The organism is Niveispirillum fermenti (assembly GCF_052474395.1).
Genome location: NZ_CP156679.1, coordinates 114,618 through 172,154 on the forward strand (window position 1 = coordinate 114,618; position 57,537 = coordinate 172,154).

Annotated in this window: 49 protein-coding genes (2 of these 49 running past the window's edge); 25 read left to right on the top strand and 24 right to left on the bottom strand. The window is 65.9% G+C overall.

Going from position 1 to position 57,537, the window contains the following annotated elements; translation table 11 throughout:
- On the bottom strand, window positions 1–1,067 hold the 5' portion of the coding sequence (locus ABC728_RS04975; RefSeq protein WP_416620669.1) for a UxaA family hydrolase. 466 nt of this gene lie to the left of the window's left edge; the window shows 1,067 of its 1,533 coding nt (coding positions 1–1,067); the start codon lies at window positions 1,065–1,067; its stop codon lies off the left edge, out of view.
- A gap of 195 nt (window positions 1,068–1,262) precedes the next feature.
- On the opposite strand from ABC728_RS04975, the gene ABC728_RS04980 reads away from it, so the two are divergent.
- From ABC728_RS04980 to ABC728_RS05005, 6 genes are all read left to right on the top strand, one after another.
- Window positions 1,263–2,408 carry an ABC transporter ATP-binding protein gene (locus ABC728_RS04980; RefSeq protein WP_416620668.1) on the top strand — a complete coding sequence of 382 codons (1,146 nt, stop codon included), beginning with the start codon at window positions 1,263–1,265 and terminating at the stop codon, window positions 2,406–2,408.
- Window positions 2,409–2,486: 78 nt separating this feature from the next.
- Window positions 2,487–3,380: a carbohydrate ABC transporter permease gene (locus ABC728_RS04985; RefSeq protein WP_416620667.1), complete on the top strand. Its 894-nt coding sequence runs from the start codon at window positions 2,487–2,489 to the stop codon at window positions 3,378–3,380.
- Between the two features lie 2 nt (window positions 3,381–3,382).
- Window positions 3,383–4,261, top strand: coding sequence for a carbohydrate ABC transporter permease (locus ABC728_RS04990; RefSeq protein ID WP_445376411.1), 879 nt, complete (start codon window positions 3,383–3,385; stop codon window positions 4,259–4,261).
- On the top strand, window positions 4,258–5,550 hold the full coding sequence (locus tag ABC728_RS04995) for an ABC transporter substrate-binding protein (RefSeq protein ID WP_416620665.1): 1,293 nt from the start codon (window positions 4,258–4,260) through the stop codon (window positions 5,548–5,550). Before ABC728_RS04990 ends, ABC728_RS04995 begins: the two co-directional genes overlap by 4 nt.
- A gap of 87 nt (window positions 5,551–5,637) precedes the next feature.
- On the top strand, window positions 5,638–6,729 hold the full coding sequence (locus tag ABC728_RS05000; protein ID WP_416620664.1) for a glycoside hydrolase family 88/105 protein: 1,092 nt from the start codon (window positions 5,638–5,640) through the stop codon (window positions 6,727–6,729).
- Window positions 6,726–7,361, top strand: a complete 636-nt coding sequence (locus ABC728_RS05005; RefSeq protein WP_416620663.1) for a TetR/AcrR family transcriptional regulator — start codon at window positions 6,726–6,728, stop codon at window positions 7,359–7,361. Before ABC728_RS05000 ends, ABC728_RS05005 begins: the two co-directional genes overlap by 4 nt.
- A 205-nt stretch (window positions 7,362–7,566) precedes the next feature.
- Here ABC728_RS05005 and ABC728_RS05010 read toward each other — a convergent pair whose 3' ends face one another.
- The 8 genes from ABC728_RS05010 to ABC728_RS05045 all read right to left on the bottom strand — a co-directional run bounded on the left by ABC728_RS05010 (window position 7,567) and on the right by ABC728_RS05045 (window position 15,867).
- Entirely contained in the window at window positions 7,567–8,349 is a 783-nt protein-coding gene (locus ABC728_RS05010) for an enoyl-CoA hydratase-related protein (protein WP_416620662.1), read from the bottom strand.
- Window positions 8,350–8,385: 36 nt separating this feature from the next.
- The gene (locus ABC728_RS05015) at window positions 8,386–9,180 is read right to left on the bottom strand and encodes a GntR family transcriptional regulator (RefSeq protein ID WP_416620661.1); all 795 of its coding nucleotides are present in this window, start codon (window positions 9,178–9,180) and stop codon (window positions 8,386–8,388) included.
- 88 nt (window positions 9,181–9,268) lie between these two features.
- Window positions 9,269–10,192 carry a polysaccharide deacetylase family protein gene (locus ABC728_RS05020; protein ID WP_416620660.1) on the bottom strand — a complete coding sequence of 308 codons (924 nt, stop codon included), beginning with the start codon at window positions 10,190–10,192 and terminating at the stop codon, window positions 9,269–9,271.
- Window positions 10,189–11,151, bottom strand: coding sequence for a polysaccharide deacetylase family protein (locus ABC728_RS05025; RefSeq protein ID WP_416620659.1), 963 nt, complete (start codon window positions 11,149–11,151; stop codon window positions 10,189–10,191). The genes ABC728_RS05020 and ABC728_RS05025 overlap by 4 nt, the downstream gene beginning before the upstream one ends.
- Window positions 11,152–11,203: 52 nt before the next feature.
- On the bottom strand, window positions 11,204–11,893 hold the full coding sequence (locus ABC728_RS05030) for an isochorismatase family protein (RefSeq protein ID WP_416620658.1): 690 nt from the start codon (window positions 11,891–11,893) through the stop codon (window positions 11,204–11,206).
- A 100-nt stretch (window positions 11,894–11,993) separates the two neighbouring features.
- Window positions 11,994–13,265, bottom strand: a complete 1,272-nt coding sequence (locus ABC728_RS05035) for an MFS transporter (protein WP_416620657.1) — start codon at window positions 13,263–13,265, stop codon at window positions 11,994–11,996.
- Window positions 13,265–14,182, bottom strand: a complete 918-nt coding sequence (locus ABC728_RS05040; protein ID WP_416620656.1) for a VOC family protein — start codon at window positions 14,180–14,182, stop codon at window positions 13,265–13,267. Before ABC728_RS05040 ends, ABC728_RS05035 begins: the two co-directional genes overlap by 1 nt.
- Before the next feature lie 5 nt (window positions 14,183–14,187).
- Window positions 14,188–15,867: an alpha/beta fold hydrolase gene (locus ABC728_RS05045; RefSeq protein ID WP_416620655.1), complete on the bottom strand. Its 1,680-nt coding sequence runs from the start codon at window positions 15,865–15,867 to the stop codon at window positions 14,188–14,190.
- 148 nt (window positions 15,868–16,015) lie between these two features.
- Between ABC728_RS05045 and ABC728_RS05050 the strand changes: the two genes are divergently transcribed.
- Window positions 16,016–17,647 (top strand): FAD-binding oxidoreductase, encoded by a 1,632-nt coding sequence (locus ABC728_RS05050; protein WP_416620654.1) that lies wholly within the window; start codon window positions 16,016–16,018, stop codon window positions 17,645–17,647.
- Window positions 17,648–17,732: 85 nt separating this feature from the next.
- On the opposite strand, the gene ABC728_RS05055 is transcribed toward ABC728_RS05050, so the two are convergent.
- From ABC728_RS05055 to ABC728_RS05070, 4 genes are all read right to left on the bottom strand, one after another.
- Window positions 17,733–18,392, bottom strand: a complete 660-nt coding sequence (locus ABC728_RS05055; RefSeq protein ID WP_416620653.1) for a hypothetical protein — start codon at window positions 18,390–18,392, stop codon at window positions 17,733–17,735.
- Window positions 18,393–18,481: 89 nt separating this feature from the next.
- Window positions 18,482–19,204 carry a hypothetical protein gene (locus ABC728_RS05060; RefSeq protein WP_416620652.1) on the bottom strand — a complete coding sequence of 241 codons (723 nt, stop codon included), beginning with the start codon at window positions 19,202–19,204 and terminating at the stop codon, window positions 18,482–18,484.
- 29 nt (window positions 19,205–19,233) lie between these two features.
- A complete protein-coding gene (locus tag ABC728_RS05065; protein WP_416620651.1) occupies window positions 19,234–19,890 on the bottom strand; it encodes a hypothetical protein in 657 nt (218 codons plus the stop codon).
- A gap of 76 nt (window positions 19,891–19,966) precedes the next feature.
- A complete protein-coding gene (locus tag ABC728_RS05070; protein ID WP_416620650.1) occupies window positions 19,967–21,532 on the bottom strand; it encodes an alpha/beta hydrolase in 1,566 nt (521 codons plus the stop codon).
- A 249-nt stretch (window positions 21,533–21,781) separates the two neighbouring features.
- Here ABC728_RS05070 and ABC728_RS05075 point away from each other — a divergent pair, with 249 nt between their 5' ends.
- The 3 genes from ABC728_RS05075 to ABC728_RS05085 all read left to right on the top strand — a co-directional run bounded on the left by ABC728_RS05075 (window position 21,782) and on the right by ABC728_RS05085 (window position 25,526).
- On the top strand, window positions 21,782–22,267 hold the full coding sequence (locus tag ABC728_RS05075; RefSeq protein ID WP_416620649.1) for a VOC family protein: 486 nt from the start codon (window positions 21,782–21,784) through the stop codon (window positions 22,265–22,267).
- Window positions 22,267–23,082, top strand: coding sequence for a cupin domain-containing protein (locus ABC728_RS05080; protein WP_416620648.1), 816 nt, complete (start codon window positions 22,267–22,269; stop codon window positions 23,080–23,082). Before ABC728_RS05075 ends, ABC728_RS05080 begins: the two co-directional genes overlap by 1 nt.
- A gap of 149 nt (window positions 23,083–23,231) precedes the next feature.
- Window positions 23,232–25,526 carry a TonB-dependent receptor gene (locus ABC728_RS05085; RefSeq protein ID WP_445376370.1) on the top strand — a complete coding sequence of 765 codons (2,295 nt, stop codon included), beginning with the start codon at window positions 23,232–23,234 and terminating at the stop codon, window positions 25,524–25,526.
- Between the two features lie 290 nt (window positions 25,527–25,816).
- Here the strand turns inward: ABC728_RS05085 and ABC728_RS05090 are convergent, their stop codons facing one another.
- Window positions 25,817–26,911, bottom strand: coding sequence for a DUF3089 domain-containing protein (locus ABC728_RS05090; RefSeq protein ID WP_416620646.1), 1,095 nt, complete (start codon window positions 26,909–26,911; stop codon window positions 25,817–25,819).
- A gap of 427 nt (window positions 26,912–27,338) precedes the next feature.
- Here ABC728_RS05090 and ABC728_RS05095 point away from each other — a divergent pair, with 427 nt between their 5' ends.
- From ABC728_RS05095 to ABC728_RS05120, 6 genes are all read left to right on the top strand, one after another.
- The gene (locus ABC728_RS05095) at window positions 27,339–29,783 is read left to right on the top strand and encodes a TonB-dependent receptor (protein ID WP_416620645.1); all 2,445 of its coding nucleotides are present in this window, start codon (window positions 27,339–27,341) and stop codon (window positions 29,781–29,783) included.
- Between the two features lie 92 nt (window positions 29,784–29,875).
- Complete coding sequence (locus ABC728_RS05100; protein ID WP_416620644.1) at window positions 29,876–31,345, top strand: flavin monoamine oxidase family protein; 1,470 nt, start codon at window positions 29,876–29,878, stop codon at window positions 31,343–31,345.
- 49 nt (window positions 31,346–31,394) lie between these two features.
- The gene (locus ABC728_RS05105) at window positions 31,395–32,693 is read left to right on the top strand and encodes a c-type cytochrome (protein WP_416620643.1); all 1,299 of its coding nucleotides are present in this window, start codon (window positions 31,395–31,397) and stop codon (window positions 32,691–32,693) included.
- 239 nt (window positions 32,694–32,932) lie between these two features.
- Window positions 32,933–34,981: a hydantoinase/oxoprolinase family protein gene (locus ABC728_RS05110; RefSeq protein ID WP_416620642.1), complete on the top strand. Its 2,049-nt coding sequence runs from the start codon at window positions 32,933–32,935 to the stop codon at window positions 34,979–34,981.
- A 15-nt stretch (window positions 34,982–34,996) separates the two neighbouring features.
- Window positions 34,997–36,868: a hydantoinase B/oxoprolinase family protein gene (locus ABC728_RS05115; RefSeq protein WP_416620641.1), complete on the top strand. Its 1,872-nt coding sequence runs from the start codon at window positions 34,997–34,999 to the stop codon at window positions 36,866–36,868.
- A gap of 168 nt (window positions 36,869–37,036) precedes the next feature.
- Complete coding sequence (locus tag ABC728_RS05120; protein ID WP_416620640.1) at window positions 37,037–37,915, top strand: alpha/beta hydrolase family protein; 879 nt, start codon at window positions 37,037–37,039, stop codon at window positions 37,913–37,915.
- On the opposite strand, the gene ABC728_RS05125 is transcribed toward ABC728_RS05120, so the two are convergent.
- From ABC728_RS05125 to ABC728_RS05135, 3 genes are all read right to left on the bottom strand, one after another.
- A complete protein-coding gene (locus tag ABC728_RS05125; RefSeq protein WP_416620639.1) occupies window positions 37,901–38,182 on the bottom strand; it encodes a hypothetical protein in 282 nt (93 codons plus the stop codon). The two genes, ABC728_RS05120 and ABC728_RS05125, sit on opposite strands and share 15 nt — an antisense overlap.
- Before the next feature lie 149 nt (window positions 38,183–38,331).
- Window positions 38,332–38,694, bottom strand: coding sequence for a hypothetical protein (locus ABC728_RS05130; RefSeq protein ID WP_416620638.1), 363 nt, complete (start codon window positions 38,692–38,694; stop codon window positions 38,332–38,334).
- A complete protein-coding gene (locus ABC728_RS05135) occupies window positions 38,694–39,932 on the bottom strand; it encodes a class I SAM-dependent methyltransferase (RefSeq protein WP_416620637.1) in 1,239 nt (412 codons plus the stop codon). Before ABC728_RS05135 ends, ABC728_RS05130 begins: the two co-directional genes overlap by 1 nt.
- Window positions 39,933–40,152: 220 nt before the next feature.
- Between ABC728_RS05135 and ABC728_RS05140 the strand changes: the two genes are divergently transcribed.
- From ABC728_RS05140 to ABC728_RS05160, 5 genes are all read left to right on the top strand, one after another.
- Window positions 40,153–41,175, top strand: a complete 1,023-nt coding sequence (locus tag ABC728_RS05140; RefSeq protein WP_416620636.1) for a DUF1838 family protein — start codon at window positions 40,153–40,155, stop codon at window positions 41,173–41,175.
- 96 nt (window positions 41,176–41,271) lie between these two features.
- The gene (locus ABC728_RS05145; protein WP_416620635.1) at window positions 41,272–42,624 is read left to right on the top strand and encodes an MFS transporter; all 1,353 of its coding nucleotides are present in this window, start codon (window positions 41,272–41,274) and stop codon (window positions 42,622–42,624) included.
- 15 nt (window positions 42,625–42,639) lie between these two features.
- Window positions 42,640–43,863 carry an MFS transporter gene (locus tag ABC728_RS05150; RefSeq protein ID WP_416620634.1) on the top strand — a complete coding sequence of 408 codons (1,224 nt, stop codon included), beginning with the start codon at window positions 42,640–42,642 and terminating at the stop codon, window positions 43,861–43,863.
- 105 nt (window positions 43,864–43,968) lie between these two features.
- Window positions 43,969–45,549: an FAD-binding oxidoreductase gene (locus ABC728_RS05155; RefSeq protein ID WP_416620633.1), complete on the top strand. Its 1,581-nt coding sequence runs from the start codon at window positions 43,969–43,971 to the stop codon at window positions 45,547–45,549.
- Between the two features lie 290 nt (window positions 45,550–45,839).
- A complete protein-coding gene (locus tag ABC728_RS05160; protein ID WP_445376371.1) occupies window positions 45,840–46,730 on the top strand; it encodes an IS110 family transposase in 891 nt (296 codons plus the stop codon).
- Here ABC728_RS05160 and ABC728_RS05165 read toward each other — a convergent pair.
- The 5 genes from ABC728_RS05165 to ABC728_RS05185 form a co-directional block, all read right to left on the bottom strand.
- On the bottom strand, window positions 46,696–47,826 hold the full coding sequence (locus tag ABC728_RS05165; RefSeq protein ID WP_416621304.1) for a zinc-binding dehydrogenase: 1,131 nt from the start codon (window positions 47,824–47,826) through the stop codon (window positions 46,696–46,698). The two genes, ABC728_RS05160 and ABC728_RS05165, sit on opposite strands and share 35 nt — an antisense overlap.
- Window positions 47,827–47,907: 81 nt before the next feature.
- A complete protein-coding gene (locus ABC728_RS05170) occupies window positions 47,908–49,296 on the bottom strand; it encodes an FAD-dependent oxidoreductase (RefSeq protein WP_416621305.1) in 1,389 nt (462 codons plus the stop codon).
- Between the two features lie 102 nt (window positions 49,297–49,398).
- A complete protein-coding gene (locus ABC728_RS05175) occupies window positions 49,399–49,914 on the bottom strand; it encodes a hypothetical protein (protein WP_416621306.1) in 516 nt (171 codons plus the stop codon).
- 27 nt (window positions 49,915–49,941) lie between these two features.
- Entirely contained in the window at window positions 49,942–50,952 is a 1,011-nt protein-coding gene (locus ABC728_RS05180; protein ID WP_416621307.1) for a zinc-binding dehydrogenase, read from the bottom strand.
- Entirely contained in the window at window positions 50,949–52,571 is a 1,623-nt protein-coding gene (locus ABC728_RS05185; protein WP_416621308.1) for an FAD-binding oxidoreductase, read from the bottom strand. The genes ABC728_RS05180 and ABC728_RS05185 overlap by 4 nt, the downstream gene beginning before the upstream one ends.
- A gap of 185 nt (window positions 52,572–52,756) precedes the next feature.
- Between ABC728_RS05185 and leuC the strand changes: the two genes are divergently transcribed.
- The 3 genes from leuC to ABC728_RS05200 are packed head-to-tail and all read left to right on the top strand — an operon-like array spanning window position 52,757 to window position 55,686.
- Complete coding sequence (gene leuC / locus ABC728_RS05190) at window positions 52,757–54,166, top strand: 3-isopropylmalate dehydratase large subunit (RefSeq protein WP_416621309.1); 1,410 nt, start codon at window positions 52,757–52,759, stop codon at window positions 54,164–54,166.
- Between the two features lie 3 nt (window positions 54,167–54,169).
- The gene (leuD, locus tag ABC728_RS05195) at window positions 54,170–54,778 is read left to right on the top strand and encodes a 3-isopropylmalate dehydratase small subunit (protein WP_416621310.1); all 609 of its coding nucleotides are present in this window, start codon (window positions 54,170–54,172) and stop codon (window positions 54,776–54,778) included.
- Window positions 54,779–54,822: 44 nt separating this feature from the next.
- A complete protein-coding gene (locus tag ABC728_RS05200; protein ID WP_416621311.1) occupies window positions 54,823–55,686 on the top strand; it encodes an isocitrate lyase/PEP mutase family protein in 864 nt (287 codons plus the stop codon).
- Window positions 55,687–55,695: 9 nt separating this feature from the next.
- Here ABC728_RS05200 and ABC728_RS05205 read toward each other — a convergent pair whose 3' ends face one another.
- Window positions 55,696–56,277, bottom strand: a complete 582-nt coding sequence (locus ABC728_RS05205) for an NADPH-dependent FMN reductase (RefSeq protein ID WP_416621312.1) — start codon at window positions 56,275–56,277, stop codon at window positions 55,696–55,698.
- Between the two features lie 65 nt (window positions 56,278–56,342).
- The gene (locus tag ABC728_RS05210; protein ID WP_416621313.1) at window positions 56,343–57,245 is read right to left on the bottom strand and encodes a LysR substrate-binding domain-containing protein; all 903 of its coding nucleotides are present in this window, start codon (window positions 57,243–57,245) and stop codon (window positions 56,343–56,345) included.
- 139 nt (window positions 57,246–57,384) lie between these two features.
- Here ABC728_RS05210 and ABC728_RS05215 point away from each other — a divergent pair, with 139 nt between their 5' ends.
- Window positions 57,385–57,537 carry the 5' portion of a phytanoyl-CoA dioxygenase family protein gene (locus ABC728_RS05215; protein WP_416621314.1) on the top strand. The gene runs 807 nt beyond the window's last position, so only the first 153 of its 960 coding nucleotides appear in the window; its start codon is at window positions 57,385–57,387; its stop codon lies off the right edge, out of view.

Consider the following 57,537-nt stretch of genomic DNA (forward strand, 5'->3'; position numbering starts at 1 on the left):
TCATAGACCGGCTGGTCATGGTCCAGGAAGTAGCGCTTGAAGCCGTTGACGACATCGACGACGCCCTCGAACACGGTTTCATCAACGGCCCGGCGCATCAGAAGTTCCTCCGCCCCGAAAATCTCCGGTATCTCGGTCAGGATGGCGCTGCCGCCGGCGGCCGTCACCCGGTCGGCCATGCGGCCCACCAGCGGGTTGGCCGTCAGGCCGCTGAACCCGTCCGATCCGCCGCATTTCAGGCCGATGGCGAGGTCCGACGCGGGGCAGGGGACACGCCGGTCCTGTGCGGCGATGGCCACCAGCTCGGCCACGGCCTGCAACCCGTCCTCCACCTCGTCGCTGCTCTGCTGCGCCGTGAAGGCGCGCAGGCGGCCGGCATCGATGCCCGGCGCATCGCGCAGCAGCCTGTCCAACTGGTTGGACTCGCAGCCCAGCCCCAGCAGCAGCACGCCACCGGCATTGGGATGCTGGGCCAGCGCGCTGATGATGGCCTTGGTATGGGCCAGGTCGTCGCCCAGCTGTGAACAGCCGAACGGATGGGGGAAGGCGACGACACCGTCCACCTGTCCCGCGAAACGGGTCGATGCCAGTGCTGCGATGCGTTCCGCGGTGCGGCCGACGCAGCCGACCGTACAAAGCACCCAGATCTCGTTGCGTGTGCCCACGCGCCCGTCGGCCCGGCGATAGCCCATGAAACTGCCGGCGTCACGCGACAGCGCCGACCAGGCGGCATCGGTGCCCGCCGGTTCGTGGCGATAGTCGAGCGTGCCCGTCAGCCCCGTCGACAGGTTGTGGCTGTGGACATGGTCGCCGGCGGCGATGCCAATGGTGGCACGGCCGATGGGCCAGCCATATTTGTGAACCGCTTGTCCGGATTGAAGCGCGCGCAGGGCGAACTTGTGCCCCCGCGGGATATCGGCGGCCAGTTCCACGACCTGTCCCCCCACCTGTACCCTTTCCCCCCTGCCCAGCGAACGGACTGCCACGGCCACGTCATCCGCCGGGTCGACCCGATGGGCCGGGGGCAGGTCATCCACCACCGGGGCGGGAGGTTGCGCGCAACTCATTTTCGCATCATCCTTCGGAAAACGGCCGGCGGGGGCTGGGTATCGGGATTTATTTGCCCGTCCGCGCGTCTCGGTCATTGCAATTGACACCGGTTACCAGATAAAATCAAGGGGTCAGGTGGCGTCCAAGACCACCATTGCCGCCCAGGTGCCGCTCCGCGCGGCCCGTAACGACTGAAAGGAAGGGGAGGGACCGTGGCCAAGGGACGGGTGCAACTTCGCGGCATCGTGAAAAGCTTCGGCGCCGTCGATGTGATCAAGGGCGTGGACCTGGATATCGCGCCCGGTGAACTCACAGTTTTCGTGGGCCCCTCGGGCTGTGGGAAATCCACCTTGCTGCGGCTGGTCTCCGGGCTGGAACTGCCGACCGGCGGCAGCATCACCATCGGCGACCGCGACGTGACGCTGGCCCATCCGGCCAAGCGCGGCATCGCCATGGTGTTCCAGTCCTACGCGCTCTACCCGCATATGAGCGTGGCGGACAATATGGGCTTCGGGCTGAAGATCGCCGGTGTGCCCAAGGCGGAGATCCGGGCCCGGGTGGCCCAGGCGGCGGATATTTTGCAGCTTTCCCACCTGCTGGACCGCAAGCCGCGGGCGCTTTCGGGCGGGCAGCGCCAGCGCGTCGCCATTGGCCGCTGCATCGTGCGGGAACCGGAAGTGTTCCTGTTCGACGAACCGCTATCCAACCTGGACGCGGCCCTGCGCGGCCAGATGCGGGTGGAGATCGCCCGCCTGCATGCCAACCTGGGCGCCACCATGATCTATGTGACGCATGATCAGGTGGAGGCGATGACGCTGGCCTCCCGGATCGTCGTGCTGAATGCCGGACGGATCGAACAGGTCGGCGCCCCGATCGAGCTTTACCGCAACCCCGCCAACCTGTTCGTGGCGGGGTTCATCGGATCGCCGCAGATGAACCTGATGCGCGGCACGGTGGAGGCGGCGGACATGGACGGGGTCACCGTGCGCCTGAATGGCGGTGCCCTGCGCATTCCCCGCCGCAATCCGGCCATCGCGCCGGGGGCAAAGGTGACGGTGGGCATCCGGCCGGAGCATTTCCGCGTGGGTGAGCCGCCAGCCGATCCCAAGCAGGAACAGGTTGCGGAATTCGATGCCGTCATCGATCTGGTGGAACGGCTGGGCAGCGAGACCCTGGCGCATTTGCGCATGCCGACCCTGTCTGAGGGGGTGCTGGTCGTGAAGCTGGGCGGTGACGTGCCGCTGCGCATCGGCGGGGCGTTGCGTGTGGGGCTGCGCCTGCCCCATTGCCACCTGTTCGATGCCGACGGCAGGGCCGTCGGGGCGCCCAGCGCCAAGATCGCGGCCGTCGCGGCGTGAAGGGGGGAGTGCGCATGACCTTGCCTGAACCCGGTCCTGAACTCGGCGTCTGGCCCGCCAGCATCCGGGGAACGTGCCATGTATGAGAACCGCGTCACGGGATATCTTTACATCGCGCCCTTCCTGCTGGGGCTTGCAACCTTCACGCTGTTCCCCTTCCTGGCATCGTTCCTGTTGTCCTTCTCGGATTATCAGCTACAGGACCCGGTTGCCCGCGCGCATTTCATCGGGATGGAGAATTACGTCCAGATGGCGGGGGATGGCACGTTCCACAATTCGCTGGGCGTGACATTCCTTTACGTTTTCGTCACGGTGCCGCTGAAGCTGGCCTTCGCGCTGTTCATCGCCTTCGTGCTGAATTTCAAGCTGCGCGGCATCTCCTTCTTCCGCACGGCCTATTACGTGCCGTCCATCCTGGGCGGGTCGGTGGCCATCGCGGTGCTGTGGCGCTACGTCTTCGCCGGCGACGGGCTGATCAACCAGGTCATGGCCGCCTTCGGCGGGGAGCCGCTGAACTGGCTGGGGGAGCCGGGATACGCCCTGTTCACCGTCGTCCTGCTGCGCCTGTGGCAGTTCGGATCGGCGATGGTGGTCTTCCTGGCCGGCCTGCAGAACATTCCGACCGACCTTTACGAGGCGGCGACCATCGACGGGGCCGGCAAGGGACGCATCTTCTTCACCATCACCCTGCCGCTGCTGACGCCCGTCATCTTCTTCAATTTCATCATGCAGATCGTGCAGGCGTTCCAGGAATTCAACGGTCCCTACATCATCACGGGCGGCGGTCCGTTGAAATCAACCTATCTGCTGCCGCTGATGATCTATGAGGAGGCGTTCAAGTATTTCAACGTGGGCTATGCCTCCGCCCTGTCCTGGGTGCTGTTCATCATCATCGCCGTCTTCACGCTGGTCGCCTTCGCCTCGGCCCGGTACTGGGTGTTCTACGGCAATGAACGGGGGGACAAGGAATGACCATGGCCGTTTCCACCCCTGCCGCCCCGCGCAGCGATGTCGCCTGGCTTGGACGGCTCAACGCCGCCGTCCGCTATGGCGTGCTGATCGTTGTCGGGCTCGTCATGCTCTATCCGCTGTTCTGGATGGTGGCCGCCAGTTTCAAGCCGAACCACGAGATTTTCGGTTCCATCGGGCTATGGCCGCGGGAACCGACGCTGGACGGCATCATCCAGGGCTGGCGTACCGGCACCGAATACAGCTTCGCCACATACCTGTTCAACAGCTTCGCCTTCATCATTCCCAAGGTGGTGCTGACGGTCGTCTCCTCCGTGCTGGTTGCCTATGGCTTCGCGCGGTTCAGGATGCCGGGCAAGCAATTCTGGTTCGCGCTGATGGTGGCGACCATCCTGTTGCCAAAGAGCGTGCTGCTGATCCCGCAATATCTGATGTTCCGGCAGTTCGGCTGGCTGGACACCTACCTGCCGCTCTATGTTCCCTGCGCCTTTGCGACGGAAGGATTCTTCGTCTTCATGGTGGTGCAGTTCCTGCGCTCCATCCCCCCCGACATGGAGGAGGCGGCCGTCATCGACGGCTGCAATTCCATCCAGGTGCTGTGGCACGTGGTGGTGCCCATCCTGATGCCGGCCATCATCTCCGTCGCGCTGTTCCAGTTCATGTGGAGCCTGAACGATTTCCTCTATCCGTTGATCTACCTGTCATCGGTGGAGAAATATCCCGTCGCGCTGGCCCTGAAGATGGCCATCGACGTGACGGAGGCTACGGCCTGGAACCAGGTGCTGGCCATGTCGACCATAGCATTGCTGCCGTCGCTGGTCGTGTTCTTCCTGGCCCAGCGCTATTTCGTGGAAGGCATCACGTCGGGGGCGGTGAAGGGATGAGAAGGCTGTCTTTCATACCGCTGCTGCTGGTGGTCCTGGCCGTACTGGTGGTGTCGGTCCGACCGGCCCCGGCGCAGGAGGTGGTGCATCTGCGCATGTCCTGGTGGGGCGGCAATGATGTCCACCGGGCGCAGTTGCGGGCGCTGGAAGCGTTCGAGCAGCGTCATCCCCACATCCGGGTGCGGGCCGAATATACGGGCTGGGTCGGTCATCTGGAACGGCTGACCACCCAGATCGCCGGCGGCACGGCACCCGACATCATGATGGTCAACTGGAACTGGCTGAAGCTGTTTTCCCGTGATGGCCAGGGTTTCTACGATCTCAACCGGGTGGCCGACATCATCGACCTGAAGCAGTTCGACGCCGATGCCATCGCCATGTCGTCCGTTCATGGCCATCTGAACGGGTTGCCACCCAACATGACCGCGCGCCTGTTCTGGTTCAACGAGACGACCTTCGCCAGGGCGGGCCTGCCCGTGCCCGACAGTTGGGATGCGCTGATGGCGGCGGGTCCGGTGTTCCGTGACCGTCTGGGGCCTGATTACTACCCGCTGGACATGAATTTCCAGGATACGGTCGCTCTGCTCTATACCTGGATCAGCCAGAAGCGCCAGGCGCCTTTCATCGATGAGGAGAACAAGCGCCTGCTGGCCGACCGGGAGACGCTGACGGCAGCGGCCCGGCTTTATCAGGAACTGGTGGATAACCATGTCGTCCCGTCGGCGCGGGAGCGGGCCAGCTTCGGCCATGTCCAGCTTCAGGAGACGCGGCCCTGGATCACGGGGCGCTATGCCGGCACCTACCAATGGACCAGCGCCGTCGGAAAATATGTGGAGACGCTGGAGCCCGGCCAGAAGATGGTGCTGGCTCCCTATCTGACCCTGCCGGGTGCCGCCGATCCCGGCCTGCTGTACAAGCCGGCCATGATGTATGCCATCAACAAGGATACGAACCATCCGCGGGAAGCGGCCCTGCTGCTGCAATTCCTGCTGAACGATCCCGAGGGTGTGCTGATCCTGGGCGCGCGTCGCGGCGTGCCGGCCAGCGCGGCGGCACGCGACATCCTGGAAGCGGACGGACAGTTGGAGGGGCTGGCCCTGCAGGGGCAGGACCAGATCGAAAGCCTGCCGCGGGGCATCCAGCTTTCCGGCTATTACGAGCATGCGCGCGTGCGCGACGGTTTCAACGACATCCTGGAAAAGTTGGGCTATGGCGTTCTCACCCCCGAAGAAGCGGGGGAGGCCATGGAGCAGGAGATCAACGGCATCCTGCGCCGGGTGATCCGGTGAGCCTGACATCTGCGTCCGGATGCCTTTCCCGCATCCATACCCGTTCCCGCTCGCGAACCCCGAGCGCCTGATCCGACTGGACCCATCATGAATGATTTCAACCGCTTCGGTTCCCATGTCCTGCCCTTCCTGCGCCATTACCTGGCGGAGTGGGACTTCTACAAGCCGGCCTGGAATTACGAGGATGGCTGTATCTTTGAGGGGTGCCTGGACCTGGGGGACGCTACCGGCCGGTCGGAATTCTCCGATTTCGTCCTGGACAAGGTTGGCCCGAGGGTGCTGGAGGACGGGACCATCACCGGGTTCGACATCGGCGAGTACAATATCGACAATGTAAAGTCGGGGAAGATCTTCTTCCCACTTTACGAACGCACGGGCGAGGAAAGGTTCCGCCGGGCCATCGCCACCCAGATGGCGCAGTTGCGGACCCATCCGCGCACGAAATCCGGCAATTACTGGCACAAGAACATCTATCCCTGGCAGGTCTGGCTGGATGGTCTCTACATGGCCCAGCCGCTGGTTACGGCGCAGGCCGTCGCCACGGGGGACCGCGCAGCGTGGGAGGATGTAGTCAACCAGTTCCTGTCGGTGCGCGATCATCTGCGCGATGCGCGCACAGGGCTCTATTATCACGGCTGGGACGAAAGCCGGCAGGAGAGATGGGCCGATCCGCGGACCGGCTGTTCCCCAAACTTCTGGGGCCGGGCCATGGGCTGGTTCATGATGGCCCTGGCCGACTGTATCGAACTGTCCGCCCCCTTCGACGGGCCGGCCCGGGCCGCCCTGATCGGCCTGTTCCAGGATACGGCACGGGCGCTGATGGCCGTGCGCAGCCCGCGCGGCCTGTGGTGGCAGGTGCTGGACCGCGGCGGCGATGCCGGCAATTACGAGGAGAGCTCGGCCAGCCTGATGATCGCCTATGCCCTGATGGCCGGGGTGCGGCTGGGTGTTCTGCCGGCCGACCAGGGACAGGCGGGCGAGGTGGCGTTGCGGACCGTGATCGACGGCTATCTCTCACACACTGAGCTGGGCGGCATTTGCGGTGTGGCGGGGCTGGGCAACACCCCTTATCGCGACGGTTCCTATGAATATTACCTGTCGGAGCGGCTCATCCCCAATGACCCGAAGGGGGTGGGGGCCTTGATGATGGCGCTGTCGGAAGGGGTGCGCCGCCCATGACCCTGATCGAACTGGCCCCGCTGGGAACTGTGCATGGTGTGCGCATGCCGCGTCAGCCGCGTGCGGAAACCACCATGCGCCGCATCGTGGGGGCGGTTCGCAAGCTTTTGCAATACAAGGACATGGATGCCATCCGGATCGAGGAGGTGGCCAGCCTGGCCGGCTGTTCCCCGCCATCCATCTATGCCCGGTTCAAGGACAAGGACACGTTCACGGGCGTGCTGTTCGAACTGCACGCGGCAGAGGTGGCGGATGGCATCGCCGCCTTTCTGGCGCCGGACCGCTGGCGGGGCCGGTCCCTGTCCGCCTTCGCACAGGCCCTGGCCGACTATCTGCTGCATCTCTACCGCGCCGACCGCAATCTCTATCGTGCCGTGCTGCAATGTCCCGACCCGGCGGTGCGGCGGCGCTTCACCCAAGCGACGGAACATCTGTCGGCGCAGGTGGCCGAGGCATTGCGCGTCATGGATGGTGGTGCGGGGCGGATCGCGCCGGACCGGGTGCGCTGGGCGCTGCTGCAACTGGTGGCGGCGCTGCAGGGCAATGCCGTGCTGGGCTGGATGGCGCCTGACGACGGGACGGCCATCACCCCGCATCTGGCGGAAATGTTCGTTCGCGCTGTCGGGCGCTGATGCTGCTGCCGTGCGAGTTCCCGGACAGGTCTGCTTACCGGGAACCTGTACGAGAGGGGATGTCATGCCAAGTTGCGGTGAGTTGGACTCATCGCGACTTGTTTGGCGCGTCGAGCGCCCGCGCGCCCATGTGCGCGTGAGCCGCCGGATGGCGGCGCCCGGCGTGTCGATCAGGACCGTCGGTCCTGATCGACGCAGATACGTATCAGCCGAAGGGAAAGGCCGGCTTGCGCTTGTCGCGGAAGGCGTCACGTCCTTCGATGAAGTCGGGCCCCTCGATGGCGTCCAGGAATTCGGCCACCGTCTCCGGCGTGTCGGTCCCCTGTCCGGCCAGGACACGGGCGATCATGCGCTTGGTGGCGCGGGCCGAATATTGGCTGGCGGCTGTCACCTGGGCGGCATAGTCCAGCACGGCCGCCTCCAGGGCGTCGGCCGCCTCCACGCGGTTGACCAGCCCCATGGACAGCGCCTCGGCCGCCCCCAGCAGGCGGCCGGTATATAGCAGGTCCTTGGCGTGGCTGGGGCCCACCGTCTGAACCAGCCGCCGGGTGTCGCCCAACGGATAGACCAGACCCAGCTTGCCCGGCGTGATGCCCATGCGGGCATTGTCGGCGGCGAAGCGCAGGTCGCAGGCCAGCGCCAGCCCCAGCCCGCCACCCACACAGGCCCCCTGGATCAGGGCGATGGTGGGCTTGATGAAGCCGGCCAGCCCGTCCATGGCCCCGGCGATGTCGCTTGCATAATCGGCCGTGCTTTCCCGCGTCTCATAGGCGGCCTCGAATTCCGAGATGTCGGCCCCGGCCGCGAACGTGCCGTTCGCCCCCTGGACAATCAGCACGCGGATGGCGGGATCGGCTGCCGCCTCGGCCAGCCGCACGGGCACCAGCCGCCACATCTCCTGCGAAAGGGCGTTGCGTTTGGCCGGCTGGTTCAGGATCAGGCGGCCGATGCCGCCCGCGTCACGGCGCAGGATCACTTTGTCGGACATGGAAAACGGTGCCTCCCGGCAGGAAAGGGGACGGCGTCAGCCGTCGGCGCGCCAGCTTCCGGCGCCCTTGCGGTTGGATCGCATATGGTACTTGAACCGGTCGGGCCGGTAATGGCCATGGATCAACTGCACGGCCCGGTCCTTCTTGTCGCGCATCACGCGCTCGATCTTCAGCACCGGCGAGCCGGTGGCCAGATCCAGGGCCGCCGCCACGGGCGGATCGGCGGCGACGGCCGTGATCCATTGCTCCGCCTCATGCACCAGCACGCCCTTCTGTTCCAGCAGCACCAGGGTGGGCACCGTCTCCATCTCCGCGCGCGTGATGCGCGTGGCGATGTCCAGCGGCATGTACTGGATCAGATAGCTGAACGGCTCGCCCGACAATTTGCGCAGGCGCAGCGCCCGCTGCACGGGCGTGCCCGGCTCCAGGTCCAGCAGGCTGGCGACGGCCGGCGGGGCTGGCAGTTCGACGACCTCCAGCACTTCCACCTGGGTTTCAAGGCCCAGCGTCTTCAGGCTGTCGATCAGGTTGTCGAAACTGCCATGGACCTGCGGCAGCGTGGCCGATGCCGTCACCACGGTGCCGCGACCGCGATGCCGGCTGACCAGGTCATGGGCCGCCAGTTCGTTCAGCGCCCGCTTCACCGTGATGCGGGACACATCGAACAGCTTCGCCAGTTCCTGTTCGCCCGGCATCACGGCGTTGGCGGGGAACTCCCCGCTGCGAATCTTCTCCCGCAGCACCAGGAATATCTGGTGGTAGAGCGGGGTCGGGGCCGTATGATCCAGTTGGTCCGGGCTCAAGCCTGCGGCGCTGATGGGCTGGTCCATGGATCTCCGTCCGGGTTGTGCGAAAAGGTCACTGCCACAGCTTTATCGGCATCTTGGGGCCTTTGCACAAGAACGCCGTTGCCGAAGATCAGGCCGATAGGGCGCGCAGCAGGTCCGACGGACCGATGGCGCGCGCGCCCGGACGGTCCAGCACACCCTTCAGGCTGTCACCCAGCGCCCGGACCCGATAAGGCAGGCCGCTGACATAGGGGCGCACCACCAGCGTCAGCACCCGCGGGCTTTTCAGCCTTTCCGCCTCTGCCGACAGCCAGTCGGCGGCATCGGAAACCTGGGTTGCCCATTCATGCTCCGGCCGGCCATAGGTGATCAGGATTTGCCAGTCGTCCAGTTCGTTCGACAGGGGCAGGGCCGCCAGATCGCCCCCGTCGGTGCGGAACCGGGTCGGCAGTTCGTCATGCGCCCAATCAGCGAACCAGCGGATGCCGGCCGCCGCCAGCCGGGCCGGGGTCTGGAAACCCTCGGCCCGGGCCGGGCTCAGCCAGCCGTCGGGGCGGGGGGCGCCGGCGGCCTGGATGGCGTCCAGCGTGCGGGTGATGTAACCCGTCTCCACATCCGCCGCCAGGCCGGAATGATGCAGGCTGTCGGTGTCCCAGCCATGGGCACAGATATCGTGCCCATCGGCCAGCACATCCTGCACCAGGCCCGGATAGCGTTCCGCCACCGCGCCCTGCACGGCGAAGGTGGCCCGCAGTCCCAGCCTGCCGAACAGCTTCAGCAGGCGATAGGCACCGACGCGGTTGCCATAATCGCGCGTGGTGTAATGGCGCAGGTCGGGATAGGGCGTCTGCATGGCGCCCGGCGCCTTGAAGGGCTGGCCCGACGGGTTGAGCGGGAAGAATTCCAGCGGCACCACGACCCACAGGCCCAGCCCCGCGCCGTCGGGCAGGGTGACGGGCGCGCGGTCGCGCACGGGCGATGCCGGATAATGGTCATGGTCCGGGCCGGCATGGCGCCGGGGATAGGTCAGGTAGCTGTCGGGCAGGCTGCTCATCGTGCGGTCCTCAGCAGGCCGGGATCGAAACCGGTGCCGGGCCGGGCATTGCCGCGGCGGGCGATGTCGGCCAGCGACTGGTCGTAATGGTTGTCGCGATAGAACGCGGCGATCTCCTTCGCCGTCGTCACCCAGACATCGTCGCGGTGCGAGGTGATGTAGCGCAAGGCCTCGCGGAACGGCCCGATGCGGTGCGGATGGCCGACCAGATAGGCGTGCAGCGGAATGCACATGACGGTGCCGGTCTCCGCCCCTTCCTCCAGCAGCTGGTCGAAATGGCGCATCAGCGCATCGGCATAGGCGCGCGGGCTCTGGTTGTAGACGCCATAGGTGATGACGTCGTTGACCTCCAGGCTGTAGGGCATGGAGATCAGGCGGTTCGGGCCCTTCACCTTCAGCGGCTGTGGCTGGTCGTCCTGGAACAGGTCGCAGCTATACCAGAACTCGTATTCCGCCAGCAGGTCCAGCGTGCGCTCGGTATGGGTCAGGGCCGGGGCCAGATAGCCGCGGATGCGCTGGCCCGTGGCGTCCATGACGGATTTGATGCTGTCTTCCAGCACGGCGCGTTCCTGCGCCTCCGTCATGTTGTAGGAATAGCGCGTGTTGTAGATGCCGTGGCTGAAGAACTCCCAGTCGCGGTCCACGCAGGCCTGGATGATTTCCGGATGGTGGTCCAGCATGGCGACCGACAGGCTGATGCTGCCGCGCACCTCGAACTCGTCCATCACCTCCATCAGCCGCCAATGCCCCACCCGGTTGCCCCAGTCGCGCGCCGAATAGGGCACGATGTCGGGGTGCGGCCGGCCCCAGGGCTTGCGCGACGGGTTGGGGGGCGGATCGAACTCATAGAACTCGATATTGGGGGCCACCCAGAAGGCCACCTTCTTGTCGCCCGGCCAGGCGATCTTCGGCCGGTCGCGATAGGGCCAGAAATCATACAGGTTGGGATCGCGATGCATGGGTTTGATCCTGGTTTGGAAGGGGGCTCTGGACTGGGATGGCGGGCCGGTCCTATGCCCCGAGCGACGCCAGATGCGCCTCGACCTCCGCCACGCTGACAACGTCGGCATATTTCAGCAGAAGGTCGGTCAGGTTGGCGTAATGGTAGCTCTCATGCTTGTCGGCCACGCATTCCTCGGGAACGATGGTGCGATAGCCATGGGACAGGCTGTCCACCGCCGTGGCGCGCACGCAGCCCGACGTGCTGCCGCCCGTCACGACCACCGTGTCCACCTTATGCCACACCAGATAGCTGGCCAGTGGGCTTTCGAAGAAGGCCGAGGGCATGCGCTTGCTATAGACCAGATCCACCGCCTCATCGATCACGCAACGCGGGTCGAAGGCGTGGCGGTCGCTGTCATACTTGATGTTCTGCAGGCTGTCGGGCGTGTTGGTGCGCGTCCCCCACACCCCCGCATCGCCGGCGTCCGGCTTGTACGCCACACGGGTCCAGATGACGGGCATGCCCAGGGCACGGGCCGCCGCACTGATCCTGTTCACATGCGCGATCTGATCGGGATCGGTGACATAGGAGGTCTTGGGAAACAGGTCCGGCCGCGTATAGGCCTGCTGGAAATCGACATTGACGATGGCCAGCCGGCTGCCGAAGCCGAACTTCGCGCGGGCCGGATTGGCCTTCACCTGCTCGTACAGTTCGCGGGCCGTCTTCTCTTCCCGGACCATGGTGGGCTCGAACCGCATCGGACCGTCTCTCTCGCTGTTGATTGATATAAGTTTATATCATTATTATGGGAAGCGGACCTGGCCGGCAACAGCGAAATCCGCCCCCCGACGGACCGGATCAGGCCTTGGCGGCCGCTTCCGGGAAGCTGGCGGGATAGCGGCCAAGCGCCAGCAGCAGCACCCCGCCCGCCACGAACATCACCGCCGCGGCGATCAGCACGGGTGAATAGCTGCCCGACGTTGCATAGACATAGCCGTAAAGCGGCGGGGAGAAGGAGGAACCGGCCGCGAAGGCGGCATAGAGCATGCCGTAGATGCGGCCGTAATAGGCCATGCCGAAATAGCGCCCGGACAGGTAGGCGATCAGGTCGGTTTCTGCACCCGCGGCACAGCCCAGCATGATGGCGGCCAGGATGATCAGGGCCAGCGGTGCTGCCTCGCTCATGAAGATCATGCAGGCGAAGGCGGGCAGGGTCAGCAGCGGCAGGGCCACCATGGGCGCCCAGAACCGGTCGACCAGGAAGCCCGTCCCGATGCGCCCGACAATGATGGAAAGCCCGACGCAGCCCGCGACCAGGGCGCCCGTCCCGTCGCTGAACCCCTTCAGGCGGATCATGTTCTGCAGGTTGGTGTGGAAGCCGCCATAGGCCAGCGATACCAGCAGGAAGGACAGGATCATGATCCAGAAGCGGCGGTCGCGCAGCACCTGGTTCAGCGGCAGGCCCGTGCGGGCCGCGGCCGCCGCGTGACCGGCGCTGCCGGCGGCCGGCTCGCGGATGAAGGCATAGACGGCGGGAAAGGCGATCAGCAGCGGCAGCAATGCGATGAAGCCATAGGCCAGACGCCAGCCGAACCGTTCGATCAGAAAGACCGTCAGGCTGGGCAGGATGAAGGCGGCGATGCCTGTGCCCACCAGCATGATCCCCAGCGCCAGCCCGCGATGGCGGACGAACGAAAGGTTGATGGCCCGCGACCAGGTGACGGGTGTCGACCCGATGCCCAGCAGCCCGATCAGGAAATACATGGTGTAGAACATGAACAGCGAACTGGTCAGGCCCGTGGCGGCAAAGGCCAGACCGAAGCCGGCCAGTGCCAGCAGGCCGACGCGCCGCGTGCCATACCGGTCGGCCAGCCCGCCGACGATGGGCGCCATGATGCAGCCCGTCAGGCCATACATCAGGATGCCGACCTGGATGTCGCCGACATTCCAGCCGAATTCCTCGGTCAGCGGCTTCAGGAACGAGCCGATCGTGTTGTAGGGCAGGGGTGACGCCCCACACATCGTGCCCAGCAAAGCTGCCAGAAGCACGGTCCAGTTGCGGGCGAACTCGCCCTTCTCCGGTTCCGGTGCCGTGGCGGGTGCGGGAGAACCCTTGGCGTTCACGCTCATCACTGGCCCTTTCCGGTTTCGATCAGTTCATAAAGCTCGCCGTCCGGCCCCTGCACCGTCGCGCTGCGGCGCCCGTCATAAAGCGGACCCGGCCGTGCCTGGGGCGGCGTCAGGAAAGGCAGGTCGATCCGATCCAGATCGTCGACATTGAAGGAGATCAGGGCATTGCCGGGCGGCAGACCGCCGGCGGGCCGGGGGCGGACAATGGTGCCGGCGGGATATTGATCGATCTCCGTCACGGGCAGCCTTTCCACCTTGGTCATGGAAATGGTGGTGCGGTTCTCGGCGGGCAGGCCGAACGCATTGTTGATGACGCTGTAGGGGATATTGTAGGTCCCGCCCTCCGCGAAGCCCAGCCTGCCTACCTGGAAATCGATGGACGCCTGCCGGTCGGCGGATGCCAGGATGGCGATGAAGATGACATCGACCACCGATTGTGCCATCGGCAGGTCCAGGTCGCTCATCGATTTCAGCACCTGGTTCAGATACAGGATTTCGCCGCTGCGCCCCACGACCTGCATGGGGATGAAATTCGTGAAGCCTTCCACATGCTTGGGCGGGCCGATGACCGTGAAGCTTTCGCCCGCCACCTTCTTGTGCAGGTCGAAGACGTCTTCGACTGTAATCTCGAAGGCCACCCAGCCGAAGCTGCGGGCCGGCTTGTAATCAGGGGTGGGCTCCACCTCCACCAGCCGGTAGTGGCAGCCGTTGCCGCTGGCCGGGCGCAGCAGGGCGGTACGGGCGCCGGCCACGGCGGGCGCCCCCCAGCCTGCCGCCAGGTCGGCCGGCACGGTGCCCTGCTCAAGCAGTTCCAGCCCCAGCAGGTCCCGGTAATCGGCCAGCGTGGCGTCGAAGGCGGGGGTGGCGACCGTGCCGCATTTGATCCGGCCGTGGCGATCGAAAACTTGGGTCGTCATCTGTTTCATCCGTCCAGGAAGCCAAGGAAGGCGGCGCCACGGGCCGCCGGGTCGGGGTCGCGGTCCATCCGGGTAGCCTGCGACAGCCGGCGGGCCGCCCCATCGACCGCACGGTAGAGCGGGTCACCGGTGACCGCCGGCAACAGCACGGGCACCGTCACGGCCGACAGCAGCGACCCGGCATCGTCGGCGAAGGCGGCGCGCAGCATATCGCCCTGGTGCCGGGGCTGCATCAGCATGTCCATCACGCGCCGGTAAAGCAATTGCGGTCGCAGGATTGCGCTGTCGCTGCGCACGGCCGGGATGGAGCCATCCTGCGCCGGGAAGGAAGCGGCGGCGTCGCGCAGCGCGTGGAACGCGCGGTGCAGATGGCCGCCGGCCCGGTCGGGCACCAGCGGGGCGGCCAGATAATCCAGCATGGCCTCACGTGCGGCGGCGTCCAGCAGCGGCATGCCGTCCAGCACGGCGCGGCGGATCGGCAGGCCGGTGGCCAGCATCTCCAGGCCCAGTGGCACGGACAGGCCCGTGGCCACCAGATCGAATTCCCCGTAACCCAGGGCGGCTACGGCCTCGGCCACCACCCGGCCCAACGTCTTGCGGCTGGCCGCGGGTAGCGGGTCGGACGCGCCACATCCGGGCAGGTCAGGGGCCAGCACCGGCCGGCCGCCGGCTGACAGGGCGCGGTGCAGGTCGGCTTCCGCTGTGGCGCCGCCAGGCAGGTCGTGCAGGCACAGGACCGGCCGGCCCCGGCCGGGCTGGACCAGTATGCGCATCTGCCCGTGGGCAAGATCGATATAACCGGCGCCCGACCGTTGCGGCGGCAACGGGGCCGGCCCCACGGCCATTGCGCCGCGATGCCGGTCGAACATGGTGCCGATATGGGCCTTCCACGCTGCGCGGTCGGCGGACAGGCGCGCCACCGACAGGCATTCGGGACCGGGATCGGGCAACAGGTCCAGGCAGCCGAACAGCACGTCGTCGGCCCGCGCCATCACCTGCGTCGGTACGGTCAGGCGCGACACATTGTCCAGCGGCTGATGCCACATGGCGGCGCGGTAGGCGCCCGCGTAATGTGGCCCGGCCAGGGCATAGTCCAGGAAGTAGTCATGGATGTCGCCGATATCGGGCTGGGCGATGGGCATACGGCTGCGTGGCACGGGTGCGAACCAGGGGAACCAGCGCATCGTGTCGCGCACCCGCGTCCATTCCCGTGCCAGCCAGGCGCCATCGGCATCGATGTCGAAGGGACGCATATAGGCGTCGATGAAGGCGCCGTCGGGCTTGCCTCCCGGTGCGATGGACAGCCCGTCCAGCAGGGCCACCGCCACCCGGTCCGGATGGCGGACGGTGAAGTCCAGCAGGATCTTGGAACTGGTGTGGAAGCCGTAGAAGCCCGCCTTCTCCAGTCCCAGGGCCGCCACCGTTTCGGCCAGGGCATCGGCGAAATCGGCGATCTCCAGTTCCCGTCCGCCGGTCGGAAGCGGCGTGGAAAGCCCATAGCCCGGCGTGTCCAGCGCATAGACGGTATAGCGGTCACACAGCGACGCCATCAGGTCCAGATGCAGCAGGGACGAACGTGGACTGTCATGCAGCAGCACGATTGGGGGCCCCGATCCGGCCCGGCGATAATGCACCTGGCCGTCGCCCACGGCGACATAGGCTTTACTTATGCGCGGGTCAGACACACTCTTCTCCCAGTCCCGTTCGCCCACCTGCCATCAAACCGGCGTTTGCCGCCGCATCATGTTCTTGCCCCTTGATGGTATATTGATATACGAATAGATCAATATAAAACGCACAAGCGAACGACTGCTTCGGCAAAGGACCGGGAACATGCAGACAAATTCCTCCCAAACCGGTGCCGCGACGGTGCCGGCCGACATTCCCGACGCGGATCTGGTGACGGCTTTGGCTGCCCGGCTGGCGGCCATCGTCGGTGACGGCCATGTCCATCGGGACGACAGCCATCGCGATCTGTTCTCGCAGGATATCTATGCTGCCGCCCCGGCCCCGGCCGCGCTGGTCGCCGCCCCGGCCACGACGCAGGAGCTGTCGGCCGTGGTCAAGGCGGCGCACGAGGCCGGCTTTGCCTGTGCGCCGCGCGGCGGCGGCATGAGCTACACGAAGGGCTATATCCCGGCATCGGCCCGCAGCGTCGTGCTGGACCTTTCGCGCATGGACAAGGTGCTGGATATCCGCGCCGACGATATGGTGGTGACGGTGCAGGCCGGCTGCACCTGGAACACACTGTACGAGGCGCTGGCGCCGCTGGGCCTGCGCACGCCGTTCTGGGGTGCGTTGTCGGGGCTGGTCTCCACCATCGGCGGCGGGTTGTCGCAGGGCAACGCCTTTTTCGGTGCCGGCCATCACGGCACCACGGGCGAAAGCGTCGTGGCGCTGTCGCTGGTGCTGGCTGATGGCCGCATCCTGCGTACCGGCGCCCGCGGGTCCGATGGTGACAGCCCCTTCTACCGGTTCTATGGCCCCGATGTGACGGGCCTGTTCGCGGGTGATTGCGGCGCGCTGGCCATCAAGGCAGAGGTGACGCTGCGGTTGATCCGTGCGCCCAAGCATGAGGCCTATGTCTCCTTCTCCTTCAAGGCCGATACCGATATGTTCGCGGCCATGACGGAGATGACGCGGGCCGGCATCGCATGTGAACTGTGCGGCTTCGATCCCCGTCTGACCCGTATCCGGCTGAAGCGCGCATCACTGTCGGCCGATCTGGGTGCGCTGAAGAATGTGGTGGGCAAGCAGGGCTCGTTCCTGAAGGGCATGAAGGAAGCGGCCAAGGTCGCCCTGGCCGGCCGCAACTTCATCGATGACGGTGACTTTGCCCTGCATATCGTGTGCGAGGGCCGTTCGGCGGCCGGTGTGGCCGATGATGTGGCAGAAGCCCGGCGCATCGCCGCCCGCTACCACGGGGAAGAGGTGGAGAACACCATCCCCAAGGTCATGCGCGCCCAGCCCTTCGTGGCGCTGAATTCCATGGTCGGTCCCAATGGCGAGCGGTGGGTGCCCATCCATTGCCTGGCGCCCCTGTCGCGCGCGCATGCCATTTTCAAGGCGATCGAGGCGGCGTTCGATGACATGCGCGCCGAACTGGATGCGCATGGGGTGGAGAACGCCTTCCTGTTCTCGTCGCTGTCGACCAACGCGCTGGTGATCGAACCGACCTTCTATTGGCCCGATGCAATGATGCCGATCCATCATGCCTATGTGGAAAAGCCGCACATGGCCAAGCTGCCCAGCTATCCGCCCAACGCCGCGGCCGCGGCCGTGGTGGAAAAGGCGCGCCAGCGCCTGCTGGCGCTGTTCCTGCGTGAAGGTGTGGGACACCTGCAGGTCGGCCGCACCTATCCCTATCTGGAAAGCCGGGATGCGGCGTCCGTCGACCTGCTGCGCGGGATCAAGCAGGTGCTGGACCCGGAACGCCGCGTCAATCCGGGTGTGCTGGGGCTTTAGCCCGGGAATCGGCCTGACGGACAGCATAAGGGGGGCCGGCGGTGACACCCGGTCCCCTTTATCGCATTTGATGGGTTTGCGACCGTCAGGGTTTCCAGACGCTGACCACGAAGATGGCGGCGATGAATACCCAGAGCAGGCCGACAACGGCCGTCCCGCGCCAGGCGGCCCGGCGGACGGCCTGTTCGCGTGCGGCGTTGCTGCCATCGGTCATCATGGTGCGCCAGGTGCCGAACAGGTCGATCAGGGCCAGCCGGATGCCCACGCCGCACATCACGACGCCGGCGAACAGCGCCATTTTCAGCCGCAGCCAGCCTGGCAGCGGCCAGCCCGACCCGATCAGCCCCAGCGCAACGGCCAGCAGCAGCACGATCAGCAGATAGCGCGAGCCGCGATCGATGGCGGCCAGCACCCGGCCGCCGCCGCCATGGCGGCGGCGGTGGACCAGTTCCACGAAGCCCAGCCACAGCGCGCCCATGGCCAGAAAGCCATAGGCCACCGCCGCGCCGCCGGGTGCATAACCGTAGAATATGGCGATAGCCGGCCCCAGGCTGGCCTGCAGGACCAGGGCATAGCGCACATGCTGGTCCACCGTCATCACATGGTCCATCAGCCTGTTGCGCTCCTGCATCGGAATGCCCGGCTGGGAGCAGACATAGCGGAAGGTGCTGTTGATGACGAGTTCGGCGCCGAGCCAGTAACCCAGCACGGCGATATGGATGGGCAGCAGCCAGTCGGTGGGCATGGATATTCCCCCTCCTCCTATGCACCGGGCGGAATTGAAAAAGGGGCCCGGTTATTCCCGGACCCCCATCTTCTTCCTGTCGCTTACGATCAGCGCTCCAGGCTGACCAACTCGTACCAGGTCATCATGTAACCGGCGACGCCGCCCTTGACGAAGATGCTGTCCTCGTCCTTGGTCACCCACACCTCATACACAGGGTGGGCGCCATGGGCCGTGACCATGCCGCCATCCTCGTCGGAAAAGCGGAAATGCCGGCATTCGAAGGTGCCTGCTTCCACCGTCACCGTCTCGTCCCCGACATATTCAAGGTAGAGCCGGCTTTCGGCGATCAGCGGCGGGGTGGCGCCGCGATGGTCCGGCGACGGCAGGAAGGCGCGGATCTCCCGCTTGTGCGGCCCGCGCGACAGGTCCATGCAGCGGGTCATGTAGGCATCGCCGATGATGGGATGCGTGCCGAACCCGTCATAGTGACCATCCACCTCGACCTTCTGCGACACGCGGCCGATGGTGGGGCCGAAGCTTTCGCATTCGATCAGGCCCGGGCTCATCCGGAACCAGCCGGTGCCCATGAACTTGTCGCCGATGGTCAGCCGCACATGGCAATCCATCGGCCGGTCATTCTCGTCCAGCGAATAGATCACGTCGCGCAGCACGGTGGGCGCCGGCTCCTCGATCTCGCACTGGGCGCGGATGGTCAGCTTGCCGTCGGTGTGGCGGGTCATGGTGAAATATTCACGGCCCCGTTCCTGGCCAACACGGTCCGGCTTGCGCGAGGTGTAGCGGATATGGCCGCGGATGGTGCGGTGCTGCATGCCTGTAAACTCCTGTTGGTTGGGAAAGGTCAGGTCGGGGTGCCAAGACCGAGCAGGGCCGCCATCAGCAGCAGCAGCCACAGCAGCATCACGACGGGGCGTGTGCGCGCCAGGACGCCCTTGATGGCGGCATCGGTCTCCGGCGTGGCACCGCCGGCCATCATCTGGCCGAACGGTGCCATCAGGGGCCGCAGCAGCAGCCGGATCAGCAGGCCCAGCGAAATCGCGGTGGCCAGGATCAGCAGCTTGGCGGCGATGAAATGCGGCAGGAACAACAGGCCGGCCATGCCGGCCAGGCCAAAGCCGGCACAGCCCAGCAGGGCGGCCCAGCGGATCACCAGATCCGCCTGGCGCTGCCAGGGCTGCTTGCCATGGTTCATGTGGACGGCCCAGGCCAGGGCGAGCCAGACCAGCCCCACGGCCCAGACGGCCAGCAGTGCCGGCAGGCCCAGGTCGGGCAGCCAGCCCTTGACCACACCCAGCGTCAAACCCGTGGGCAGGGCCAGGATCAGCGCCGTGCGCGGCGCCATGTCGACCGCCATCAGGATGCGCAGCGCCGTCGCCCGCTGGGGCGGTGTTGCCTTGGCATCGGTGAGGATGGAGGAGGAATAGAAGGCACCCAGATCGCCGCCCAGCCAATAGACCAGGATCAGCAGATGCAGCAGGGTGAACAGTGTCTCGGCCATGGAAGCTCCCTTATTATTGACCTAGAAATATATCATTAAGCTAAGTTGTGGAACCCCCAAATCTCAGCGCCTCCTCTCAGCGTAGTGCCAGAAGCCCGGGCAGCCAGCCGGGAACAGTGCCGCCGCCATCCAGCACGGCGTCGGCCAGATGCCGGTGCCGCTCCCCCACGCGCGATCGCAGGGCCATGACATCGGCCGCGGCTTCCAGCGCCACGGCCTGTGTCCAGTGCGGCCCGGCCTTCAGCAGGCAAAGCGCGCGGCGCTGGATGTCCGCCGGTTCCAGGTCGGCCGGGGGGCGGATGGCATGGGCCTGCCTGCCATCATGCCAGGGCCGGAACAGCCGTTCGCGCCGTGCGATGCGGAACGCCCGGACCAGATGCGCCCCATCCCATTCCGGGGCCAGTGAGGGGGCCGCCTGCGCGGGATCGGGCAGGGGATCGTCACCCAGGGTTACGGCCCTGTCTGCCACACCGTCCGCTGCCAGATGCAGGGCCAGAAGCCCGCCGATACCGCGCCCTGCCACCAGCGGCCGGTTGAACCCGGCCGCGCGGATGCCCTCGGCCAGCCGTGTGGCCAGCCCGGCCAGACTGTCCGGCATGGGGTGGCCCGTGCTTTCCCCGTGGCCGGGCAGGTCGAAGGCAATGACCGGTCCGCCCGCCTGCGCGATGGCCGCATCGAAATCGCCGCCATGGCCGCCGGCCCTGTGCAGCAGCACCAGGGGCCGGCCGCTCCCCGTCAGCCGGCCCCGCCAGGCCAGCGGGCCGCTGGTCGTGTCCAGGAACCCGCGGATGGTGGCCGGCGGTGCAGCGGGTGCGTTGTCTCCCGGCCGCTCTGCCAGCCAATCCACGGCGGCCAAGCGCAAGGCTGCGGCGTCGGGCACGGTGCGGGCCGGCACCCCGGCCAGTCCGGGCCGCGAAAGATGGTCCAGCAGCACATCCGATCGTGTCACCAGGATCAGATGATCCGCCGTGACCTGCGGCAGCCAATGGTCCGGCCGGAAGGTGAAGGCAGCGCGATAGGTGTTGCGATAGGCGTCCCCGGCTTCCAGCAGGTCCATGGCATTGGCGTGCAGATGGGCCGGTGTGGACAGGTCGGAATCCATGCGGGCAGAGGGCAGGGCCCGGTGCCAGGGGAAGAAGATCACCTGTTCTTCCATGCGCGACCAGACCCAGCACATATGCGTGCCGTCCCAGGCGGGCAGCAGCGGCGGCAGATAATGGGCCAGGCAATCTGCCCGTTCCTCTGCCGTCCAGCAGGGCAGCCCGTCGAACAGCACGCCGGAAACCCGGTCGGGGAACAGGGCGGCGAAGGCACAGGCGATGGTGGCGCCGGTGTGGAACCCGTAAAGCCCGATTCGGCCCAAGCCCAGCGCATCAGCGAAACCGGCCAGGGCGGCGGCATAGGCGGCACTGTCCGGCAATGGCGCGGACAGCGGTGTGGACAGCCCGTTGCCCGGCGTATCGGGCGCGATGACGCAGAAGCCACGGGCTGCCATTTCTTCTGCGAACGGCACCAGGGTACGCGACGCCTGCGGCGATCCGTGCAGCGCCAGGATGGCCGGCCCCTGGCCCCAGCGGCGGTAATGGACGACACGCCCGTCGATTTCCACAAAATGGCGGGTTTGCGCGATGGGTGCGGACAAGCGGAATACTCCGGCGGCAAGGGCGGGGGATCGGCGCGCGGGGGGGGCAGATTGCATGTTGCAAGCGGGCGCACTCTCTGAAATGATCTAAACACATATCAATGGACAGGGGAATAGCCTCATCGAAGCGACCGCTTGCCCACTTGCGGGGATCGCGGCGATATGCGATGGCTTGCATACGAAAATATGCAGGCGTGGCTTTGTCCTTCCCCGTTCCATGAGAAAAGGAGGGGTTCGGTGGCCCACCAATTGTCCGCGCTTATCCGTGCCGCCCTGTTCGTGCGCGACCTGGACCGGTCGGTCCGGTTCTATCGCGCCCTGGGCTTCGATGCCGTTTACTTCGAAGGGCCGCTGGATGGCCCGTCATCGGCCGTCGTCTTGGCCATTCCGCCGACCAGCAAGGTGCGTTGCTGCATCCTGAAGCGGGCCGGTGGCCCGAATTTCGGCATGGTGGGCCTGTTCGAGGTGACGGACCCCGTGCCCGAGGCGCTGCCCCTGTCCGATGGTCCGCCGCGCATCGGCGAGGTGGCGCTGGTGATCTATGCCAAGCCCATCACCCCGGCCATCGAGGCCTGCCGTGCCGCCGGTGCAAGCTGGGCGCCCGATGCCACCCTGTTCAATATGCCGCATCGCCAGCAGATGGAGGTTTGTCTGCGTGATCCTGACGGGTTCCTGATCAACCTGGTCGAACGCGACCCGGCCGAACAGGACCGCACGCAGCCGGTGGCGGTCTGATGGCCCGCCCGCACGTGGAATTCGTGCAGTCGCAGTCGGTCGAGTGGCAGGACGCGGGCGACGGCACGGCCGTGAAACGGCTGAATATCGATCCGGACAATGGCGACGGCACCGTCCTGCGCCGCTATCCGGCCGGTAGCGGCCGCGCGCCACAGCCCCGTGCCGGCCTGTCGCTGGAATTTTATGTTCTGGACGGGGAGATCGCCATCGACGGGCGTGTGTTAGGTGCGCATGCCTATGGCTACCGGCCCGCGGGCACCCCGGCCCTGACCTGGCAGACCAGCGCGGGCGCCCTTGTGCTGGAGATCGGCGAGGCGCGGCCGGTGCCCGCCGGCCAGGATGATCCCGCCATCCTGTTGGATTGCCTGGCTCTGCCCTGGGACGTATCGACTTACGATCCGCAACTGCGCCATATGCACAATGCCCGCAAGGTGCTGCGGCTGGGGCCGGGTGACAGCGGGCGCACCTTCCTGCTGGCAGGCCTGCCGCACGGGTTTCCTTCCACGCCCGACCTGCCGCTGGAACGCCACCCCCATGGGGAGGAGATGTTCCTGATCCAGGGCGAGATGAAATCACCGCAGGGTGTCATGCGTGACGGCGCCTATTTCTACCGTCCGCCGGGTATCTGGCATGGGCTGCACGTGTCGGAATTCGGCTTCCTTATGCTGATGCGCAGCCCCGGTGCCAACAAAATCAGCACACAATGGAGCGAGGCGCGGCATCCCGTCCAGTACCGCCCCGCCTTCGATCCGGTGTTGCCGGAAGGGGCGCCGGCAGCCTGGGGGCGGCCCCATGCCGCGCGGCCAACATATTGAAAATAAAGAATTAAGTCCGTATCCGAAAAAATATGTCCGGACTTAATCAAAAAAGCCCTTCCTTTTGGTATATTGTTATATCAATGTGTTCCAAAGAGACGGGCGGCATGAACCTCCCGCTGAAGGACCCCAAACAGGAGGCTGGCGACATGACCTTTACGAACCCGAATTCCGTGCGCAAGAAATCGGCGTTGAAGCTGGGGGCATCGCTGTCCCTGCTGGCGCTGGCCATTCCGTCCCTGGCCCAGGCCCAGAGCGACGGTTTGCAGCTTGAAGAGATCGTGGTGACGGCAACCCGCCGCGCCGCGAGCCTGCAGGACGTGCCGCTGGCGGTGTCGGCCTTCACGGCGGCCGACCTGGAGACCCGTCAGATCAGTTCCACGCTGGATCTCGTCCGCTCCGTGCCGAACCTTTATGGTTCCAACAATACCGGTGTGGCCAGCGCCAACACCTACTACATCCGCGGCCTCGGCTCCACCGAACAGATCGCCACCATCGATCCGGCCGTGTCCACCTATGTCGACGATGTCGTGCTGCCGCGTCAGAACGCGAATAATTACGGCTATTTCGACCTTGAACAGATGGAAGTGCTGCGTGGTCCGCAGGGCACCACCTTCGGCCGCAATTCCACGGGCGGCGCCATCTCGGTAAAGCTGAAGAAGCCCAGCGAGGAATTTGGCGGCTTCATGCAGGCCAGCTACGGTTCCTATGATCAGATCCTGCTGCGCGGCGACGTGAACGTTCCCGTCAGCGAGAAGGTGCTGACCAAGTTCACCGGCTTCTATACCGATGACAGGGGCTATGTGACCAATGTCGCCAATGGTGAGCGGCTCAACTCGCTGACCAACTGGGGTGCCCGTGGTGCCGTGCGCTTCCTGCCCAACGACGATGTGACCGTCGATGTGGCGCTGGAGCATATGGACGGCCAGGGCCTGTATCTGCGCACCTTCGCACGTGACAACCGCGAGACGATCCTGCGCGGCTCCACGAAGGGCGGCACGTCGGACGAGGTGGCGGATGCGCTGGCCAACCGCGGCGTGCGTGCCGATTACGACACGACGGCCGTGACCGCCAATATCGAATGGCGCCTGGATGATGTGTCGATCGAGTCCATCACGGGCTATCGCACCATCAATCAGAGCTTCGTGCTGGACTTCTCGCTGCCGGCGTCGCGCACCACGGTGCCGCTGCCCTTCTACCTGACCAATGCCGGCGGGTACGACATGTTCAGCCAGGAGTTCAAGGCCGCCGGCAATTTCGGCGACCGGCTGAGCTACGTGGCGGGCCTGTATTATTTCTATGAGAATAACAGCACGCTGGCCGGCCAGGTGTTCGGCACCTCCCTGTCCTGCTCGGCCGGTCTCTATGGCGACGGCAACATGACCTGCAATGGCGTGCCCGGCTATTCCAGCGTGCGCGACATCCGCAACAAGACCACGTCCTATGCCGCCTATGCCCAGTTCGATTATGCCCTGACGGATGCGCTGACGGCCATTGCCGGCGTGCGCTACACCAACGAGGTCAAGAAGCTGGACCTGCGCCCGACCTCCTATGGGGGGATGACGACGGCCGACATCGTGGCCGCCGGCATGGCCACGCGGCTGGAAACCAACAAGGTGACGCCGAAGTTCGGTGTGAACTACAAGGTCGATCCGGATATCATGCTGTTCGCCTCGGCGACCAACGGGTACAAGTCGGGCGGCTGGAACAGCCGTACCGCCTATCTGCCGGAAACCTTCCAGGACATGTCGCCGGAAACGGCCTGGTCCTATGAGGCGGGCATGAAGAGCGACCTGTTCGATCGCCGGGTCCGCTTCAATGTCACGGGCTTCATTGCCGAAACGGACAATCTCCAGCTTTCCTACACCACACCCGGCCCCATCCCCGGCACCACCCTGTCCACCCAGGACAATGCCGGCGACATCCGCGTGAAGGGCCTGGAGTTCGAGCTGTCGGTGCGTCCGGCGCGTGGTCTTGACGTCTTCGCCACGCTGGGCCTGCAGGATGGCAAATATACCTGGGTGAACCCGGCGGCGCAGTCCTTCGTCAGCCCGACGGGTGCCTATGTCAACGCCATCGACCCGACCGACGAGCTGTCGCGCCTGCCCAAGCGGTCGTTGGCCCTGGGTGCCACCTATACGGTGCCGGTGGAAGCGCTGCACGGTTCGCTGACCTTCTCCGGCGAGGCCAACCATACGGGTGGCTTCTGGACCACGGCGTCCAACAGCACCCCGTCGGCCCAGACCCCGACGGCGTTGGACACGTTCGCCCGGTCCTACACGCTCTACAACCTGTCCGTCAGCTATCTGTCCGATGACGAGGCATGGCGCCTGGGCGTGGAGTGCAAGAACTGCTCCGACAAGCTGTACCTGACGTCGGTGTTTAACGGGTACTATTATGGCGAGCCGCGCCGCATCCGCGGCACGCTGACCCGCAAGTTCTGATCGCAGGGGCCGGCGACGGTCCAAAGGAAAGCCCCGCCGGCAGTCGCTGGCGGGGCTTTTTCTGATCGCAACCGGTCACCGGGTTTCAGGCCCCGGCATCCACATCAGCAGGCACAACTGCGCGCCAACCGGCATTATACTATTTTGCGGTGACCAGAACCTATTGGTTCTGATCACTGCCCTCAATCGCCGGCGCCAACATTCGTTGGCTTGGCTACGCCGCACGAGCGGCGCGGCGGCGGTCGCCGCCGAACCAACTTGCGATGAGTTCTACTCATCGCAAGTTGGTATTACTGTCTGGCCGCCTTCAGGAAGGCATCGATCCGCAGCCGCGCATTGGTCCGGATGTCGGCATAGAACAGACCATAATCATGGTAATGCATGCTGCCGCCGGGCAGGGGTGTCAGATCCAGCCCCGCCGCCGGTTCCACCACCAGGAAGCCGTTCACGCAGCGGGCCGCCACCGCACCGGGCTGCGTCGCCTGCATCGCGCCCTCGCCCGGTGCGCCGGGGACGGCGCCCAGCGCCTGGTCGGCTGTCGTTTCCGGCTTGCCGCGGTCGAAGCTGACGGGGTTGATGCACAGGATGCGCTTGCCTGGATCGTCGCCGTACCACTCCACATAGCGCCGTTCGCCGGCGGCGGAAACCATGGGGATATCCGTTTGCGCCAGCGTGGCGTTCCAGCCGACGACACAACCGGTTTGCGCGGGTGTGTCGCAGGCGGTCAGGCTCTTGTATGTCTTGCCGAAATCGCCTTCGGACAGGTTCACGCCGACCACATAGGCCGCGACCATGCGCCGGGCCAGTTCCGTCCCGTCGATGCGGCGTTCCAGCAGCACCATCAGATGGCGCGCACCCTGGCTGTGGCCGGCCAGGATGAAGGGACGGCCCTTGTTGTCATGCTTCAGGTAGTGGTCGAAGGCGCGTTCAACGTCGGTATAGGCCAGATCGAACGCGCGGCCCCCGTCACCGTCCATGGCCATGAAGGACAGGGTTGAACCCTGGCGGTAGCGAGGGGCGTAGATGCGGCAGCAGCCGTTGAACACGCCAGCCTGCCGGGCGATGACGCTGGCGTCTGTCCAGGCGTTGGTCGCCGTGTCGGCGATGTCCTGGTTCCAGCTTCCCTTGCTGCGGTAAGTGGTGGGGTGGACATAGAAGACATCAACCGCTGCGTCCGACGGGGCAGCCTCCGCGCCCGGCGGGCGGATACTGCTTGCTCCGGGGGCACCGGCCCGCGCGGCCCATGCCTCCGGCCTGGCATAGTCCGGTGCCGGCGGTGGTGTCTGATCGGCGAAGGATGGTGGCGTGCCCCCGGTCGCCAATGCGACCGTGCTGGTACCGGACAGCAGGATGGCGGCCATCAGCAGAGATGCGATCTGTTTCATGCTTTCCCCAACGGATCGGTAAGCATCGACCATATCCCGCTACATGCCAAGTGCTGCCCGGCTCGTCGTGGCATTGTCCGCTTGATGGACAAAAGGATACAAGGTGGGGCAGGTGGCAACGGCCGTGTGGCTGTCGGCGACAAACCAGCGGAAATGCTTTTAATTCTGGCCCGCCTCCGGTCTTTCCGGGGGCGGGCCTTTCGTTATCCGTCTGGTGGACAGCGCAGGCGGGGAGGTTGAGGAAAGTTCGTCAAAGGAATTAGCTGACCGTGCTGGCAACATTCCGGCTAGCAGGCTGAGCGCGTCGAACCATGGGTTGCGTCCAAGTAACCCGACATGTCACCGAAATAATGCGCAGCCGCCAAAAACGGGAACTTGGCGCCGGACAGTAAGCCTATCGAATGATCGAAGAATGTAAGGGGGCTTCATGTATCGTTCCAAGTTTATCGCCTTGACCACGTCCGCGATGGTCGGTGCGTTCGCCGCTTCGGCTGTGGTTCCGGCTGCACTGGCTGCTGATGGCAATCTGGTGCTCGAAGAGATCATCGTCACCGCCCGTAAGCGCCGCGAGGATGTGCAGACCGTTCCCATTGCCATCCAGGCCTATTCCTCCGAGGATCTGGCCGAACGCAATATCACCAGTCTGACCGATCTCGGCAATTCCACGCCGGGCATCACGGTCAGCACGATCACGGGCGGCACCTTCACCAACATCTATGTGCGTGGCCTGGCGCCGGCGAACTCGTCCAACGATCTGAACGTCGAAGCCAATGTCGGCCTGTTCATTGATGGCATCTATCAGACCAGCCGTAACACGGCCGACATCCTCCAGGTGGTCGAGATCGGCCAGCTCGACGTCGTGAAGGGGCCGCAGAGCGCGCTTTACGGCCGTTCCACCTTCGCGGGTGCCGTCGGCATCACCACGGCCCGCCCGGCCCGCCAGGCGGAAGGCACGGCCTCCGTCACGATGGGCACGGATAAGGATTACCGGGGCCGCGTGTCGCTCTCCAAGCCGATCATCGAGGATAAGCTCTACGCCAGCATCGCGGCGGCCTATTCCACCTTCGACGGCACGTTCAAGAACCAGAACGATCCGTCGGACAATCTGGGTGGTTATGAGAAGCGCGGCGCGTCCATCGCGTTGGAATTCCTGCCGACCGACCGGCTGACGGCCACGCTGACCGGCTTTGCGACCAAGTCGACGATCGAAAATACAGGCATGTCGCTGAACCCGATCGAAAGCCATAATTGCGGTGCCTTCAACGCCCAGAGCCAAGCCTACATGCTCTATTGCGGGTCTGTGCCGGAAGGCATGCCCATTGACCTGACGAAGGGTATCCCGGAGGCCACCTCCCGTTCCCGTCAGGCGGCCCTGGAACTGGAGTACGAGTTCGATAGTTTCTCCATCGTCAGCGTCAGCGGCATTACCAGCTCTGCCGTGACCGCCACCAACGATTATGACGTGACCGGCAATGGCAGCCTGTTCGGGGTCTGCACCGTGGGTTCCACCTGCGGGGCGACGACGGGCACCTACACGCGCACCGTGCGCGCCAATTCCACCCTTCTGAACAACGAGCAGGTGGTGACGAAGAGCCAGGAACTGCGCATCCAGTCGCCCGACGGCGACCGGTTCCAGTGGCTGGCGGGTGCCTTCTTCTTCCAGTCCAACGTGGAGTCGCAATCACGTGCCGGCACCAGTGCCGCGGGTCTGAACAGCAACGAGCGGCTTGTGCAGATGCTGCCGGGTATGCCGGCCGGAACGGGTGCCATGGCAGGTTTGGCAAACCTGCAACTCGTTCCCGATAGCAACGCCACACAGCTCCTGTCCAGCCTGAACTATCGCCAGAATGTCACGAAGTCGCTGTTCGGTTCGCTCGGCTACGAGGTTGTTGACGGGCTGCGCGTGTCCGCGGAAGGCCGTTACAATATCGATCGCAAGAGCGACCATTGCCTCATCACCTTCTTCGGCGCCTACGGCCCCTGTCCGGGTGCGCAGCCGCTGACGGCAGAGTTCAAGAGCTTCACCCCGCGCTTTACGGTGGATTACAAGGCGACGGAGGATATCTTCCTGTTCGCGTCGGCCGCCAAGGGCGTGCGGTCGGGTGGCTTCAACGCCGTGGGCGGCCTCAGCGCGGCTGAGCTGACCTTCGACGAGGAGGAGAACTGGACCTACGAAGCGGGCGTCAAGTCCTGGCTGTTCGATCGCCGCCTCATGCTGAACGCCTCGGTGTTCCGCGTGGACTGGACGAATTTGCAGATCAGCACCTTCTCCAGCAACCCGGCGGTCGTGCAGGCCATCATCACCAATGTCGGTGAGATGAAGACCAACGGTTTCGAGGCGCAGACCCAGTTCCGGGCCACCGATATCCTGACGCTGGGCGGCGGCGTCACCTATTCGGACCCCAAGTTCGGCAAGGGTGCCTATGATCCGGCCTATTCGGCGCAGTGCGGCAACCCGTCCACGGCATGCGAGATGGTCACTATCCCCGGCCGCGGCATCCAGGCATCAATCGAGGGGCACCGCCCGGCACGCTCGGTCAAGCTTCAGTACAACCTGAATGCCACCGTGGACGTCCCGGTTTCGGCGGATTGGGATCTGAGCGGCCGTGTGGATCTGAATTACATGGGCAAGTCCTACACCAACAGCCTGAACGTCACCAGCTTTGGCGAGCGGACCCTGGCTAACCTGCGGCTGGCCCTGGAAAGCGACCAGTACAGCATCGCTGCCTGGGTGACCAACCTGACGGACGAAAAGTACAACGCCAACGTCATCCAGCAGCCGCGCCTGTACTCTGTCGGTACGCAGCGCGTCATGGAAGTCTATCATGGCGAAGGCCGTCGCCTTGGTCTGACCGCCACGGCGAAGTTCTGACGCATCGGAAGGCTTGCCCGTTCCCCCCGGCCCGCAAGGGTCGGGGGGAACCCGCTTCATCTGGTTTGATCTGGCTGGAAGAACCCTGATCCATGACAGTTACCCACCTTTTCCCCTCCCTGTCCCGTCGCGCCCTGGTCGGCTCGATGCTGGCGGCACCGCTTGTCATCTCGTCGCGCGGCTGGGCCGCAGGGCCGAAGAATGTCGATGTCGTCATTGTCGGCGCCGGCCTTGCCGGCCTGAACGCGGCATCGATGCTGGAGGAACAGGGCCTGACCGTGCAGGTCGTGGAGGCATCGGACCGTGTGGGCGGCCGCCTGCGGACGGCCCGTGTCGATGGTTATCAGTCCGAACTGGGCGGCAGCGAGGTGGGTGCCCTTTACGGCCGGGTGCGGGATGCCTGTGCCCGCCACAATATCGGCCTGACCACCGATGGCGCGAAGGGCACCGATTTCCTGCTGCATGTCGACGGCACCGCCGTCCTGCCGGCCGATTGGGCCGGCTCGTCCGTCAACCAGACCCGCGGCCGCGAGCGGGAATTCCTGCCCTACATCCTGCAAAACCGACTGATGTTCGACTGGCTGCCCTTCAAGCAGACCAATGCCTGGCTCGACCCGGCCAACCTGGCCTATGACGTGTCGGCGGCCGAGCTGATGCGCTCCAAGGGCGTGTCGGAAGCGGCGATCCGTCTGGCCGATATCGACCTGAACGGCGCCAGCCTGGAGGGTGTTTCCGCCCTGTCGATCTTCCGCGACATGGCCCGTGCCCGGGTGGAAGGGTTCAACGACCCCAACAAGCCGCAATATGGCGGGGCCGCCATGGCGGCGGAACGCTCCTATATCGTCGGTGGGTCGGACGTGCTGCCCACCGCCATGGCCGCGGCGCTGAAGAACCCGGTCCGCCTGAACAGCCCTGTCATCGCCATCGACCAGACGGCCGACCAGGCCAAGGTCTTCCTGGCCACAGGTGATGTGCTGACGGCCCGTTTCGTGGTGATGGCGGCCCCGTTCAGCGCCGTCCGCCGCATCCGTTTCACACCCGGCCTGCCGGATGTACAGGCCGATGCCGTGGTCGGCGCGCGCTATTCGGCGACGACACAATTCCATTTCAAGATCACCCGGCCCTATTGGGAGCAGGATGGCCTGCCGCCGTCGATCTGGAGCAACTATGCCTTTGAACGCGCCTTCGCACTGAAAAGCCCGACGACCGGCGCCATCGACACGATGATCGTCTGGGTCAATGGCGACGGCGCCACCCGCTGGGACGATCGCGACACCAACCGGCAGGTGGAACTGGTGCTGGCCGAACTGGCGCGCATCCGGCCATCCATGGCCGGTGCCCTGGAATACAAGGTCGGCTATAGCTGGGGCCGCAACCCGTTCGTGGGCGGCAACAAGCATTTCTATGCACCGGGCCAGGTGAAGCGCTTCGCCGCCGACATGGGTAAGCCCGCCGGCCGTATCCATTTCGCGGGCGAGCATCTGCGCCGCCTGGAACATGGCATGGAAAGCGCCATGGAAACGGGCGAGGCGGCCGCCATGGAGATCCTGGAAAGGATCTGACCGGCCGCTTCCGCCCGCCTCAACAACGATATCCAACAGGGAGCAGGTCATGGACCGGCAAGAAGGCAACAAGCCCAGTGATATCATCCTTGCTTATGCATTTCCCGTGCTGGTCCTGGCGCATGACCTGCTGACCACGTTCCTGTTGCGCGCCGACAAGCTGGCGCCCATCCGCGAACAGTTGCGCGGCTGGCATTATCTGCTGGGCACGGCCCTGTTCATCATCGTGTCGATCCGGCTGTGGCAATGGTTCAAGGGCTGCGCGCCCGGCCCCCAGGCCCCGCTGCCACCGCGTGCGCGAAGCTGGGTGATGGCGGTGGTGAACACCACCTACATCCTGTTCTTCATCGCGCCGCTGCTGGGCGTGCTGGTGGTGTGGAGCCATGGCATGTCCCTGCATTTCGGCCCGATCCCGGTTCCGGCCCTGATGGGGGAGAATAGGGACGTCTGGCTGTTCACGGGCTATTTCCACTCCGGTTCCTCCACCAGCCTGCTGCTGATCAAGCTGACGGCCCTGCTGACGGCCGTGTGGATGCTGTTCCGGCATGGGCGCGGGCTGTTCTCCGCCTTTCCACGGGGTTACGGGCTTTACGCGCTGTTGAGCTTCGCCAGTTCGGTCTTTGCGCTGTCGACCTTCAAATCCTATGACCGCGGGCCGGCGGCTGTCCTGATCTTCCTGGCCATCTGTGGGGCCGTCTGGGGACTGGCCTGGCTGATCCGGCGCGGCCGGACCACGCATGCCACGGGCAGCGAGCCCAAGCGGGGCCTTGTCCCGGCCGTCATCGGCGTCCTGGCCATCGTCACCCTGGGTCTTTACGGTCCCCACATGCTGTTCCGCGTGTCGCCCCTGTCCAAGGGCCATGTCGTGGAAGCGGAGGCGCATATCACCTCACACGAGGCGCCGGTGGTCATCGAGCAACTGCCCCCCGAAACGGATTTCGAGCGCAAGGTGCGGGCTGAGACGTTCAAATGGTGCGTGTTCTGCCATACGATGAAGAAGGATGGCGCGCATCTGGTCGGCCCGAACCTGTATGGCATCATGGGCCAGCGCATCGCGGCCGTGCCCAATTTCCCCTACAACAAGGCGCTGGCGGAACGCGGCCAGGCCGGGGAAATCTGGACCGACGAGGCGATGAGCAGCTTCCTTGCCAATCCGGATGCTTTTGCGCCCGGCACCTCGATGATCATCTCCTCCGGCAACATTACCGACCCGGCGACCCGCCAGGCGCTGATCACCATCCTGAAGCGGGAAACCGGTTCCGCCGCACCTGCACCGGCGCCCGAGGCCGCACCGGCAGAGGACGAGCCGGCCGCCGGGTCGGAGCCGGCGCCGCAACCTGAAGAGTAAGCCTTTACCGGCTGCGACAAGGCAAAAGCCGGGATTGGAGAGTGACTTGTGGCGCGGCCCGTAGCGATGCGGTGCCGCGCCTGGTCGTTCCGGCCTTTGGCAACCCGTGACTGGGTCTCCGGCCCCATCCGCACAGCGGTCAGCCACCTGCCGGCCAAGTGGTCACGCGGCCTTTATCCGCTATCAGCAGGATAGCGAATTGACCGCTTCCAGAAATGGGCCAAGGACGGGAGTTTACCATGGGTTACCGCTTGGGCGTCGATGTGGGGGGCACCTTCACCGACCTGCTGCTGTTCAATGACAAGACGGGGGCCTTCTGGCGGCACAAGACCCCGTCCACGCCGGCCGACAGTTCCGTTGGCATCCTGAACGGCGTCACGGCCATCTGCGAGAAGGCCGGCATCACCCCGGCGGACGTGGAATTCTTCCTGCACGGCACCACGGTTGCCACCAATGCCGTGCTGGAAGGCAAGGGCGCCAAGGTCGGCCTGATCGTCACCGAAGGCTATCGCCAGATCATGCAGATCGCGCGCTCCTTCGTGCCGGGTGGTCTGGCGGGCTGGATCGTCTGGCCGAAGCCGGAACCGCTGGCGAAGCTGGAAGACACGTTCGAGATCAAGGGCCGCATGACCGCCCATGGTGAGGAACTGCGCCCGATCGACGATGCCGATATCCGTGCCGCCCTGGAAAAGCTGAAGGCGCGCGGTGTTGAGGCCGTCACCGTATCCCTGATGAACGCCTATCTGAATGGTGCGCATGAGAAGCGCGTGGGTGAACTGGCGGCAGAAATCCTGCCCGGCGTGCCGGTGTCGCTTTCCCATGAAGTCCTGCCCGAGATGCAGGAATATGAGCGCACGCTGACCACGGTTGCCAATGCCTCGGTCCGCCCCATTGTGGGCCGTTATGTCCGCAACCTGCGGGAAAAGCTGCGCGGCGGCGGTTTTACCGGCAGCCTGTCGCTGCTGCGTTCCGATGGCGGGTTGATGTCGTCGGAAAAGTCGGAAGAACATCCCGTCTCCCTGCTGATGTCCGGCCCGGCCGGCGGCGTGACGGGTGCCCTGTGGGTCGGTGCCAATAGCGGCATCCGTAACATCCTGACCCTGGATGTGGGCGGCACCTCCACCGACGTGGCGCTGATCGAAAACCTGGACCCGCGCCGGGTGCGCACGACGGAGGTTGGCCATCTGGCCGTCCGCGCGTCGTCCCTGGATGTGAAGACGGTGGGTGCCGGTGGCGGCTCCATCGCCTATGTGCCGGAACTGACCAAGGCGCTGCGCGTCGGCCCGCAATCGGCCGGTGCCGTGCCGGGCCCGGTGGCCTATGGCAAGGGCGGCACCTTGCCGACCGTGACCGACGCCAATGTCGTGCTGGGCTACCTGCCCGAAGCGCTGCTGGGTGGCACCTTCAAGCTGGACCGCGAGGGTGCCAAGAAGGCGGTGCAGACCATCGCCGACACGCTGGGCATTGATCTCTATGCCGCCGCCCGCGGCATCATTGATATCGTGAACGAGAACATGTTCGGCGCGCTGCGCATGATCTCCGTTCAGCAGGGTTATGACCCGCGTGACTTTGCCCTGATGGGCTTTGGTGGCGCCGGCCCCTTGCATGTCAATGCCGTGGCGCGTCTGATGGGTTCCTGGCCGGCCGTGTCGCCCGTCTCCCCCGGCGTGCTGTGCGCCCTGGGTGATGCCACGACCCGCATGCGTACCGAGACCGCCCGCTCCTTCTCCCGCCGGTTTGATGAGACGGATGAGGCGGAAGTGCTGGCCGTGCTGGATGCCATGGCCAGGCAGACCCGCGATGAGTTGCGGGCCGAGGGCATCAAGGACGAGGATATCACCAGCCTGTTCGAGATTGATGTGCGCTATGAAGGCCAGGCCTTCGAGGTGCCGCTATCCATCGACCCGGAAACGCTGCATCGCGACGGGCTGGCCGGCGTCACCAAGCGCTTTGACGATGAGCATCACCGCCTGTTCACCTTCAACATGAAGTCCGCGCATGAGTTGGTGAACCTGCGCGCCGTGGCCCTGGGCCCCGTGCTTGACCTGCCGGCGGCCGAACTGCCCGAGGGCAATGGCGATCCGTCAGCGGCCAAGATCCGCGATCATGAATTGTGGATGGACGGCAAGATGGTGCCGGCCGTGATCTATGACCGGTCCAAGCTGAAGGCCGGCGATCTGATCCAGGGCCCCGCCATCGTCATCGAAATGGACAGCACGACGCTGATCGAAGCCGGCTGCGACGGCCTGGTCGACCGCGTTGGCAATATCCTGATCAACCCGCGCTGAAGGGGAGTGTGATCCATGCCCGCACAGATCATCCAGACCAATACCACCCCCTTCAACAAGGTCACCATCGACCCGGTGACGCTTGAGGTTATCGAGAACGCCCTGCGCAATGCCCGTATCGAGATGGATGCCACCCTGGTGCGCACCGCCATGTCGCCCGGCATCCGGGAGCAGGGTGACGCCTTCCCGCTAATCGCCGACCGCACCGGCCAGATGATCGTCGGCCAGTTCGGCTCCTATATCGGTCCCTTCCTGGACGGGTATGAGGGCACGGTGGAGGAGGGCGACATGATCATGTTGTCCGACCCTTACTCCGTCGGCGGCGCCATCAGCCATCTGAATGACTGGCTGGTCCTGCTGCCCGTGTTCAAGGATGGCCGTCTGGTCGCCTATACCTCGATGTTCGGTCACCAGTCCGATATTGGTGGCAAGGTCGTCGGCTCCATGCCCATCGACGCCACCTCCATCTTCGAGGAAGGCGTGCGCATCCCGCCGGTGAAGATCTATAAGAACGGCCTCTATAATGAGGACGTGATCAAGCTGATCATGGCCCAGACCCGCATGCCGGAATGGTGTACGGCCGACCTGAACGCCCTGATCGCGTCTTGCCGCGTCGCCGCGCGCCGCGTGGTGGAAATGTGCGAACGGTTTGGCGACGATGTGTTTGCTGCCGCCACGGACGAGTTGCTGGCCCGCAATTACCGCGCCATGAAGCATCTGATCGCCACCTCCATCAGCGAGGAAAAGGTCAGCTTCGAGGATTATCTCTGCGATGACGGCCTGGGCTTCGGCCCCTACAAGATCCGCTGCACCATGCACCGTGAGGGTGACATCGTGGTGCTGGATTTCGAGGGCACCGACCCGCAGAGCCAGGCCTCGATCAATTTTCTCCTGAATGAGAACATGCTGAAGATGTTCTTCGGCATCTACATGATCATGGTCTTCGATCCGCAGATCCTGTTCAATGACGGCTATTACGATCTGATCCGGGTGAAGATCCCCGAAGGCTCGCTGTTGAAGCCGAAATTCCCGTCGGCGCTTTCGGGCCGCACCCACGCGCTGGGCCGTCTGTTCGACATCATGGGCGGGCTGCTGGGCCAGAAGACGCCGGAATTCCTGAATGCCGCCGGCTTCTCCTCCTCCCCGCATTTGTTCTATTCCGGCTATGACGCCAAGGGCCGCTGGTTCCAACTGTTCCAGATCGGGTTCGGCGGCATCCCCGGACGCCCGCTGGGTGATGGGCCGGACGGGCACTCCCTGTTCCCCGGCTTCACCAATGTGCCCAACGAGTTCCTGGAGCGCTATTTCCCGCTGGTGATCGAGCGGTATGAGACGGTGGCCGACAGTGGCGGTGCCGGCCTGCATCGCGGCGGCAATGGCATCATCATGACCTACCGCTTCCTGGAGCCGGGCGTGATCGCCATCCATGACGACCGCTGGTTTACCTCCCCCTGGGGTGTGAATGGCGGCGAACCCGGTGCGCGGGCCCGCAAGATTCTGGAAAAGCCGGACGGCACCCGGACTGTCGTCGGCAACAAGCTGGAGAACCTGACGGTTGAAGCCGGCGACCAGTTGCACTTCATCACCTGGGGCGGTGGCGGCTGGGGTGACCCGCTGGCTCGCGATCCGAAGCTGCTGGAACTGGAACTGGAACGCGGTCTGGTAACCGTGGAAGGGGCCAAGCGCTACGGGGTGGTGCTGGTTGACGGCAAGGTCGATGTCGATGCCACGCAGACGTTGCGGGAGAAGATGCGGACCGAACGTGGCCCGATCACCGAAATCTTCAACTTCGGTCCCGATATCGAGACGCTGCGCGCCAATAGCCTGGCCGAGACCGGCCTGCCGGCGCCGAAGGCTCCGGTGAAGCCGCGTCACTGGGCGGCGTAAAGCTACCTCCTTTTATCGTCGTCCCCGCGAAAGCGGGGATCCAGCGAGAGCGGCGGTAGCCGCGACATGACTCATATCGGCGCTGATTGTGCCTTAAGCTGGATTCCCGCTTTCGCTGGAATGACGGTAGAGGGTATCCCGAACTCTATCCTCAAACGGAGCCTCTCCATGGCCTTGCTGTCTCGCCGCTTATTGCTGCTGTCCATGGCCGCCACGGCGGCGCTGCCGGCTTTGGCCCAGGGGATTGCTCCCCGTCCGGCCGACCTGACGGTTAAGACCGCCACCGGTCGCGCCGTCGCCATCACTGTCTGGAAAGCCCTGGGCGCGGAGAAGGGCCGTATCCTGTTCTCCCACGGGGCCTTGTCGGCGCCGTGGAAGTACCAGCCCCTGGTTGATGTCTGGACGACGGCCGGCTACAGCGTCCATGCGCCGCTGCATGTGGACAGCACGGACCATCCCGACCGCGACAAGTTCCAGGGCATGGCAAGCTGGCCGGCCCGGATTGAGGATGTGCGGGCGCTGGCCGACCATCTGGGTGGGGATTATATCGCCGCCGGCCATTCCTATGGCGCCCTTGTCGCGCTTTGCCTGGGCGGATCGGCCATCGCCGTGCCGCCGGAGGTGAAAACACCGTTGCGTGATCCGCGCGCCAGGGCGGTGCTGGCCTTCTCCCCGCCGGGGGCCGGCATGGGCTTCATCAATCCGGGGGATTATGCACCGCTCGCCGTGCCGGCCCTGATCCAGACCGGCGACAAGGATATTCCCCCCGGTCCCGGCGGTGACTGGCGCAGCCACCTGCTGCCCTATGAGGAAGCGGCCCCCGGCGGCTATCGCTACGCCCTGGTGCTGGATGGGGTGGACCATTATTTCGGCGGTGGCATCTGCCGGCCGGAACTGCCGGGGCCGGTGCAGGCCGACCAGTTGGCCATCGCGTCGGACCTGTCGGTGCTGTTCATGCGCGCTCATGCCGGCGCTGACAAGGCCGCCCTGCAGGCTTTGACAGGCCGGTTGTCGGAAACCGGCCCGGCCCGCCTAACGGTCAAGTAGGCGGGGACGGCCGCGACGGGCGGGCTTGATCAGCCCGTCCCGGTTCAACAGGGCCAAGGCTGCACTGGCCGTCCCACGGCAAACGCCGTAATGGGCGGCCAGACCCTTTTGCGTGGTCGGCACGCCGCGCCCGGTACTGCCCAGCAATTCCCCGCGCAGCAGCATGTAAAGCCGGTAATAGGCCGGGATCATCATCACGACCTCTGGCACCCCGGCCGGCTGGTCCAGGCTGCGGCGCAGCGTTTGGCTGTCGAGGGAGAGTTGCATGAGCCGTTGAACCTGGATAGGGCGGCCTGTCCCAAGCCATCAGACAAATCCGCCACCCCCTCGGGTAGATGGGGGTGGCGGCAAGGGAGGGAGTGACAGGACCCCGCCGCTCAAGGCCGGGTGGCCATGGCGGCACCACGCGCGGGGTGTCAGGCCCGCGCGATCTCTTCTATGGTGCTGTTGTAGCGTTCCTTCGTATCCGCCTCGGCCGCCTCGCGGGCTTCCTTGCGCATCAGATAGAACAGGCGTTCCAGGAAATCCTGGCGCCAGGCTTCGCGGGCCTCCAGCGCTTCCTGGTCCAGCACCAGCTTTTCGATCCCGTCGGCCAGATCGATGCCCTGGGCCTTGGCCACGCGCTCAATGCTGTCGACGCGGTCGTGCAGCACGGACATCTCGTTGGCCATGACCATGATCATCGAGATGGCCTGATCCAGACCGGGCGCATCATAGAATTGCGGGCGCTTGCCCTTGGCGTCCTTGACGACATGGGGGCGGTCGGCGGTCTTGGTCATCAGGCGGCATCCTTGGTGGCGATGGTCTGGGGCTTCTGGGCGATGAAGACTTCCCAGCCGCCGCCCGGCGCATACTCGCCGGCGGTGAATTCACGTTCGGCCACGGCACTGGCGGCGTCCTGGCTATAGCCGGCGGCTTCGCTGGCGGCGAATTCCATGACGGCCATGGGGGCAGTGTCGAACCTGGCATCGGCCCGGTCGAAACCGGCCTTTTCCGCCAGATCGAACTGGTCCATGTCGCGCATGGCACCCCAGAACGGCTCGTTATTGTACCAGGTCTCGTTATCCAGGATGAATTGGGTGAACGGGTCCATCAGGTCGAACGGCGGCAGATCGGCATGGATCATCAGCCCGCCCGGTGCCAGCAGCCGATGGCATTCCTTGAAGATGCGCGGCATGGCCTTGGCCGATGTCTCGTGCAACAGGATATGGCTGACCACCAGATCGAAATGCCCGTCGGGGAAGCGCGTCTCTTCCGCGTTCATCTGCGCGAAATTGACCTCCAGCCCCAACCCTGCCGCGCGGGCATGGGCATAGCGCACGCAAGGGCCCCCGACATCGATGCCCCAGACTTCGGCATCGGGGAACAATTCCTTATAGGGCAGGGTGGCATGGCCGACGGTGCAGCCCATGTCCAGGATGCGCTTGGGCTTGAAGTCCGGCATCCGGCGCTTCAGGTAATTACAGACCGACCGGCCCATATCGTCATTCAGCGGCCCCATGTAGCCCATGGCGTACAAATACACGCCCCGGTCATACAGGGCGCCGGCGCTGATGTCGTTCTCGGCAACCTCGGTGGCATAACCGCCGGGCATGCAATGGATATCCAGCGCCGTGATATAGCGCGGCACCTCGAAATTCTCCGGAATGTCGAGCTTGGCCTTGGTCTTGGCCGACAGTTCCGCCGCCTTCTCGATCAGTTCCGGCAATTCCCGGTCCACCGACAGGTTGGTGGCTTCCCACAGCAATTCCTGCGCGATACGGTTGGCGGCGGCGTAATGCTGGAAATAAAGATCGCGGACCATGCCGGCGCGGATATCGCGGCGGTCGGCCGGCGCGCGACCATGCTCGCGCTCAAAGGCCGGGGCCACCCGGTTCTTATAGATCGGGGTCAGGCCCGGCAGCAGTTTCTGCTGGATGAAGCCCTTGAAGCTCTTGGTGAACTCCTGGCGAGCCGCCTCGTCATGCGTCTGGCTTGGCAGTGCTGGATGGGGCTGTTGCTGGAACGTGTTCAACATGGGCCTTACCCGTTCGCGGTTGAGGTTGCCTTGGCCCTCATTGAAGGGCCGGAAGGGGGGTGGGGCAAAGGTGCCCGCACGCCTATGACCACCTAGTGGATGTAACCGGCCTTGACCATTTCCCGGCCGAACGCTTCCGCGTCACAGTCGCTCCCGCAAACAGACGAACGGGTGCCCGACCAGTGGTGCCCGGTGGACCGGAACCATGGGAGAACGGGATATGAGCGGACCAGAATTGACGCGGCGCCAGAGCTTTGGCCTCGCCGCTGCGGCAGCAACGGTGGGCGCCGTCGGCATTGGGGCCGGCGTGGCCCGGGCCGCGGTGCCGTCCTTCCAGACCAAGATCGACTTCAAGGACCCGAAATGGAACCGGGATGCCTATATCCGCCTGGACGCGGATATCGACCCGACCAAGGAGAAGATCGGCTGGTTCCGCGGCAATGTCTATGGCGTGCGTGACAACGAGCCCGTGCGCACCCTGTTCATTCTGGACGGGTTCAGCTTCGTGCGCACCAAGCGGCTGGAAGACGGTTCCTATCGCCGCATGCTGCGCGAGATCGGTTTCTACCGGGATGCCAAGACCGGGGAGATCATGAAGACCTGGCACAATCCTTATACCAACGAGGATGTGCGCGTCGTTCCCATCGCCAACGACCCCTACAATTACACGATCGGCGAGTTCCGCCCGCAGCCGCCTTCCTATGGCGGGCTGAACAAGGACAAGCCGCCGCCGGAGCCGTTCCTGCTGGACTGGCGCCATGGCCCGGATGACACGGTGATCCTGACCACCGACATCCACCTGTTCTATCCCAACGCCCTGCAGCCCGACAAATGGGTCCGCGAATCCGCCGGTGCCTTCAACCGGGTGTCGGAACTGTTCACCTATGTGGTCAAGCGCAAGGATCTGGAAAATCCGAAGGCAACCCATGTGAAATGCGTGGGGTCGTGGTCGCGCATCACGCCCTGGCTGCCCTGGATGCTGATGGGCCAGGCACCGGGCCATATCTCCTATTTCTGTAGCTTCGGCGCCTATGACAGCGTCGACGAAATTCCGGCGGACATGCGGGAGGCCGCCCGCGCCATGGATCCGAAATGGCTGGCCGCCCCGACGGAGGATTATGGCCCGTCCCTGTCCAGCATCGAGAACTATGCGCGCGAACAGACTCCGGCCCCGGTTCCGGCCGGCTGGACCCCGCCGCAGCCCCCGCCGCCGCGCACCCTGCCGCCGGCCGCGGCAAAGTAAGCGGATGAACGGGCGGGCGGGCGCGAGGGTGCCCGCCCGCCTTTTTTGTTGCCGATAAACAGTACCGTTTCCAAGGATCGCCCCGGGGGATCGCCGATGACCGCCACCGTTACCCAAGCGCCCCCGCCGACCGCCGGTCATCTCGGTCTCTTGTCCCAGGTCGGCTATGGCGCCGGGCAGGTGGCGGGGCAGGTGTTCCGCGACGTGCCGTCGCTGCTGTTGCTGTTCTTCATGACGACGGTGCTGGGGATCGAGCCGGCATTGGCCGGTGTGGCCATCTTCGTGCCCAAGCTGGTCTGGGGCGTGGGGTGCGACATGCTGGTCGGCATCCTGTCCGACCGCTGGAAGCATCGCATCAATCGCCGCTGGTGGCTGCTGGCGGGGGCGCTCTGTTCCCCGGTTGCCTTCCTGCTGCTGTTCCATGTGCCGGCCGATCTGTCCACGAATGGCCGCGTCATCTATGTGGCGGGTGCCTTCAGCCTCTATATGGCGGTTTTCGCCACCTTCTCCGTGCCTTATCTGGCCATCGCGGGGGAATTGTCGGACGACCCGCACCAGCGCACGGTTCTCATGGCCTGGCGGCTGGTCTTCACGGCGGCGGGCGTGCTGGTGGGGGGCGCGCTGGCGCCGGCCGTGGTGCAGTATCTGGGTGGTGGCCAGGCGGGGTACGAGGGGATGGCCCGCGTGCTGGCCGTGATCTGCCCCCTTTCCCTGCTGATCGCCTTTTTCGGCGCTGGCCGTGCCGCGCGGCAGGCGGGACGCGCCCCGGCCGCCCCGGCCCTGCACAGGCTGACGCCGCGCGCCGCCTTGCGTGTGCTGGCCGCACCGCGCTTTTCGGTGCTGCTGACCTCCAATCTGCTGCAACTGACGGGTTCGGGCATGGCCTATGCCGCCATGCTCTATTTCCTGACCTACAACATGGCGCAGGGGGCGGGGGCGCTTCAGCTTATCGGCGGCCTGATCATGGCGGCCTGCGCCGGCATCATCGTGGCCCAGCCGCTGTGGGTGGCCGTGGCCAGGCGGGTTGGCAAGAAGCCGGTCTATGTCCTGTCAGCCATCGGGTACGGCCTCAGCTATATCACCTGGTCGCTCAGCGCCGATGCCGGCATCCCGGTCGCCTATACGCTGTGCTTCATCGCGGCCATTTTCAATTCCGGCTGGGCACTGCTCAGCTTCTCCATGATGTCTGACATCGCGGGCGAGGACCGGGCCCATGCCGGGCTCTACTCCGCAGCCTGGATCGCGGTGGACAAGATCGGCTTTGCGCTGGGCGGCACCCTGCTGGTCGGCATCGTGCTGTCGCTGTTCGGCTTCGATGTGGGCCGGTCGATGGCGGGCCTGCCCCAGGCGCCGCAGGCGATGACAGGCGTGATGCTGGCATTCGGGGTGCTGCCGGGTCTATTCAATCTCACGGCCGCCGCCCTTTATGCGCGTTTCGGCCGGCATTGACGTGAAGGTGTGACGATGGGTCAGGTTGAGGAGTTCCGCCGCGGCTGGCGGCTGGTGCTGGCGGCGGCAACGGGGGTGGGGCTGGGGATCACGGGTCTGACCTTCTACACGCTGGGCATCTTCATCGGCCCGCTGACCCAGGAATTCGGCTGGTCGCGCACGTCGCTGGCCAGCGCCACCATCCTGACCACGCTGACCACCCTGCTGCTGGGGCCGCTGGTCGGGCGGCTGGCCGACCGGTTTGGCGGGCGCCGCGTGGGGCTGGCCGGTCTGGTGGGCCTGTCCGCCGGCCTGGCGGGGCTCAGCCTGATCGGCGCGCAGCTCTGGACTTTTTATCTGGCCTTCGGCATCGCCATGGTGCTGGGGGCGGGCACATTGCCCATCGTCTGGACCCGCGCTGTCAATGCCGGGTTCGACAAGGCGCGCGGTCTGGCCCTGGGTTTAACCCTGACGGGCACGGGCGTGTGCGCCATCCTGGCCCCACCCTATACCCAATGGCTGATCGCCGAGCATGGCTGGCGCACCGCCTATCTGGGGCAGGCGGTGCTGGTTCTGGCGCTGGGCGTGCCCGTTGTCTGGCTGCTGTTCCATGAAGGGGGCGGGAAGGGGGCCGCCGGACCGGCCGGTGCCGGTGCCCCCGCACAGCCCGGCTTCACGGCGCGTCAGGCCCGTGGCATGCGCCAGTTCTGGATGCTGGGCGTCGGCTTTCTTTTCGCATCCTTTGCCGTCTCCGCGCTGATCGTGCATCTGGTTTCAATCCTGTCGGGCCGTGGGCTGGACCGGGACACGGCAGTGTGGGTCACCAGCTTGCTGGGCTTTGCCATCATCGCCGGGCGGCTGGGCATCGGTGTCCTGGTCGACCGGTTCTATGGGCCGGCCGTGGCGTTCCTGGTGCTGCTGGTGGCGGGGCTGGCATGCGGCCTGCTGCTCGTGGGGGGCGGTGGGGTGGCGCTGGCCATCGTCGCTGTCGTCCTGATCGGACTGGCGGCCGGGGCGGAGGTCGATCTGGTCGCCTATCTGGCCAGCCGCTATTTCGGCCTGCGGGCCTATGGCGAGATCTATGGCTGGCAACTGGGCTTTTTCGCCCTGGGCGCCGGCCTGGGACCGATGGGTGTCGGCCGGCTCTATGACGCCACGGGCTCCTATACGGCCGGCCTGCTGGCCGCCGGGGTGGGCTTCCTGGTGGGGGCTGCACTGATCGGTCTGATGGGGCGCTATCCGGAACGGTTCCAGGATTGACGCTGTCCGCTGGCCGGACAGCCCGCATGTCCGTCCGCTTGCCCCATGGCCGATCCTGGCAATCTGGCGCCCGCGACGCCCTTTTTGCCAGGAAAGCCCCCAACCATGCCGGACACCAACGCCACCGCCGCCGACCTTCTGCCGCAACTGCGCGATGTGCTGGGTGACGATGCCGTCCTGACGGATGCCGATACGCTGGCCTTCCATGGCCAGGATGTCCACTCCGTCGGCGCGCCGCTGCGGGCCGTCATCCGTCCGGCCACGCGCGACGGGCTGCTGGCGGCGCTGCCGCTGCTGCACCGGGCCGGCGTGGCCGTTGTGCCCCGTGGCGGCGGCATGTCCTATTCCAACGGCTATCTGGCGGACCGGCCGGGTGCGGTGCTGGTGGATACCGGTGCGCTGGACCGGATCGTGGAGATCAACGCCACCGACATGTATGTCGTGGTGGAGGCCGGCATCACCTGGGCGGCGCTGGATGCGGCCTTGGCGCCACTGGGCCTGCGTACCCCCTTCTGGGGACCGTTTTCCGGCATCCGGGCGACCGTGGGCGGCACCATGTCGCAGAATGCGGTGACCTATGGCACGGGCGTGTTCGGCACGGCGGTGGACAGTCTGCTGGGGCTGGAAGTGGCGCTGGCCGACGGGTCCACGCTGCGCACCGGGTCGTGGGCGCAGGATAACGGTGTGCCCTTCTTCCGCCATTACGGGCCGGACCTGACGGGCCTGTTCGGCGGAGATGCCGGGGCCTTTGGCATCAAGATGGCTGTCGCCCTGCGCCTGGTCCGCCGCCGGCCCGTCACAACGGGCGTTTCCTTCGGTTTCCAGACCTTCGAGGAGATGCTGGGGGCCATGGCCGCCGTGGCGCGCGAAGGCGTGGCGTCGGAGGCGTTCGGCCTGGACCCGTTCCTGCAAAAGCAGCGCCTGGGCATGGGCGACCTGAAATCCGACCTGAAGATGCTGCTGGCCGTCGGCCGGGCCGGACGCGGGCCGCTGGAATCGCTGGTGCAGATGGCTCGCATCGTCATCGCCGGCCGCGGGTTCCTGGACAAGATCAACTATTCCGCCCATTACACGGTCGATGCCTTCGACAAGGACGAGGAACGGTCGATGCTGCGCCGCATCCGCAGCGCTGCCACCCCCTTCGGCAAGGAGATCGAGAATTCCATGCCGACCCTGGTCCGGGCCTATCCGTTCCCGCCGCTGAACCATATCCTGGGGCCGAAGGGGGAGCGCTGGGTACCTGTCCACGGCATCCTGCCCTTCAGCCGCGTCGCCGCCTTCCGGGCCGACCTGGAAGCGCTTTATGCCGGGCATGCGGCGGCGATGGAAAGGCATGGGATCAAGGCCGCGGCCATGTTCTCCACGATCGCCACCAACGGCTTTCTCTATGAGCTGGCTTTCTATTGGGAGGATGAGCGGGCGGCGTTCCATGACCGCATCCTGGAGCCCTCGGCCGCGGCAAGCCTGCCACGCTATCCCGCCAATCCGGAAGGGGCGGACCTGATGCGCCGTTTGAAGGCCGAATGCGTGGCGCTCTACAACCGCCATGGTGCCGCCCACCTGCAGGTGGGCCGGCTCTATCCCGTGACCGGGCGGATGAACCCGGCGGGCCGCGATCTGCTGGGCGGCATCAAGTCCCATCTGGACGGGCAGGGGACGATGAACCCGGGTGCGCTGGGGTTCTGACGCCGATGGGTGGGGCGGGTGACTGATACTGCTTTGCGGTGATCAGAACCTGTTGGCTCTGATCACCGGCCTCAAGCGCCAGCGCCGCCATCCGTTGGCTTGTGTTTTCGAAATGTCAGTAAGATGTGTGATCGCCGGCCGGGGCATGCCCCGGCCGGCGATCCGTCCGGAAGACCGCTCCGTGGAAAGGTAGATCATACACCGTAGCCAAGCATGGTTCTCCGGTCGGCCCCTTCATTGACCCGAACAGTTGCTTGGGGTTGCAGCCCCGTACGTGCAAGGCAGGGAGTATGAAGATGGCACAACAGGACTCTATCATCGCCCTGGACGTCAGCAAGGCCCGTCTGGACGGGTTGGATGCCGAGACAGGAGAGGCTTTCCAAGTCGAGAATGCCGAGGCTGGTTACAGTCTCCTTCGGCGACGGTGTGGCAAGCGCGCCGTGCAGGTCGTCCTGGAAGCCAGTGGTGGCTATGAGCGGCCGGTCATGGAGGCTTTATCGAAAGCCGGCATTCCCGTCCGCCTCGTCGATCCTCGCAAGGTCCGGCATTTTGCCAGGGCGCATGGACGCTGGGCCAAGAATGACCGGCTGGATGCCCGGATGATCGCCGCCTATGCCCAGGCGATCCCCGGAGCCGCCTACCAACCCGATCCGGAACGGGAGGTCCTGGCGGAACTGGCCACCTACCGGCGCCAGTTGCTCGACGAGCAGACCATGGTCAGGAACCAGGCCCAGACCCTGGCGGATCCGGAACTGCGCCGCTTGGCCAAGCGGCGCCTGGATGCCATCGCCCTGCTGATCCTGCGCCTCGACAAGCGCATTGCCGAGCAGATCGCGGCATCCAAAACCTTGAAGGTCAACGACAACCTGCTCCAGTCCATTCCTGCTGTCGGGCCGGTGCTGGCGGCCACCCTGCTGGCCCATATGCCGGAGTTGGGCACACTGACACGACATCAGGTCGCCGCCCTGGCCGGCGTTGCCCCGATGGATAACCAGAGCGGCAAACGCGATGGCCCGCGCAGCATCTACGGTGGAAGGCCCGTTGTCCGAACCGTCCTTTACATGGCTTGGCTACGCGCCACGTGGCGCGCGGCGGCGATTGCCACCGTTCCCCCCCTTGTCCTTCTTGCCTATCGGGTGGTAACGGTCATGCCGCGTGCGGCAGCACCACCTGGCGGATGACGCGGCCGGCGGCCAGTTCGTCCATCAGCCGGTTGATTTCCGACAATGGTGCCGTGCCCGACAGCAGGCGATGCACCGGCAGCCGGCCGGCACGCCACAGGGCGATATAGCGCGGCACGTCGCGCGCGGGGATGGAGGAGCCCATATAGCTGCCGATCAGCGCCTTGCCCTCCGCCACCAGCGACACGGCCGGGAAGCTCAGCATCTCCGCCGGGTTGGGCAGGCCGACCGTGACCGTGCGCCCGCCGCGCCGGGTGGATTTGTAGGCCGCGGCCAGCACGGCGGCCTTGCCCGCCGTCTCGATGGCCACGTCCGCGCCCCCACCGGTCAGATCGGCGATGGCCTGGGCGGCATCGGCCGGCGCCACGGCGGCGGCGGCACCCAGTTCCAGCGCCAGTCTGCGCTTCTCCTCGATCGGATCGACGGCGATCACGGGCTGGGCACCCGCTGCCACGGCCCCCAGCAGTGACGAAAGGCCGACGCCGCCCAGGCCGTACACGACCACGCTTTCACCCGGCCGCACGGCGGCCGTATTCATCACGGCACCCACACCCGTCAGCACGGCGCAGCCGAACAGGGCGGCGATTTCCGGGGCGATGTCGGACGGGATCTTCACGGCCGACCGCTGATCCACCACCGCATGGGTGGCGAAGGCCGACACCCCCAGGTGATGGTGGACATCCCGTCCCCCGTCGCGCAACCGGCGGCCGCCGCGCAGCAGCCGGCCCTCGCCATTGGCCGTGGCGCCCGGCTGGCACAGATAGCCCTCGCCCGATCCGCAGCAGGCGCATTGCCCGCAGGCGGGAAGGAAGGCCAGCACGATGCGGTCACCGGGCTTGAAATCGGACGCTGCAGGGTCCCCCACCTCCATCACGGTGGCCGATGCCTCGTGCCCCAGGGCCATGGGCATGGGGCGCGGGCGGTCGCCATTGATCACGGACAGGTCGGAATGGCACAGGCCTGCGGCGTCGATGCGCACCAGCAGTTCACCCGGCCGAGGCGGGGCCAGATCCACTTCCGCCAGCCGCAGCGGCCGGCTGTCGGCATAGGGGCCGGGCTGACCGATCTGGTCCAGGATGGCGGCGGTGATGCGCATGACGCTTCCTCTTGGTTGGGTTCTGCTTCCCGTTGGGTGGCGGCCGTGCGATCATGCCCCAGATTGCCGCGCCGGGGTAAGTCAACTCTGGAATGACGCCATGGCCGCACGGGCGGCCGCCATGCCGGCCAGCCGGCCCAGCGTGAAGGCGGTGCAAATGCCCATGGCTGGAAGGTATCCCCAGCAGGACGGGCCGGAAACCGACCGTGCGGCCCCACCGCAGGCGAAAAGATTGGGCAGCTTGCTGCCATCCTCCCGCAGTACGGCGCCATCGCCATTGATCCGCAGGCCGCCCTGGGTGTGGTAAAGCGCGCCGCGCAGCCGAAGGGCCCGCAGGGCGCCGGCCGGCGGCGGTGCTTCGGTCCAGGTGCGACCCTGCGCATCGGGCCGGCTCGCGCGGTGCGCGGCCCAGGCCTCCGTCAATGTCGCCTCCAGCCGGGCGGGATCGGCGCCGATGGCGGTGGCCAGGGCGGCGATGCTGTCGGCGGCGCGTGCGGCGTTCAATTCGCGCAACTGCGCGCTTTCATGGATATGGGCGCAGGCCTGTTCGATCCGCTCGTCAAAAATGGCCCAGGCCCGGCCACCGGGCTGGGCCAGCACGGGATGCACGATGGCGGAGATGTCGGCCGTCTCGTTGGCGAAACGGTCGCCGTCGGCATTGACCAGCAGGCCACCTTCCAGGATGAAGCCCGGCGGCAGCGTGATCCCCTGCGGATCGGTGAGCATGCCATAACCCTGATAGGCGCCCATGTCGGCCAGGGCGGCGCCCAGCCCGACCCCCAGCCGGATGCCCAGCCCGTCGCTGCCTTCATGGCCATGGTAATGGGCATCCGCGGCGTCGGGAATGTGCGTGCGCACCATCGCGTGATTGCCGGCGAAGCCGCCGGTCGCCAGCACCAGGCTGTCGCAGCCGAAGGATTCCCGGCTTCCGTCCGGCCGCTGGATGACCACGCCCGCCACGCGGCCGTCATCGCCATGCACCAGTTCGACCAGTCGGGCCTGGGGCAGGACGTCCACGCCTGTATCCGCCAGGCGCCGGTGCAGGAATTGCAGCATGTCGCCGCCGCTGTGGCCGGGCCAGCCATGCACGCGCAGCCGGCTGTGCCCGAAGGCGGGCTTGAAGCGGGTATCCAGGGTGTAGGGCAGCCCGTGGGCCGTCACCAGCCAGTCCAGCGCCGGGCCGGAACCATGGGCCAGGGCGCGGGCCAGCACCGGATCGGTCCGGCCGCCGGTCTTCGCCATGATGTCAGCGAACAGGGTCTCGCCGTCATCCTGCACCCCGTGCTGCTTCTGCGCCGCCGTGCCGGCCGCACAGAGCAGTCCCTGCGACATGGAGGTTGTGCCGAAGGGTGCGGCATCCTGTTCCAGAAGCAGGACATCGGCACCCGCATCACGGGCGGCCAGGGCGGCCACCGCCCCCGCCGCCCCGCCACCGGCGATCACGACCGGGATGGAATAATCGAACGCCACGGTACGCTCCTGCCTGTTGCGTGGATCGCGGAGGCGCCCCCGCGCCGGTGATCGACGGAACCGGAAACCGCCCTGGCCATCGGTGACCAGGGCGGACGGCAATCAATTGTTCGGGGCGCTGGTGTCGGTGAAGTTCCGCCAGTCCGGCGTTGCGAACTTCTCATCAATCAGCGTGCGCTGGAAGCAGCGGCCGGCCTTGTACCAATGCCAGGTGCGCGACCGGAACTTGCCGCAGTCGGAAAGCTGGATCATCTCATAGAGATAAAGATCCGGCTCGCCCTTGCGGGTCCAGTTCAGGCAGGTGGAGCGGTTGAAATCATCGGGCTTCATGGCGGCGGCCCAGCCCGTGATCAGGTCATTGTCCCACCAGATGCGGCCATCGGCATAGCTGGCGGGGAAGTCCCGCACTTCCACACGGCCATCTTCCCAGAAATAATGGTTGGTCTGGTGGTACGGGAACTCGCCATCCTCCTTCAGACGGCAGATCAGGCGGGACCGGTGCTGGTCGATCAGCTTGCCCGTCTCGGCGCTGTAATAGCGGTACCAGCCTTCCCAGACGCCCTCGTTGCGGGCCAGAAGGGGCATGTCACGGCGCAGATCGGCGACATTGTTGCTCATTTCCGGATATCCTCTTTCCCTTGGGTGTTATGACCGCAGATCGACGACGACCTTGCCCATCGACCGACCGGACAGGAGATGTTCGACGGCGTCCGGCACCTGGCCCAGGCCGGTGAAGGTGCCCTGGTCGAACGTGACCGTGATCTTGCCGTCGGCATGCAGGCCGAACAGCCTTTCGCGCGCCGCTGGCCACAGGTCGGTCAGCAGACCGTTCATGAAGCCGCGGACCGAAGCGCCCTTGTAATAGAGCTTGTGGGCGATGCGCGGGCCGGTGACGACTTCCGGCCGTCCGTCCAGGTCCTGGGCCGCGCCGGCCACCACGACGCGGCCCAGCGGGGCGACATTGTCCAGGAAGGCATCGAAAATGCCGCCGCTGACCGTATCGATGGCCAGGCTCAGCTTGTTGCGGTAATCGGCCGCCAGCACGGCGGCCACATCCTCCCGCTTGTAATCGATGATGCGGTCGGCGCCCAGGGCGCGCACGAAGGCCGCCTTGCTTTCCCCGCCGCAGACGGCAACGACATGCGCGCCGTGCAGCTTGGCAATCTGGACCAGCAGATGACCCAGCCCGCCCGCCGCGGCGGATATGGCCACCGTCTCACCCTGGCGGATGCCGCCGACATGCTCGATGGCCAGCAGGGCGGACACGCCGGTGGACGCCAGGGCCAGGCTGTCGCGGCTGGCATCGGGCACCCGGATGAACTGCCCGGCCGGACCGATATTGGCCTCCCGGTAACCACCCGTGAAGCGGATGGTGGCCGCCGCATCGCCGATCTTGAACGCCGTCACGCCCTCGCCCACGGCCTCAACGACGCCCACCGCCTCCACACCCGTATAGGTGGGCACAGGGATGCGGATGTAATCGACGGCATTGCGGGCGATCTGGGTGTCGAAGATGCCGTTCACGCCGGCCCAATGGTTGCGCACCCGGATTTCACCCGGACCGGGATCGCGCAGCGGTTCCGTCATGATGTCGGCAGCGGCGCGGAAGGTCTCGGCGAAACGGTTCAGGCGGATGGCGCGGTAGGTGGCGGTCATTCCCTGTTCTTTCCCTGGAAATCGAAGCCCAGGACGCCGGGGTTCAGCGCGCGGGCCGGATCGACAATGTCCTTGATGGCGTCCAGAAGTCTCCGGCTCGCCTCATCTCGGCTGTCACGATACGGATATGTCCGGCCAATTTGCAAGTGTCCGCATCCAAACTTCTTGAATGTTACAATCAAAAGTTTACGGACTTCCATGACAAGCGCCGTCGCTTCAGGATTGGGGGGGTGTGACGGCAACCGTTCCATGTGGCTGGGCTCAAGCGCTTCGTAATGTGCGGGCAGCCGTTCGGCTGGCCAATAGATCACGGGCTCCAGAATCAGGCCGTTGGTCGACATGGAGGTGAAGAGGTAGCCCGTGCGCAGGCCCAGCCGCTCCATCTCCGGTGCCAGCCCGGCGAAGACGGCCTGCAGCGCTTCGAACAGGGCGGGGGCCTGTGACAGGGATGTCAGGCCGTGGATCGGCAGCCACCGCTCTCCCCCCGGACCCATCGCGCTGTTCAGGGGCGGGAAGGGCAGGGCGCGGATCACCTTGGCGATGGTGTTCTCGATTTCGCGACCGCCGATCTCTGCGGCGATGCGCCGCGCCGTGGCCATGTCGTGGGCCACGCCCTCCTTTGACCGGCCCTCGGCAATGATATGCAGGGGATAGCTGTCCAGATCGACGAAATCACGCCCCGCCGCCGCCACGCGGAACCCTTCCCACAGGCCGCGCAGCAGCGATTTCTGGCGGGCCACCACGGCGCCCAGCGCCTTGACGTCACCTGTCAGGGAAGCGCGCTGCATGCGGACCTTCGTCAGGCCGGGGTCGAAGGCGCACATCTCGGCGGCGATGCCGGCACGCGCCATGGCCGCCATGGCGCGCAACAGGTCACCCCCCGTGGCAAAGGCGAAGGAGGCGTAATCCTCGTGCTGCGGGGCCTGGATCAGGCGCAGCGTGATCTGCGCCTTTACCCCCAGCGTGCCGCAATCGCCGCAGAACAAGCCCGTCAGGTCCGGACCGAAATGGCGGTAGAAGGGCGTGTCGCCGTCCGCGCCGCGCGCGCCGGTGCGCAGCACGCTGCCATCGGCCAGCACCATGGTCAGCGCGACCACGCTTTCGCTGGACGTGCCGTGATGGCCGGCCCCCAGCATGGCGTTCAATTGCGACAATCCGCCGCCGATGGTCGATGTAAGGCCCGACATGGGGCCCCAGAAGGGGGTGCGCAGCCCGTGTGGTGCCAGTGCCTGGTTCAGCGCCGCCCAGGTGCAGCCGGCTTCCACCGTCACCACCATGTCGTCGGGCCGCACCTCGACCACCCGGTCCATGCGCCGCATGTCCAGGGCAACGGTGCCGGCGACGACGGGGACGAAGCCGCTGGTATAGCTCATGCCGGCCCCGCGCGGCGCCACGGCCACGCCTGCCTTGTGCAGCAATGCCATGACCGCGGAAAGCTGCTCCACGCCGGCAGGTGCGACCACCAGGGCCACGGGCTCCCTGCTTTCGCTCCAGATGTCGCTGCTATGCAGTCGCCGGGCGGCCTCGTCGTCCTTCACGCCGTCGGGCCCGACGATGCTGGCCAGGGCTGCCTTCAGCCCGTCGTCCGTTGCTGTCCATTCGATATTGCCGTCCGGCATGGCTGCCCCCTTCGCTTGCGGTCTGGACCGGGGGCGGATGCTAGTCGGATTATGCCGGGCCGTTGCGCAAAGGGGCCGGGCTTGTCCGCAAGGCGGTCAGGGCGGCCGGGTTCCGCTTGGCAGGGCACCCGGCCCATGGTCTTTTGGCCCGCGACGGTGGCATTCTGCGGATACGGATTAGGGCGATGGCAGCAACCCTCTACGACAAGCTGTGGCACAGCCATGTGGTCGCCGATGAGGGCAAGGGCGTCAGCCTGCTCTATATCGATCGCCAGATGCTGCATGAGGTTTCCAGCCCCCAGGCCTTCGCCGGCCTGCGGGAAAAGGGGTTGCGGGTGCGCAACCCCCGTGCGCATCTGGCGGTGGCCGACCATTCGGTGCCCACCCGCGACCGCGACCGGCCTATCGCCGACCCGCAGGCCCGTGCGCAGGTGGAACTGCTGGCGGCCAATGCCCGGCAATTCGGGATCGACATGATCGGCCTGGATGATCCGCGTCAGGGTATCGTGCATGTGACGGGGCCGGAACAGGGATTTACCCTGCCGGGCCTGACGCTGGTCTGCGGCGACAGCCACACGGCCACGCACGGCGCCTTTGGGGCCCTGGCCTTCGGCATCGGGTCTGGCGAATGCGAAAGCGTGCTGGCGACGCAGACATTGCGCATGGCCAAGGCCAGGACGCTGCGCGTGAATGTGGTGGGCGACCTGCCCCCCGGCACGGGAGCCAAGGACATCATCCTGGCCGTGGTCGGCCGGCTGGGCAGCAATGGTGCCGTCGGCCATGCCATCGAGTATGCAGGGCCCGCCGTGCGCGCCCTGTCCATGGAAGGGCGCATGACCCTTTGCAACATGAGCATCGAGGCCGGATCGCGCACCGGCCTCGTCGCCCCGGACGACACGACCTTCGCCTGGCTGCGGGGCCGGCCGCTGGCCCCGCAGGGTGCCGATTGGGATGCCGCCCTGGACCATTGGCGCACGCTCGTGTCGGATGCGGATGCTGTCTTCGACAAGGAGATCACCATCGATGCGGCCCGGCTGGTGCCGCAGGTGAGCTGGGGCACCAGTCCCGACCAGGTGGCCGACATTACCGGCCGGGTGCCCGATCCGGCCGGGGCACCCGACGCCGGAACGGCGGCGAAGATCGAAAAGGCGCTGGCCTATATGGGCCTGTCGGGGGGCATGGCGCTGCGTGACATCATCATCGGCCATGTGTTCATCGGTTCCTGCACCAATGGCCGGATCGAGGATCTGCGCATCGCAGCCCGCGTGCTGAAAGGCCGGCGCGTGGCGGATGGGGTGTCGGCGCTGGTCGTCCCCGGCTCCCACGCGGTGAAGCGCCAGGCGGAGGCGGAGGGGCTGGACGCCATCTTCCGCCAGGCCGGCTTCGAATGGCGGGAGCCGGGCTGTTCGCTGTGCGTGGCGATGAATGACGACCGGCTTCCCCCCGGTGCGCGCTGTGCCAGCACGTCGAACCGCAATTTCGAGGGCCGGCAGGGCCAGGGTGCCCGCACCCACCTGATGGGGCCGGCCATGGCGGCGGCCTCGGCCGTGGCCGGTCATATCGCCGACCCGCGCGACTATCTGGGAGAGGCGTGAGACATGCAGCCCTTCATCCGCCTGCGCGCCGTCGCGGCCCCGTTGAACGAGGCCGACATCGACACCGACATCATCTATCCCGCCCGTTTTCTGACCATCACGGAAAAGAAGGGTCTTGGCCGCTATGCCTTCCACGACCGGCGTGTCGACGGACAGGGACGGGAGGTGCCCGGTTTCGTGCTGAACCGTGACCCCTGGCGGGGGGCCGGCATCCTGGTTGCCGGTGCCAATTTCGGGTGCGGCTCCTCGCGCGAGCAGGCGCCCTGGGCGCTGCTGGACCTGGGCATCCGCTGCATCATTGCCCCCAGCTTCGGGGAGATCTTCCGCGGCAACTGCTACCGCAACGGCATGCTGCCCGTGACGGTGGATGATGGCGCGCATGCCGCCCTGCTGGCCGATGCGCAGGCCGGGGCCGTTCTGGATATCGACCTGGAGGCCTGCGCCATCACCCGGCCCTGCGGCGCGCAGGTCGCCATCGCCATCGACCCTCAGAAGCGGGAGGCGCTGCTGAACGGCTGGGACGAGGTGATGGCCATCCTGAAGGCGCGCGGCGAGGCCATCGACCGGTACGAGGTGGAGCGTCGCCGCCGCCATCCCTGGCTTCCGCTTTAACCTGTTTCCCCAACCCCTATCCTTATACCATCAGGCAGAATTCCATGGCCAATCCCATCCTGCGCCAGAAGCTGGCGGCCCGTCAGTTCATCACCGCGCCCGGCATCCAGGACATGATCACCGCCGTCATCGCCAACAAGGTCGGCTTCGACATCGTCTATGGCAGCGGTTATTGGACCGTGGCGTCGGCCCACGGGCTGCCGGATGCGGGCATCGCTTCCGTCACCCAGATGATCGACCGTATGGCCACGCTGGTCCGGACCAGCAATGCCGCTGTCGTGGCCGATGCCGACACGGGTTTCGGCGGGCTTCTGAACGTGCATCACACGGTGCAGGCCTATGAGCAGGCCGGCATCACCGCCATCCAGATCGAAGATCAGGAATTTCCCAAGAAGTGCGGCCACACCCCCGGCAAGCGCGTGATCCCGGCTGCCGACATGGCCGACAAGATCCGCGTGGCTGTGGAGGCACGCCGGGATGAGAATTTCGTGATCATCGCCCGCACCGATGCACGCCAGAGCGAAGGGCTGGAAGGCGTGCTGCACCGCATGAAGCTCTATGCGGAGGCCGGAGCCGATATCCTGTTCCCCGAGGCGCTGGCCTCTGATGAGGAGGCGCGCATCGTCTGCCAGGCGGTGGACAAGCCCATGATGGCCAACATGGCCGATGGCGGCCTGACCCCCATCCGCGACGCCGCCACCCTGCAGGGGCTGGGTTATGCCATGGCCATCTTCCCGGCCATGACCAGCCTGGCCGCCGCTGCCGCCATGGAACAGGCCCTGCTTAACCTGAAGCGGACTGGGACCAGCCTGTCCCCCGACGTGCCCCTGTTCGACTTCAAGGAATTCTGTTCCCTGATCGGGTTCGAACAGGTCTGGGCCTTCGAGAAGAAGTGGGCCAAGTCGTAAAGCAGGCGTTCAGGCCGCGGCGGCCGGTGTCTGGCGGCCGCGGGCGAACCAGACCACCTGTTGGGCCAGGATGGCCAGGTTGGCGGCGGCACCGGCATCATTGCAGGTGCCGTCCGCCTCGAACCGCGTACCCATGGAATTGACGGCCACGCCCAGCGGTGTGGGCCAGCCCCGCAGCGCATGCGCGATGGAGCGCAGCGCTGCCAGGGTCGATCCCGTCGCCTGCCAGCCATAGGCGCAGGCGATGCATCCCACGGCGCGCCCGTCCAGATAGGGGACGGCATCGCGGGCCGTATCCTCCACATAATCCAGGGCGTTCTTCATCAGGCCCGAGATGGACCCGTGATAGCCGGGGGATGACAGGATTACCCCGTCGCACCGGCGCAGCAACGCCACCAGCCGGGCCGCGTCCGGCGTGCGGTCGGGGTTTTCCGGGGCATAAAGGGGCAGCACCAGTTCCGGTCCTGACAGAAGGACGGTTTCTGCCCCCAGCCTTTCGGCTTCCGCCAGCGCCATGCGCAGCGCCATCTCGGACGAGGAGAAGGCCCGGGTGGTGCCACCCAGGCCGAGGATGAGCGGACGCTGCGACATATCGACCTCATGTTCTGAAATGTGGGATATATTCCATATTACGCACAGGGGCGGTGTTGGCAACCTTATTCGCAGGCCATGGCGGTGCGGGCCACGGACAGGAAATTTCCGACCAGCGCACGGTCATCGCCAGCCCGCCGGCTGAGTGTGATGGACGACCGGGCCGGGCTGTCGACGGGGCGGAAAACCACACCGGGCAAGGTCAGGCTGGCCGTGCAGGCCGGCAGGATCGTGATGCCCACGCCGGCACCGACCAGGCTGATGGCCGTCTGCCATCCCGGTGCCTCCTGCACGCTGCGCGGCGCGAAACCCGCCTGCAGGCACAGTTCGCGCAGCCGGTCATGGTAACGCGAGACGCGGTTGCGCGGGAAAAGGATGAACCGTTCCCCTGCCAGCGCCGCCAGGGGCACGGGCCCGTGCCCCGCCGCCAGGGCATGGCCCGCCGGCAGCACGACGATGTAGGTTTCATGCAGCAGGTCGATCACGTCCACGCCCGGTTCCGGCAGCATGTCGCGCGACAGGGCGAAGTCGATACGGCCGCTGCGCAGGCTGTCCCAGAGCGGCTCTGGCAGAATCTCCACCAGTCGAAGATCCACGTCCGGATAATGCTGGCGGTTGGCCTGCACGATTGCCGGCAGGACATGCAGCGCCGTGGTGGAGGTGAAACCCACGGTCAGCACCCCCGCCTCCCCCCTTCCGACCCGTTGCACGCGGTCGATCCCCTCGGCCATGTCCAGCAGCAGGCGGTTGGCGAAGGCCTGCATGGCCCGGCCGGCATCGGTCAGTTGTACCTTGCGGGTGTCGCGCTCGAACAGCCGATGGCCGATGAAGGCTTCCAGCCGCTGGATCTGTTGGCTGAGCGGGGGCTGCGCGATGCCCAGCCGCGCGGCGGCACGGCCGAAATGCAGTTCCTCCGCCACCAGTGTGAAGGCGTGCAATTGCGACAGGCTGATTTCGCCGCGGAACATTGATATCCTCAATTGATATTTTGAAAGGTATTTATATCACCCAATATTATATTGGACGCTTCATAATTGCACGGCTTAACCTTCCCCTCGCAACCGGCCGGTGGACAGGTGCCGGACCCCAGGGACAAGGAAACCCAGAATGCAGCAGGAAACGGACCATGGCGTCCGAAGGGACGCGCATGCCATCGCCACGGGCGTCCAGGTGGACGCCCGCGCCATCATCACCGATGCCGAGGTGGCGGATTTCAGGACCAACGGCTTCGTCATTCCCAAGGTCGGCCTGCCCGCGGAT

What these genes read in the sequence shown, in the direction of transcription:
- ABC728_RS04985 (WP_416620667.1), top strand. Translation starts at nt 2,487, where the DNA reads ATGTATGAGAACCGCGTCACGGGATATCTTTACATCGCGCCCTTCCTG.
- ABC728_RS04990 (WP_445376411.1), top strand. Translation starts at nt 3,383, where the DNA reads ATGGCCGTTTCCACCCCTGCCGCCCCGCGCAGCGATGTCGCCTGGCTT.
- ABC728_RS04995 (WP_416620665.1), top strand. Translation starts at nt 4,258, where the DNA reads ATGAGAAGGCTGTCTTTCATACCGCTGCTGCTGGTGGTCCTGGCCGTA.
- ABC728_RS05000 (WP_416620664.1), top strand. Translation starts at nt 5,638, where the DNA reads ATGAATGATTTCAACCGCTTCGGTTCCCATGTCCTGCCCTTCCTGCGC.
- ABC728_RS05005 (WP_416620663.1), top strand. Translation starts at nt 6,726, where the DNA reads ATGACCCTGATCGAACTGGCCCCGCTGGGAACTGTGCATGGTGTGCGC.
- ABC728_RS05010 (WP_416620662.1), bottom strand. Translation starts at nt 8,349, where the DNA reads ATGTCCGACAAAGTGATCCTGCGCCGTGACGCGGGCGGCATCGGCCGC.
- ABC728_RS05015 (WP_416620661.1), bottom strand. Translation starts at nt 9,180, where the DNA reads ATGGACCAGCCCATCAGCGCCGCAGGCTTGAGCCCGGACCAACTGGAT.
- ABC728_RS05020 (WP_416620660.1), bottom strand. Translation starts at nt 10,192, where the DNA reads ATGAGCAGCCTGCCCGACAGCTACCTGACCTATCCCCGGCGCCATGCC.
- ABC728_RS05025 (WP_416620659.1), bottom strand. Translation starts at nt 11,151, where the DNA reads ATGCATCGCGATCCCAACCTGTATGATTTCTGGCCCTATCGCGACCGG.
- ABC728_RS05030 (WP_416620658.1), bottom strand. Translation starts at nt 11,893, where the DNA reads ATGCGGTTCGAGCCCACCATGGTCCGGGAAGAGAAGACGGCCCGCGAA.
- ABC728_RS05035 (WP_416620657.1), bottom strand. Translation starts at nt 13,265, where the DNA reads ATGAGCGTGAACGCCAAGGGTTCTCCCGCACCCGCCACGGCACCGGAA.
- ABC728_RS05040 (WP_416620656.1), bottom strand. Translation starts at nt 14,182, where the DNA reads ATGACGACCCAAGTTTTCGATCGCCACGGCCGGATCAAATGCGGCACG.
- ABC728_RS05050 (WP_416620654.1), top strand. Translation starts at nt 16,016, where the DNA reads ATGCAGACAAATTCCTCCCAAACCGGTGCCGCGACGGTGCCGGCCGAC.
- ABC728_RS05055 (WP_416620653.1), bottom strand. Translation starts at nt 18,392, where the DNA reads ATGCCCACCGACTGGCTGCTGCCCATCCATATCGCCGTGCTGGGTTAC.
- ABC728_RS05060 (WP_416620652.1), bottom strand. Translation starts at nt 19,204, where the DNA reads ATGCAGCACCGCACCATCCGCGGCCATATCCGCTACACCTCGCGCAAG.
- ABC728_RS05065 (WP_416620651.1), bottom strand. Translation starts at nt 19,890, where the DNA reads ATGGCCGAGACACTGTTCACCCTGCTGCATCTGCTGATCCTGGTCTAT.
- ABC728_RS05080 (WP_416620648.1), top strand. Translation starts at nt 22,267, where the DNA reads ATGGCCCGCCCGCACGTGGAATTCGTGCAGTCGCAGTCGGTCGAGTGG.
- ABC728_RS05085 (WP_445376370.1), top strand. Translation starts at nt 23,232, where the DNA reads ATGACCTTTACGAACCCGAATTCCGTGCGCAAGAAATCGGCGTTGAAG.
- ABC728_RS05090 (WP_416620646.1), bottom strand. Translation starts at nt 26,911, where the DNA reads ATGAAACAGATCGCATCTCTGCTGATGGCCGCCATCCTGCTGTCCGGT.
- ABC728_RS05095 (WP_416620645.1), top strand. Translation starts at nt 27,339, where the DNA reads ATGTATCGTTCCAAGTTTATCGCCTTGACCACGTCCGCGATGGTCGGT.
- ABC728_RS05100 (WP_416620644.1), top strand. Translation starts at nt 29,876, where the DNA reads ATGACAGTTACCCACCTTTTCCCCTCCCTGTCCCGTCGCGCCCTGGTC.
- ABC728_RS05105 (WP_416620643.1), top strand. Translation starts at nt 31,395, where the DNA reads ATGGACCGGCAAGAAGGCAACAAGCCCAGTGATATCATCCTTGCTTAT.
- ABC728_RS05110 (WP_416620642.1), top strand. Translation starts at nt 32,933, where the DNA reads ATGGGTTACCGCTTGGGCGTCGATGTGGGGGGCACCTTCACCGACCTG.
- ABC728_RS05115 (WP_416620641.1), top strand. Translation starts at nt 34,997, where the DNA reads ATGCCCGCACAGATCATCCAGACCAATACCACCCCCTTCAACAAGGTC.
- ABC728_RS05120 (WP_416620640.1), top strand. Translation starts at nt 37,037, where the DNA reads ATGGCCTTGCTGTCTCGCCGCTTATTGCTGCTGTCCATGGCCGCCACG.
- ABC728_RS05125 (WP_416620639.1), bottom strand. Translation starts at nt 38,182, where the DNA reads ATGCAACTCTCCCTCGACAGCCAAACGCTGCGCCGCAGCCTGGACCAG.
- ABC728_RS05130 (WP_416620638.1), bottom strand. Translation starts at nt 38,694, where the DNA reads ATGACCAAGACCGCCGACCGCCCCCATGTCGTCAAGGACGCCAAGGGC.
- ABC728_RS05135 (WP_416620637.1), bottom strand. Translation starts at nt 39,932, where the DNA reads ATGTTGAACACGTTCCAGCAACAGCCCCATCCAGCACTGCCAAGCCAG.
- ABC728_RS05140 (WP_416620636.1), top strand. Translation starts at nt 40,153, where the DNA reads ATGAGCGGACCAGAATTGACGCGGCGCCAGAGCTTTGGCCTCGCCGCT.
- ABC728_RS05145 (WP_416620635.1), top strand. Translation starts at nt 41,272, where the DNA reads ATGACCGCCACCGTTACCCAAGCGCCCCCGCCGACCGCCGGTCATCTC.
- ABC728_RS05150 (WP_416620634.1), top strand. Translation starts at nt 42,640, where the DNA reads ATGGGTCAGGTTGAGGAGTTCCGCCGCGGCTGGCGGCTGGTGCTGGCG.
- ABC728_RS05155 (WP_416620633.1), top strand. Translation starts at nt 43,969, where the DNA reads ATGCCGGACACCAACGCCACCGCCGCCGACCTTCTGCCGCAACTGCGC.
- ABC728_RS05160 (WP_445376371.1), top strand. Translation starts at nt 45,840, where the DNA reads ATGAAGATGGCACAACAGGACTCTATCATCGCCCTGGACGTCAGCAAG.
- ABC728_RS05165 (WP_416621304.1), bottom strand. Translation starts at nt 47,826, where the DNA reads ATGCGCATCACCGCCGCCATCCTGGACCAGATCGGTCAGCCCGGCCCC.
- ABC728_RS05175 (WP_416621306.1), bottom strand. Translation starts at nt 49,914, where the DNA reads ATGAGCAACAATGTCGCCGATCTGCGCCGTGACATGCCCCTTCTGGCC.
- ABC728_RS05180 (WP_416621307.1), bottom strand. Translation starts at nt 50,952, where the DNA reads ATGACCGCCACCTACCGCGCCATCCGCCTGAACCGTTTCGCCGAGACC.
- ABC728_RS05185 (WP_416621308.1), bottom strand. Translation starts at nt 52,571, where the DNA reads ATGCCGGACGGCAATATCGAATGGACAGCAACGGACGACGGGCTGAAG.
- leuC (WP_416621309.1), top strand. Translation starts at nt 52,757, where the DNA reads ATGGCAGCAACCCTCTACGACAAGCTGTGGCACAGCCATGTGGTCGCC.
- leuD (WP_416621310.1), top strand. Translation starts at nt 54,170, where the DNA reads ATGCAGCCCTTCATCCGCCTGCGCGCCGTCGCGGCCCCGTTGAACGAG.
- ABC728_RS05200 (WP_416621311.1), top strand. Translation starts at nt 54,823, where the DNA reads ATGGCCAATCCCATCCTGCGCCAGAAGCTGGCGGCCCGTCAGTTCATC.
- ABC728_RS05205 (WP_416621312.1), bottom strand. Translation starts at nt 56,277, where the DNA reads ATGTCGCAGCGTCCGCTCATCCTCGGCCTGGGTGGCACCACCCGGGCC.
- ABC728_RS05210 (WP_416621313.1), bottom strand. Translation starts at nt 57,245, where the DNA reads ATGTTCCGCGGCGAAATCAGCCTGTCGCAATTGCACGCCTTCACACTG.